This window comes from Streptomyces sp. NPDC058371, assembly GCF_042723265.1.
GTDB lineage: Bacteria > Actinomycetota > Actinomycetes > Streptomycetales > Streptomycetaceae > Streptomyces.
The window spans coordinates 122356-175312 of the sequence record NZ_JBHXJC010000006.1 but is presented as its reverse complement, the minus strand read 5'-3'; the positions used below and the strand labels follow the sequence as shown (position 1 = coordinate 175312).

Here is a 52957-nt window from a genome sequence, read left to right as displayed (position 1 = left end):
GAGTCTCGCGGGCATCGCGCGGACCTCTGAGGGTCTCGGTACAGACGCGGAAGGGGGGGAACCCCGTGGGGGGGTCGCCCCTCCCTCCCGCCTCCCGCCCCCTTCCCCCCCCCCCGAGGCGCCGACTGCTAGTAGCCGAAGTCCTGCGTCCACCAGGGGCCGCCGGAGGCGAAGTGCGCGCCGACTCCCAGCGTCTTGAAGTCGCAGTTCAGGATGTTCGCCCGGTGGCCGGGGCTGTTCATCCAGGCCTCCATGACCGCCTCGGCGGTGGCCTGGCCGCGGGCTATGTTCTCGCCGCCCAGGTCGGTGATGCCGGCCTTCGCCGCCCTGTCCCAGGGGGAGGCCCCGCTCGGGTCGGTGTGGTCGAAGAAGTCGCGCGTGGCCATGTCCTCGCTGAAGGCCGCGGCCAGCTGGGACAGCCCGCTGTTCGCCGCCACCGCGCTGCAGCCGATCTTGGCCCGCTCCTCGTTGACGAGCCGCAGCACCTCGGCCTCGGCCGCGGTCTCGGCGGACACCGTCGCCGGGGCGATGGTCTTCGGCGCCTTCGTGGCCGCGTGGCTGGGCTTCTTGGTCGCCTGCGGCTTCTCGGGCTTGGCGGACGGCTTCTTGGAGGGCGTCGCCGACGGCTTCTGAGGGGTCTTCGTCGGCGCGGCGGAGGGCGAGACCGAGCGCTCGGAGCCGCGGCTCGTGGAGCTGTCGTCCTCGCGGTCGTCCGCGGCACCCGACGTGCCACCCTGCTCGGTCTCCAGGTTCGACGGGGTGTTGGCGGCCTGGACCTTGTCCGAGCCGTTGCCGCCGCCGAGGGAGTAGCCGTCACTGCCGGGCAGTACGCCGGCGGCCATCGCGGCGGTGCCCAGAGCGACCGCGGCGGAGACGCCGAGAAGACCGGTGCGCACGGGCGTCGCGGCCTTCTTCTTGCGGTGCGAGCGGGCAGCGGCGCCGTGCGGGAGGTCGGCCACCGCGGCGTAGCCGTACAGGTTCTCCGGCCCGTAGCTTTCCGTGCGTGACCGATGTGTATCGGTGACCCCGGTGGCGCGGCTTGTGGCGGCGCGGCCGGCGTCGGAGCGTCGGTGGCGTCCCATCTCTTGGCCTTCCTCATTCTTGCGGTCAGCTTCACTCACTCGAACGAGTGAGTTTCATATGAGACTCATTGGGTCGGGACGGTACCCCATGGCGCGAGGGGAGGAAGTGTCCAGAGAGACTTTGTCCCGTTAGCGTGCACCCATGAACGAGGATGTACGGCTCGTCGCCTGGGTGCGCGGACGGGTCCAGGGTGTGGGTTTCCGCTGGTTCACGCGGGCCAAGGCGCTGGAGATCGGCGGGCTGAGTGGTTTTGCTCTCAATTTGGACGACGGACGGGTCCAAGTGGTCGCCGAGGGCCCCCGAATCGACTGCGAGGGGCTGCTGGACTGGCTGCACGGGGACGACACACCCGGGCGGGTGGACGGAGTCACTGAGATATGGGACACGCCTCGCGGGATCTACGACGGCTTCGCCATCCGCTGACGGCGACGGCGGAAACCCCCGGAGCCGGACCGTCAGGACATGCCGGAGGCACCTGCCGGGAGCAGAAAGGTGCTGGTGGTTGCCAAGAACGGCTTGTCGTGGCAGGCTCCGCGGTTAACGATGATCTCCACGCCCTCGGGGCCCCGCAGGAGTAGCAGCGCCGCCCGCTTCGGGCCGCGTGCCCCCGGGTTGCCCGCCAATACGGGGCGTGATCGTGTTGACCGTCAAACTTTTTGGTGAGACGCTGAAAGCCCCGCGCACCTTAGCTGTTTGGCATGTAGGAACGGCAGCAAGAACTCAAAAGTGTCAAGCATCGCGGGTGCGATTCCCTCACGACCCACACCGCTTCGGTCGGTCACTCAGTGTGGAGGACCATCCATCATGGCAAAGGCGCTTCTCGGTTACGTCGGCGGCTCCGACCCGCGGCTCATCGCCGAGATGCGACGGCTCCAGCAGCGCGTCCAGGACCTCGAATCCGAGCTTGTACGGATCCAGGCCGAAAACGACTCGCTCGCGGCTGCCGCTTCTCACGACCCCTTTGAGAGCATCGACGTACCCCAGGCGGAGCCTGCGCTCACCTGATCGCTGCACCGCTTTCACGACAGCAGTGGTTGGGGCAGCCCCATCAACATCAACCGCTAAGTTGTCAGATTTGCAAGGGACGCCTCCTCGGCGTCCCTTCTTCTTGCCCCCCCGCGCTCTTCACTCTCTTTAACGGATGGTGTGCCCTGCACGTTCATGGGTGAAACCGCGCGTTCATGGAGTGAGACAGGGCGCGAAAGGTAGAGTCCGGCGGCGTGCACCTCAAGGCCCTCACCCTGCGCGGGTTCAAATCGTTCGCCTCGGCGACCACGCTGCGGTTCGAGCCGGGCATCACGTGTGTCGTGGGCCCGAACGGCTCGGGCAAGTCCAATGTCGTGGACGCGCTGAGCTGGGTCATGGGCGAGCAGGGGGCCAAGTCGCTGCGCGGCGGCAAGATGGAGGACGTCATCTTCGCCGGCACGACCGGGCGCCCGCCGCTCGGCCGGGCCGAGGTGTCGCTCACCATCGACAACTCCGACGGCGCGCTGCCCATCGAGTACGCCGAGGTCACCATCACGCGGATCATGTTCCGCAACGGCGGCAGCGAGTACCAGATCAACGGCGACACCTGCCGGCTCCTCGACATCCAGGAACTGCTCTCCGACTCCGGCATCGGCCGCGAGATGCACGTCATCGTCGGCCAGGGCCAGCTCGACTCCGTCCTGCACGCCGATCCGATGGGCCGCCGCGCCTTCATCGAGGAGGCAGCGGGCGTCCTCAAGCACCGCAAGCGCAAGGAGAAGGCGCTGCGGAAGCTGGACGCGATGCAGGCGAACCTGGCCCGCGTCCAGGACCTGACGGACGAGCTGCGGCGGCAGTTGAAGCCCCTCGGGCGGCAGGCTGCGGTGGCCCGCAGAGCGGCGGTGATCCAGGCCGACCTGCGCGACGCCCGGCTCCGGCTGCTCGCCGACGATCTCGTACGGCTGCGGCAGGCGCTGCGGGCCGAGGTCGCCGACGAGGCCGCGCTCAAGGAACGCAAGGACTCCGCCGAGGCCGAGCTGCGGAAGGCGCTGCAGCGCGAGGCGCTGCTGGAGGACGAGGTCCGGCAGCTCACGCCCCGTCTCCAGCGCGCCCAGCAGACCTGGTACGAACTCTCGCAGCTCGCCGAGCGGGTGCGCGGCACGATCTCGCTGGCCGACGCGCGCGTGAAGAGCGCCACGTCCGCGCCCGACGAGGAGCGGCGCGGACGCGACCCCGAGGACCTGGAGCGGGAGGCCGCCCGGGTCCGTGAGCAGGAGGCCGAGCTCGAAGCGGCTCTGGAGGCGGCCGAGCACGCGCTGGAGGACACGGTCGCGCACCGCGCCGAGCTGGAGCGTGACCTCACCGTCGAGGAGCGCCGGCTCAAGGACGTGGCCCGGGCCATCGCCGATCGGCGCGAGGGCTTGGCCCGGCTCAACGGCCAGGTCAACGCGGCCCGTTCCCGGGCCGCCTCCGCCCAGGCCGAGATCGACCGGCTCGCCGCCGCCCGGGACGAGGCCCAGGAGCGCGCGGTCGCGGCACAGGAGGAGTACGAGCAGCTGCAGGCCGAGGTCGACGGGCTCGACGCGGACGACGCGGAGCTGACGGAGCGGCACGAGGCCGCGAAACGAGCGCTCGCCGAGGCGGAGACCGGTCTCACGGCCGCCCGCGAGGCGGCCACGGCCGCCGAACGCAGTCGCGCCGCCACCCAGGCACGGCACGAGGCCCTTGCCCTCGGGCTGCGCCGCAAGGACGGCACGGGCGCCCTGCTGGGAGCCCGGGACCGGCTCACCGGTCTGCTCGGCCCGGCGGCCGAACTGCTCTCGGTCGCCCCCGGTTTCGAGGTCCCGCTCGCCGCGGCCCTCGGTGCGGCGGCGGACGCGATCGCGGTGACGACCCCGGCCTCGGCGGCCGAGGCCATCCGTCTGCTGCGCAAGCAGGACGCGGGCCGGGCGGCGCTGCTGCTGTCCGGAGCACCGGAAGCGCCGGCCGCGCACACGGGTGCGGGCACCGGCCCGGACGGAGCGCGCCCCGCGGCGGCGACGACCGCCTCCGGGCCGACCGGCGACGTACGTCCGCAGCCCCAGAGCAGTGGTCCTCCGCTCGCCGCCGACCTCGTCCGCGGTCCCGCCGAACTGATGCCCGCCGTACGGTGGTTGCTGCGCGGGATCGTCGTGGTCGGAACCCTTGAGGATGCCGAGGACCTCGTCTACGCGCGGCCGGAGCTGACCGCGGTCACCGCCGAGGGCGACCTGCTGGGGGCGCACTTCGCGCACGGCGGGTCCGCCGGAGCGCCGAGTCTGCTGGAGGTGCAGGCGTCCGTCGACGAGGCGGCGGCGGAGCTCGAGGAGCTGGCCGTGCGGTGCGAGGAGCTCGGGGAGGCGCAGCACCGGGCCGCCGAGCAGCGCGGGGAACGGGCCGCCCTCGTCGAGGAGGCGGGGGAGCGGCGGCGGGCCGCCGAGCGGGCGAAGTCCTCCGTCGCACAGCAGCTGGGCCGGCTGGCGGGGCAGGCGCGCGGCGCGGCGGGAGAGGCCGAGCGGAGTGCCGCCGCGGCCGCCCGGGCGCAGGACGCGCTCGACCGCGCCGTCGAGGAGGCCGAGGAACTCGCCGAACGGCTCGCCGTCGCCGAGGAGATGCCGGTGGAGGAGGAGCCGGACACGTCCGTACGCGACCGGCTCGCCGCCGACGGCGCCAACGCACGGCAGACCGAGATGGAGGCCCGGCTCCAGGTGCGTACGCACGAGGAGCGGGTCAAGGGGCTCGCCGGGCGGGCCGACGGGCTGGACCGGGCGGCACGGGCCGAGCGCGAGGCACGCGCGCGTGCCGAGCAGCGCCGGGCCCGGCTGCGGCACGAGGCGGCGGTCGCCGAGGCCGTCGCCTCCGGAGCGCGGCAGCTGCTCGCGCACGTCGAGGTGTCACTCGCCCGGTCCGACGAGGAGCGGACCGCCGCGGACGCCGCCAAGGCCCGGCGCGAGCAGGAGCTGACCCAGGCCCGCACCGAAGGACGCGACCTCAAGGCCGAGCTCGACAAGCTGACGGACTCGGTCCACCGGGGCGAGGTGCTCGGGGCCGAGAAGCGGATGCGGATCGAGCAGCTGGAGTCGAAGGCGCTGGAGGAACTCGGCGTCGAACCGGCGGGTCTGGTCGAGGAGTACGGCCCGCAGCAGCCGGTGCCGCCGTCGCTCCCCGCCGAGGGCGAGGAACTCCCGGAGGACCCCGAGCACCCGCGCAACCAGCCCCGGCCGTTCCACCGTGCCGAGCAGGAGAAGCGGCTCAAGTCCGCCGAACGGGCGTACCAGCAGCTCGGAAAGGTCAACCCGCTCGCCCTGGAGGAGTTCGCCGCGCTGGAGGAACGCCACAAGTTCCTCAGTGAGCAGCTGGAGGACCTGAAGAAGACGCGGACCGACCTGCTTCAGGTGGTGAAGGAGGTCGACGAGCGCGTCGAGCAGGTCTTCACCGAGGCCTTCCGGGACACGGCCCGCCAGTTCGAGGGCGTCTTCAGCCGGCTGTTCCCCGGCGGTGAGGGACGGCTGATTCTGACCGATCCCGACAACATGCTCACCACGGGTGTGGACGTCGAGGCCCGGCCCCCGGGGAAGAAGGTCAAGCGGCTCAGCCTGCTCTCGGGCGGCGAGCGGTCGCTGACGGCCGTGGCGATGCTGGTGGCGATCTTCAAGGCACGGCCCAGCCCGTTCTATGTGATGGACGAGGTCGAGGCGGCGCTCGACGACACCAACCTGCAGCGCCTGATCCGGATCATGCAGGAGCTCCAGGAGGCCTCCCAGCTGATCGTGATCACCCACCAGAAGCGCACGATGGAGGTCGCCGACGCGTTGTACGGCGTCTCCATGCAGGGCGACGGTGTGTCGAAGGTGATCAGCCAGCGGCTGCGCTGACGCGTCCTCCGCAGTGCCCGCGATCCGAGCGTCGAGCTCCCCTTCGGCAGCCCCGCCGGTCCCTTCGGGAGGCCCGTCGGCTTGTCCTCCGTTCCTCGGGGTAGACGGACCATGTCCCTGGGTTGAGTTCAAGACTTGAACACAAGTGCAGGATGCCGGGGGTGGAAATTCACAGTAAGCGACTATTGACTTCGAAACTTGAAGGCATAGTCTCTGCAACGTTGTCTTTACCTTCAGGTGGTGGGTGTCGCGAAGTTATGCGCCACTGGTAGGACCACTGAAGGGCTTCGCCCCCACCCCCGGCAGTGAGGCCGGTGGCCCGAGGAGTACACGTGACCAGCACAGCGCAGGAGTCAGGAGCCAGGGCGGCTCACCCCGATCATCTCGGGCACGTCATCTTCATCGCGGCGGCGGCCGCGATGGGCGGTTTCCTCTTCGGCTACGACAGTGCCGTGATCAACGGCGCCGTCGAAGCCATCCGGAGCCGCTACGACATCGGCTCCGGAACCCTGGCCCAGGTCATCGCCATCGCGCTGATCGGCTGTGCCATCGGCGCCGCGACCGCCGGTCGCATGGCGGACCGCATCGGCCGTATCCGTTGTATGCAGATCGCCGCCGTGCTGTTCACGATCAGCGCCGTCGGTTCGGCGCTGCCCTTCGCGCTGTGGGACCTCGCCTTCTGGCGCATCATCGGCGGATTCGCCATCGGTATGGCCTCCGTGATCGGCCCCGCCTACATCGCCGAGGTCGCGCCGCCCGCGTACCGAGGACGCCTCGGCTCCTTCCAGCAGGCCGCGATCGTCGTCGGCATCGCCATCTCGCAGCTGGTCAACTGGGGCATCCTGAACGCCGCGGACGGCGACCAGCGCGGCAAGGTGATGGGCCTCGAGGCATGGCAGGTCATGCTCGGCGTGATGGTCGTCCCGGCCGTGCTCTACGGTCTGCTCTCCTTCGCGATCCCCGAGTCGCCGCGCTACCTGATCTCCGCGGGCAAGGACGTGCGCGCTCGTGAGGTGCTCATCGAGGTCGAGGGCGACCACATCGACCTGAACGCCCGGGTCGTCGAGATCGAGCTCGCCATGCGGCGCGAGCACAAGTCCACCTTCAAGGACCTGCTCGGCGGCACCTTCTTCTTCAAGCCGATCGTCTGGGTCGGTATCGGGCTCTCGGTCTTCCAGCAGTTCGTCGGCATCAACGTCGCGTTCTACTACTCCTCGACGCTGTGGCAGTCGGTCGGTGTCGACCCGTCGGAGTCGTTCTTCTACTCGTTCACGACGTCGATCATCAACATCATCGGCACCGTGATCGCCATGATCTTCGTGGACCGGGTCGGCCGCCGGCCCCTCGCGCTCATCGGTTCCGTCGGCATGGTCGTCGGTCTGGCCCTCGAGGCCTGGGCCTTCTCCTACCACCTCGTCGACGGCAAGCTGCCGGCCACGCAGGGCTGGGTCGCCCTGATCGCCGCCCACGTCTTCGTCCTGTTCTTCGCCCTCTCGTGGGGTGTGGTCGTCTGGGTCTTCCTCGGCGAGATGTTCCCGAACAAGATCCGCGCCGCCGCGCTCGGTGTCGCCGCCTCCGCGCAGTGGATCGCCAACTGGGCCATCACCGCGAGCTTCCCGTCGCTGTCCGACTGGAACCTCTCCGCGACCTACGTGATCTACACGGTCATGGCCGCCCTCTCGATCCCCTTCGTGCTCAAGTTCGTGAAGGAGACCAAGGGCAAGTCCCTGGAGGAGATGGGCTGACCCATCGGCTTCGCGCGACTCCCCAGGAGTCCCGCGAAGGCTCCCCGAAGCTCGGGGAGAAGGGCCAAGTCCCCGCTGCCCCTCTCCTCGTACTCGTAAGAGACGTACCGCCCCGGCTCAGCCTTCGAGGTCCTTGAGCCGGGGCAGCACGTTTTCGCAGAACAGGTGCAGGCTGCGCCAGCCCTCGTCGACGGGCATCCCGCCGGACAGCGGGTGCAGGACATGGTTGTCCAGGCCCAGCTCCAGGCACTGGTCGGGCGTGAGGATCCGGTAGACGCCCTCGGCGCGCAGCTCGTCGACGGTGGTGGCTGCCGACTTCACCGCCGAGCGGATGTCACCGGACTGCCAGGAGGCGTACGTCCGCGCCTCGTGCAGGAAGTGCTCGCCGTACTCGGCCCACACCTGGTCGGGATCCTCGGCGATGTGCAGCAGCGGTGTGACGGCCGAGGGCATCATGGTCCAGCCCTCGGTGCCGTACTCGATCAGCTGTTCCTTGTAGTACGCCTCGAGTTCGGGCAGATGCGCGCTCGGGAAGAACGGCAGGCCGAGGCGGCCCGCCCGCCGTGCCGCCGCCTTCGAGGAGCCGCCCACCAGCAGCAGCGGGTGCGGATCGGAGAACGGGCGCGGGGTGATCCGCACCCGGCGGCCGCGGTACTCGAACTCCTCGCCCGTCCAGGCCTTCAGCACCGTCTCCAGCAGCTCGTCCTGGAGCTTGCCGCGCCGCTTCCACTCCACGTCGAAGAGGGCGTACTCCTCGGGCCGGTAGCCGATGCCCGCGACCGTGATGAGCCGGCCGCCGCTGAGCAGATCCAGGACGGCGATCTCCTCGGCGAGGCGCAGCGGGTCGTGCAGCGGGCCGATGACCGCCGAGACGGTGACCGCGATGTGCCGGGTCGCGCCGAAGACCGCGCCCGCGAAGGCGAAGGGCGAGGGCAGCCAGTTGTTGGCGACGCCGTGGTGCTCCTCGGTCTGCACGGTGGTGATCCCGCGATCGTCGGCGTACGCGGCCATCTCGACCGCCGCCCGGTAGCGGGCGCTCAGCGACGCGGGCGTGGCGTCGGGCTCGACGAGGTTGAAACGTACGACCGTTACGGGCATGGAGAAGTCCCCCTTCACCGAGCGGTGGGGTGCCGGTGAAGGGGGACGGTAGCTGACGGGGCGTCAGACGGCCAGGGGTGCGGCGGTCTAGACGGCCGCGGGCGCCGGCTCCTGCGTCGCGTCGGCCTGCGCGGTGGCGGGGACGACCGCCGGCTTCGGCAGGACGGCGTACAGCAGGAAGGAGATCACGACGGTGGCCACCCAGCCGAGGCCGTACTCGCCGACGGGGTTGTTCGCGGCCAGCGGTCCGGTGAACCAGTCGGACGTGGTGAACAGCAGGCCCGAACCGAGGCCCACCGCCCAGGCCGCGACCGCCGCCGGGCTGAAGCCGCCGCGGTACCAGTAGGCGCTGGTGCGCGTGGTGTCGAGCAGCGCCTCGGCGTCGTACTCCGTGCGGCGCAGCATGTCCGCGCCGAAGACACCGACCCAGGCCGAGAACGCGACCGCGAGCAGCGAGAGGAAGGCGATGAAGGACCCCATGAAGGAGGTCGCGACCAGCATCAGGACGCCGCCGAAGACCAGCGAGATCACGGCGTTGACCGAGACCGCCCAGTGGCGCGGCACCTTGAAGCCGAGGGTCTGCGCGGTGAAGCCCGCCGAGTACATCGACATCGAGTTGATCAGCAGCATCCCGACCAGGGCGATGAGCAGATACGGCACCGCGATCCACAGCGGCAGGATCTCGCCGAGAAACGAGACCGGGTCGGCCGCCGAGGCCAGGTCCGGCGTGGAGACCGCCATCACCGCGCCCATCAGGACCATGGGGAGGACCACGATGCCGGCGCCGCCGATGGAGTTGCGCACGATCGCCGCGGACGACGCCGTACGCGGCAGATAGCGCGTGAAGTCCGGCGACGACGGCACCCAGCTGATGCCGCCCGCGGCTATCAGACCGACACCCGTGATCATCAGAGCCGTCGGACCCGCCGGCCGGTCGAAGACCTGGCCCCAGTCCGTGTCCACGACCAGATAGCCGAGGACCAGCACGGAGAAGCCGCCGAAGAGGTACGTCGCCCACTTGTTGCACTTCTGGACGGCGCTGATGCCCAGGCCCGAGATCGCGAACGTGGTGACCACGAAGAGCAGCAGGGTCACGATGATCAGGAACGTGCTGCTCCGGATGCCGAAAACGATGTCCAGGACGGTGAGCAGGGCGTAGGCGCCGGTCACCGCGTTGATCGTCTCCCAGCCCCAGCGGGCGATCCAGATCAGCGAGCCGGGGAGCAGATTCCCGCGCTGCCCGAAGACCGCGCGGGACAGGGCCATGCCGGGGGCGCCACCGCGCTTGCCGGCGATGCCGATCAGCCCGACCAGGCCGTACGACACGATCGGCGCCGCGACGCCGACGGCGAGGGCCTGCCAGAAGTTGAGTCCGTACGTGACGGCCAGGCTCGCGCCCATCGTCAGCAGCAGGACGCTGATGTTGGCGGCCACCCAGGTGGGGAACAGTTCCCGGGTCCTGGCGGTGCGCTCGGCAGGGGGGACGGGCTCTATGCCACGGGTTTCGAGGGCGCCATCGGATGCTGCGGTGGTGCTCATGTAGCGGGGTCCGTACCTCTCGCTCGGCTCGGCGGGGAGCCGGTGGGGGAGTGGGGGGCGAAGGCCGCCAATCATCGTACTTTAGGCCGAGTGGTTCCTCGAATCGGCTTATGTGCCCTGGAGGAAAACACGGGCTGGGTCACCGGAAGAGCCATGGCCGATACTGGGTGGGTTATGGAAACCGTCATCCTTGCTGTAGTCATCGCCGTGGTCGTGATCGGCGCACTCGGCGGCCTCGTGGTCGGCACTCGCCGTAAGAAGCAGCTGCCCCCGCCGCCCCCCGCCGCGCCCGACCTCACCGCCCCGCCGGCCGAGCCGCACGTCGGCGACGAGGCCGAGACGCCGCGCGACGAACCGCGCCGCACGATAGAGGAGGTGGATCTTCCCCTCGTCGAGCCGGAGCCGTCGGCCCCCGTCGTCGAGGAATCCGCGCCGCCGGCCGAGGCTCCCGCCCTCGAGGTCCCGGAGCCGACCGCCGGGCGTCTGGTGCGGTTGCGCACCCGGCTCTCCCGCTCCCAGAACGCACTCGGCAAGGGGCTGCTCACGCTCCTGTCGCGCGAGCACCTCGACGAGGACACCTGGGAGGAGATCGAGGACACGCTGCTCACCGCCGACGTCGGCGTGCTGCCCACCCAGGAACTGGTCGAGCGGCTGCGCGAGCGCGTCCGGGTGCTCGGCACGCGGACCCCCGAGGAACTGCGCGCCCTGCTGCGCGAGGAACTCCTCACGCTCCTCGTCCCCGAGTTCGACCGCGAGGTCAAGACCGACTCGAACCTGGACACCCCGGGCATCGTGATGGTCGTCGGGGTCAACGGCACCGGCAAGACCACCACCACCGGCAAGCTCGCCCGCGTGCTCGTCGCCGACGGCAAGAACGTGATCCTCGGCGCCGCGGACACCTTCCGTGCCGCCGCCGCCGACCAGCTGCAGACCTGGGGCGAGCGCGTCGGCGCCCGCACCGTGCGCGGCCCCGAGGGCGGTGACCCCGCCTCGGTCGCCTTCGACGCGGTCAAGGAGGGCATCGAGGAGGGCGCCGACGTCGTCCTCATCGACACCGCGGGCCGGCTGCACACCAAGACCGGCCTCATGGACGAGCTCGGCAAGGTCAAGCGCGTCGTCGAGAAGCACGCGCCGCTCGACGAGGTGCTGCTCGTCCTCGACGCCACGACCGGGCAGAACGGCCTTGTGCAGGCCCGGGTGTTCGCCGAGGTCGTCGACATCACCGGCATCGTGCTGACCAAGCTCGACGGCACCGCCAAGGGCGGCATCGTCATCGCCGTACAGCGCGAACTGGGCGTGCCGGTCAAGCTGGTGGGCCTGGGCGAGGGCGCGGACGACCTGGCGCCGTTCGAGCCGGAGGCGTTCGTTGACGCCCTTGTCGGAGAGTGATCGCCTACCGGTAGGCGAGCGAAGAGGCGCCCGTCCCCACGGTGCAAGGGGGCGGGCGCTTCGCTGTGCGGTGACGGCCGGCGCTACACGCGCGAGCGGTGCGCCACGTAGGCCAACGTCCCCAGGAGCAGCCGCGCCTGGGGCGGTCGCGTCGCCGAATCCAGTTCGGGCGGGCGCAGCCAGCGGACCGGACCGAGGCCACCGCGGTCGGAGGGCGGAGCCGTGACGAACGCGCCGGGGCCCAGGGCGTGCAGGTCGAGCGCGGCGTCGTCCCAGCCCATGCGGTAGAGCAGCAGGGGCAGTTCGGCCGCCGCGCCGGGGGCGACGAAGAAGTGGGCGCGGCCGCCCGGTGTCGCCGCGACCGGTCCGAGCGGGAGCCCCATGCGTTCGAGGCGGACGAGCGCGCGGCGCCCGGCGGGCTCGGCGACCTCGATCACGTCGAAGGCGCGGCCCACGGGCAGCATCAGCGCCGCGCCGGGGAACTCGCCCCAGGCCTCGGACACCTGGTCGAGCGTGGCGCCGGCCGGGACGGGCGAGGCGAAGTCCAGCGGATGTGCGCCGGGCGCGGGGCAGTCGGCCTTTCCGCACGAGCACGAGCCGCCCGCGGCCCGGGCACCGGGGACCACGTCCCAGCCCCACAGCCCGGTGAACTCGGCCACGGCGGTGCACTCCGACGAGCGGCCGCGGCGACGTGTGCCGGACCGGATGTCGCGAATTCCCCGAGTGCCGCCGATCGTGAAGCCCATGCCCCCTCCAACGGGTCCAGCGCGCCGGTGGTTACGTGACGGATGCGGTACGTGACTCTGTGTTCCCGGCTTCCCGGTCCTGCACGGTCCAGGCGGCGCACGGAGGTGTCCCGGGTGGTGCGCTCGGCCGCGCGCGCCCCTGCGCACACCGCTCCGCCCACCTTCGGCCGTCATGTGTCAAGTGAATCGCGTGGAGGGGAGCGGGAGTTCATTCGAAGGGGTGGCGAATGGTGGCGTTTCCCCGATCGCCATGGCTGGACCCGTGATCGTAGGATTACTTTGAGTGCACGAGTCCTGGGGACGCATGTACTCGTGGGTATGCCGGAGGCAACTCGGCATCCCGTTCGAAGGGTGAGAAGTAGCGGACGGGCGGCTGTATTTACCGGCATTCTGATAGGGCTTGGCGCACTCAGCGTACAAGTGGTCTCAGGGATGGGGGCGTTCCAGTGGGCGGCAACGGCGGAGGCGGGACGAACGCTGACAAGCGCCCCAATGAGCTGTTGGGCTCGTGGTTCGTGCGCAGCGGCTGGTCGAAGGGTGAGCTCGCGCGTCAAGTGAACCGCAGAGCACGCCAGTTGGGCGCCAATCACATTTCCACGGACACCTCGCGCGTCCGTCGCTGGCTGGACGGCGAGAACCCCCGGGAGCCGATTCCGCGGATCCTCTCCGAGCTGTTCTCGGAGCGCTTCGGCTGTGTCGTCGCGGTCGAGGACCTGGGCCTGCGCGCCGCCCACCAGTCACCGTCCGTGTCCGGTGTCGACCTGCCCTGGACCGGCCCGCAGACAGTGGCGCTGATCAGCGAGTTCTCGCGCAGCGACCTGATGCTGGCGCGGCGCGGTTTCCTCGGGAGCTCACTGGCCCTCGCCGCGGGCCCGAGCCTCATCGAGCCGCTGCAGCGCTGGCTCGTGCCCACCCCGTCGGCTCCACGCAGCGAGCCCGAACCGCCCGCCTCCGCCCGCCGCGGCGGCCGGCTCTCCCGGCCCGAGCTGGACCTGCTGGAGTCGACCACGGTGATGTTCCGCCAGTGGGACGCCCAGTGCGGTGGCGGCCTGCGCCGCAAAGCGGTCGTCGGCCAGCTGCACGAGGTGACGGACCTGCTCCAGGAGCCCCAGCCCGACGCCACCAACAAGCGCCTCTTCAAGGTCGCGGCCGAACTGGCCGAGCTGGCCGGCTGGATGAGCTACGACGTGGGGCTCCAGCCCACCGCGCAGAAGTACTTCGTGCTCGCCCTGCACGCCGCCAAGGAAGCGGGCGACAAGCCGCTGGGGTCGTACATCCTGTCCAGCATGAGCCGCCAGATGATCCATCTCGGGCGGCCCGACGACGCGCTGGAACTCATCCACCTCGCCCAGTACGGCAGCCGTGACTGCGCGAGTCCGCGCACCCAGGCCATGCTGTATGCGATGGAGGCGCGCGCCTACGCCAACATGGGGCAGCCCGGAAAGTGCAAGCGGGCCGTCCGGATGGCCGAGGACACCTTCGCCGACGTCCACGAATGGGACGACCCGGACCCCGACTGGGTCCGCTTCTTCTCCGAGGCCGAGCTGCACGGCGAGAACTCCCACTCCTACCGGGACCTCGCCTATGTCGCGGGCCGCAGCCCCACCTACGCGTCCATGGCGGAGCCCGTGATGCAGCGCGCCGTCGACCTCTTCGCCAAGGACACCGAGCACCAGCGTTCGTACGCACTCAACCTCATCGGCATGGCCACGGTGTACTTGCTCCAGCGCGAGCCCGAGCGGAGCGCGATCCTGGCCAAGGAGGCCATGGTGATCGCCAAGAAGGTGCGCTCCGAGCGCGTGAACACTCGTATCCGAAAGACCGTCGACACGGCCGTACGCGATTTCGGCGAACTGGCCGAGGTCGTGGACCTCACCGACCAGCTCGCCGTCGACCTGCCCGAGACCGCCGAGGCGGTCTGACTCCGGGCCGCGCGAGCGGCCCGCCCCAGTACGCCGGCCGCGGCCGGCCGTCCCGAATTGCCCGACTCGGCTCCCCCATGCCAGGTCATCGGACGGCCTGCCGCGGCCGGTTCCTTCTGTCTCAGCAGAAGGTTGCGCCACGATAACGATCGCTCGGCCCGACATCAGGCAGTTCATGGACGCGTAACACGCAAGGTGCCTTCGTCACTGCGGCGAAACATCGAGGGGCGTCGACGGAAACCGTGCTGCGCCAATCTCAGGGCGCATAACCGGCCCACCCCTCATGACCGCTCTGGCTTCGCCCGCACGGGGCCGTACCAACGACGAGGAGACGCCGATGGCACCAGCCATCACGCTCGCCGCAGACAAGTTGTCTGCCGCCAATACGGGCTTCATGCTCATCTGTTCCGCCCTGGTGCTGATCATGACCCCCGGACTGGCCTTCTTCTACGGGGGCATGGTCCGGGTGAAGAGCACCCTGAACATGCTGATGATGAGCTTCATCAGCATGGGGATCGTCACCATCCTGTGGGTGGTGTACGGCTTCTCCCTCGCCTTCGGCACGGACAAGGGGTCGTTCATCGGCTGGACCTCGGACTGGGTCGGCCTCAGCAACATCGGCCTGACGGAGCTGTGGCCCGGCTACACCATCCCGGTCTTCGTCTTCATGGTCTTCCAGTTGATGTTCGCCATCATCACGCCCGCGCTGATCAGCGGTGCTCTGGCGGACCGCGTGAAGTTCACGGCGTGGTCGCTGTTCATCGCGCTGTGGGCCACGGTCGTCTACTTCCCGGTCGCCCACTGGGTCTGGGGCGCCGGCGGCTGGGCCTTCGAACTGGGTGTGATCGACTTCGCCGGTGGTACGGCGGTCCACATCAACGCGGGTGCCGCGGCGCTCGGCGTGATCCTCGTCATCGGCAAGCGCGTCGGATTCAAGAAGGACCCGATGCGTCCGCACAGCCTCCCGCTCGTCATGCTCGGCTCCGGTCTGCTGTGGTTCGGCTGGTTCGGATTCAATGCCGGATCGTGGCTCGGCAACGACGACGGCGTCGGCGCGCTGATGTTCGTCAACACGCAGATCGCCACCGCCGCCGCCATGCTCGCCTGGCTGGCGTACGAGAAGATCCGCCACGGCGCGTTCACCACGCTCGGTGCCGCCTCCGGCGCGGTCGCCGGTCTGGTCGCGATCACCCCGTCCGGCGGTGCGGTCTCCCCGCTCGGCGCGATCGCGGTCGGCGTCATCGCCGGTGTGCTCTGCGCCATGGCCGTGGGCCTGAAGTACAAGCTCGGCTACGACGACTCGCTCGACGTCGTCGGCGTCCACCTCGTCGGTGGTGTCGCCGGCTCCCTGCTCATCGGCTTCTTCGCCAGCGGTAAGGGCCAGTCCACCGTCGAGGGTCTCTTCTACGGCGGCGGTCTCACCCAGTTCTGGAAGCAGTGCGCCGGTGTCTTCGCCGTCCTCGGCTACTCCCTCGTCGTCTCCGCGATCCTCGCCTTCCTCATCGACAAGACCATCGGCATGCGGGTCAGCGAGGACGAGGAGATCGCCGGTATCGACCAGGCCGAGCACGCCGAGACCGCATACGACTTCAGTGGTGCCGGCGGTGGCATCGTCGGCGCGACCGCTTCCGCCCTCGCGGGTACGGAGAGCAAGAAGGTGGACGCATGAAGCTCATCACCGCCGTCGTGAAGCCCCACCGGCTCGACGAGATCAAGGAGGCCCTGCAGGCCTTCGGCGTGCACGGTCTCACGGTCACCGAGGCCAGCGGCTACGGTCGGCAGCGGGGACACACCGAGGTCTACCGTGGAGCCGAGTACACGGTCGACCTCGTCCCCAAGATCCGCATTGAGGTGCTGGCCGAGGACGACGACGCCGAGCAGCTCATCGACGTCGTCGTGAAGGCGGCCCGCACCGGCAAGATCGGTGACGGCAAGGTCTGGTCCATCCCGGTCGAGACGGCCGTCCGGGTCCGGACCGGCGAGCGCGGCCCGGACGCGCTGTAGACAGAAGTAAAGAACAGGAGTTGCTGGGTGACGAGTACGGGCATGCGTTCGGAAGCAGAGGACTCGGGACCCAGCGGCTATGCGGCGGCCCGGCTGCGCCTCCTCCAGGAGGGGGCGCGGTCCGGGCCGCCGCGCCGTGCGGCCCTCGCCGAACTGACGGACGACTGGCTCACCGGCCTCTTCGACGCCGGAGCCGAAGGCCTGCGCGGTGTCTCCCTGGTCGCCGTCGGCGGTTACGGCCGCGGTGAGCTCTCCCCGCGCAGCGACCTCGACCTGCTCCTGCTGCACGACGGCAGCGACTCCGGAGCGGTCGCCGCGCTCGCCGACCGCATCTGGTACCCCGTCTGGGACCTCGGCCTCGCCCTCGACCACTCCGTACGGACGCCCACCGAGGCCCGCAAGACCGCGGGCGACGACCTCAAGGTCCAGCTCGGTCTGCTCGACGCGCGCCACCTCGCCGGCGACCTCGGCCTCACCGCCGGCCTGCGCACCGCCATCCTCGCCGACTGGCGCAACCAGGCGCCGAAACGTCTCCCCGAACTCCAGGAGCTGTGCGCCGAACGGGCCGAGCGCCAGGGCGAGTTGCAGTACCTCCTGGAACCGGACCTGAAGGAGGCCCGGGGCGGCCTCAGGGACGCCACCGCCCTGCGCGCGGTCGCCGCGTCCTGGCTGGCCGACGCGCCCCGCGAGGGACTCACCGACGCCCGGCGCCGGCTGCTGGACGTACGCGACGCCCTGCACCTGGCCACCGGCCGCGCCACCGACCGGCTGGCACTCCAGGAGCAGGACCAGGTCGCCGCCGAGCTGGGTCTGCTCGACGCCGACACCCTGCTGCGCCAGGTGTACGAAGCCGCGCGGGTCATCTCGTACGCCAGTGACGTCACCTGGCGCGAGGTCGGCCGGGTGCTCAAGTCGCGGGCCGTGCGGCCGCGGCTGCGCGCCATGCTCGGCGGCGGCGCCAAGCCCGTCGCGGAGCGCTCCCCGCTCGCCGAAGGTGTGGTCGAGCAGGACGGCGAGGTCGTCCTCGCCCGCGCCGCGCGCCCCGACCGCGACCCGGTGCTGCCGCTGCGCGCCGCCGCCGCGGCCGCCCAGTCCGGCCTCCCGCTCTCGCTGCACGCCGTCCGCCGGATGGCCGCCGGAGCCCGTCCGCTCCCCACGCCCTGGCCCGCGGAAGCCCGCGAACAGCTCGTCACCCTGCTCGGATCAGGCCGCCCGACCATCGAGGTCTGGGAGGCGCTGGAGGCCGAGGGCCTGATCACCCGGCTGCTGCCCGACTGGGAGCGGGTGCGCTGCCGGCCCCAGCGCAACGCCGTGCACATCTGGACCGTCGACCGCCATCTCATCGAGACGGCGGTCCGCGCCTCCGAGCTGGCCCGGCGCGTGGGCCGGCCCGACCTGCTCCTCGTCGCCGCCCTGCTGCACGACATCGGCAAGGGCTGGCCCGGCGACCACTCCGTCGCGGGCGAGATCATCGCCAAGGACGTCGCCGCGCGCATCGGCTTCGACCGCGCGGAGGTCGCCGTCCTCGCCACCCTCGTACGGCACCATCTGCTGCTCATCGAGACGGCCACCCGGCGCGATCTGGAGGACCCGGCCACCGTGCGCTCGGTCGCCGAGGCGGTCGGCTCGCAGGGCACCCTCGAACTGCTGCACGCCCTGACCGAGGCCGACGCCCTGGCCACCGGGCCCGCCGCCTGGTCGACCTGGCGCGGTTCCCTGGTCGCCGATCTGGTGAAGCGGGTTGCGGCCGTGCTCGCCGGGGACGTTCCGGAGGAGCCGGAGGCCGTCGCGCCCACGGCCGAGCAGGAGCGGCTCGCCATCGAGGCGTTCCGCACCAAGGGGCCCGTCCTCGCGCTGCGCGCACAGACCGAGACCCCCGCCGAGGAGCCCGCCGGCGACCCGGAACCGCTGGGAGTGGAACTGCTCATCGCCGTGCCCGACCAGCCCGGCGTGCTCCCCGCCGTGGCCGGCGTGCTCGCCATGCACCGGCTGACCGTGCGCACCGCGGAGCTGCGCGCCCTGGACCTGCCCGACTCCGTCCAGGGCTCCGTGCTGCTGCTCAACTGGCGGGTCGCCGCCGAGTACGGCTCGCTGCCGCAGGCCGCCCGGCTCCGCGCCGACCTCGTCCGCGCCCTCGACGGCTCCCTGGACATCACGGCCCGGCTCGCGGAACGGGACGCCGCCTACCCCCGGCGCCGCGGGTCCGTCGCGCCGCCGCCCCGGGTCACGGTCGCCCCCGCGGCCTCCCGCCACGCCACGGTGATCGAGGTCCGTGCCCATGACGCCCCCGGCCTGCTGCACCGCATCGGCCGGGCCCTGGAGGACGCGCACGTGCGGGTGCGGAGCATGCATGTGTCCACCCTCGGCGCCAACGCCGTGGACGCCTTCTACGTGACCGCGCCGGAGGGTGCGCCGCTGCCGGGCGAGGAGGCGGCCTCGATGGCCCGCTCGCTGGAGGAGACGCTGCGCGGCTGACGCGTACGAGGGCCGCCTCCGGCGGCGCCCGGGTGGCCTACGTACGACGTCCCGGGGGCCGTGGGCGGGGGCGGCCCCAGCCTCGTACGAACGCGGTGGAGACCCCACCGCACGCGGGCAGATACCCTGGAGGGCGATTCCCATCGCCCCCGACCCCTGAGGACAGACGAGCGCCGTGTTCGATACTCTCTCCGATCGCCTCTCAGCGACGTTCAAGAACCTGCGGGGCAAGGGCCGGCTGTCCGAAGCTGACATCGACGCCACCGCGCGCGAGATCCGTATCGCGCTCCTCGAAGCCGATGTGGCCCTGCCGGTCGTGCGGACCTTCATCAAGAACGTCAAGGAGCGCGCCCTCGGCTCCGAGGTCTCGAAGGCGCTGAACCCCGCCCAGCAGGTCCTCAAGATCGTGAACGACGAGCTCGTCACGATCCTCGGCGGCGAGACGCGACGCCTCCGCTTCGCCAAGAACCCGCCCACCGTGCTCATGCTCGCGGGCCTGCAGGGTGCCGGTAAGACGACGCTCGCCGGAAAGCTCGGCAAGTGGCTCAAGGACCAGGGCCACTCCCCGCTGCTCGTCGCCGCCGACCTCCAGCGCCCGAACGCGGTCAACCAGCTCAGCGTCGTCGCCGAGCGCGCGGGCGTCGCCGTCTACGCGCCCGAGCCGGGCAACGGCGTGGGCGACCCGGTCAAGGTCGCCAGGGACTCCATCGAGTTCGCGAAGACGAAGGTCCACGACATCGTGATCGTGGACACCGCGGGCCGCCTGGGTATCGACCAGGAGCTGATGCAGCAGGCCGCGGACATCCGTGACGCGGTCTCGCCGGACGAGATCCTCTTCGTCGTCGACGCGATGATCGGCCAGGACGCGGTCAACACCGCCGAGGCCTTCCGTGACGGCGTCGGCTTCGACGGCGTCGTCCTCTCCAAGCTCGACGGTGACGCCCGCGGTGGTGCGGCCCTGTCGATCGCCTCGGTGACCGGCAAGCCGATCATGTTCGCCTCGAACGGCGAGAAGCTCGGCGACTTCGACGCGTTCCACCCTGACCGGATGGCCTCCCGCATCCTCGACATGGGTGACCTGCTCACCCTGATCGAGCAGGCGGAGAAGACGTTCAGCCAGGAAGAGGCCGCGCAGATGGCCTCCAAGCTGGCGTCCAAGAAGGGCCAGGACTTCACCCTGGACGACTTCCTGGCCCAGATGGAGCAGGTCCGGAAGATGGGCAGCATCAGCAAGCTGCTCGGCATGCTCCCGGGCATGGGCCAGATCAAGGACCAGATCGCCAACCTCGACGAGCGCGACGTCGACCGCACGGCCGCGATCATCAAGTCGATGACCCCGGGCGAGCGCCAGGACGCGACGATCATCAACGGCTCGCGCCGCGCCCGTATCGCCAAGGGCTCGGGTGTCGATGTCAGCGCGGTCAAGGGCCTGGTCGAGCGGTTCTTCGAGGCCCGCAAGATGATGTCCCGCATGGCCCAGGGCGGCGGTATGCCGGGCATGCCCGGCGTCCCGGGCATGGGCGGCGGCCCCGGCCGCGCCAAGAAGAAGCAGAAGCAGGCCAAGGGCAAGCAGCGCTCCGGCAACCCGATGAAGCGCAAGCAGGAGGAAGCCGAGGCCGCGGCCCGCCGCGAGGCCGGCGGCGCTCTCGGTCTGCCCCAGCAGGGCGCCCAGGACTTCGAGCTGCCGGACGAGTTCAAGAAGTTCATGGGCTGACGGCCCACTCCGTAGGAGCGTCCGCGCTCGTACGCCACTGGGGGCGCCCCTTGCCGAAGGGGCGCCCCCAGTGGCATGCGCGCAGCGTGCCGGTGCCCGTTCTCTGTCGTAACGTCCGGATATGAGCAACCCTGTGCCGCCGCGGAAGACGCCTGACCAGCCGTGGCGTACCGAGGGCACGCCGCCGGAGTCGCCGAAGCCACCGCCCAACAAGCGGAACATGCGGGGCGGCTGGTGGAGCCTGATCCTCACCGCCCTGATCGTCTATCTCATCGCCAACCTCGTGCTGTCCTTCTTCAACGAGGGCGACGAGCCGACGATCTCGTACACGGAGTTCAGCAAGCAGGTCGACTCCGGGAACGTCACGAAGATCTACTCCAAGGGCGACGCGATCCAGGGGCAGCTCAAGAACGCCCAGGACAACCCGGAGGGCGACGGGAAGTACACCAAGTTCAAGACCCAGCGCCCGGCCTTCGCGGACGACCAGCTCTGGGAGAACCTGACCAAGCACAACGTCACGGTGACGGCGGAGCCGGTCGTCCAGCACCGCAGCTTCCTGTCCAACCTGCTGATCTCGCTGGCGCCGATGCTGCTGCTCGTCGTCCTGTGGGTCTTCATCGCCCGGCGGATGAGGGCGGGCGGCCTGGGCGGCGCCGGGGGCATGCTCGGCCGGAAGGAACCGCCGAGGCCCGTCGAACTGGAGCCCGGCGCCAAGCGCACGACGTTCGCCGACGTGGCCGGCATCGACGAGGTCGAGGGCGAACTGAACGACGTCGTGGACTTCCTCAAGAACCCCGACGCGTACCGGCGGATGGGCGCGAAGATGCCGCGCGGTGTGCTGCTGGCCGGCCCGCCCGGCACCGGCAAGACGCTGCTCGCGCGGGCGGTGGCGGGGGAGGCGGGCGTCCCGTTCTTCTCGGCCTCGGCCTCCGAGTTCATCGAGATGATCGTGGGCGTGGGCGCCTCCCGGGTCCGGGAGCTGTTCGCGGAGGCCCGCAAAGTGGCCCCCTCGATCATCTTCATCGACGAGATCGACACCATCGGGCGGGCCCGCGCCGGCGGCTCGGGCATGGGCGGCCACGACGAGCGCGAGCAGACGCTGAACCAGATCCTCACCGAGATGGACGGTTTCTCGGGGGCGGAGGGCGTGATCGTCATCGCGGCGACGAACCGCGCCGACATCCTCGACCCGGCCCTCACCCGCCCCGGCCGCTTCGACCGGATCGTCAACGTCTCCCCGCCCGACCGCGGCGGCCGCGAGGCCATCCTGGAGACCACACCAGGGAGATCCCGCTGGCTCCCGACGTGAACCTGGCCCAGGTGGCCCGTACGACACCGGGCATGACGGGTGCCGATCTGGCCAATCTCGCGAACGAGGCCGCCCTCCTCGCGGTCAAGCGCAAGCAGGACCAGGTCACGCAGGGGGACCTCTCCGAGGCCCTGGAGAAGGTGCAACTGGGCGCCGAACGCCCGCTGGTCATGCCCGACGAGGAGCGCCGGCGCACGGCGTACCACGAGAGCGGCCACGCCCTCCTCGGCATGCTGCAGCCCGGCGCCGACCCGGTCCGCAAGATCACCATCGTCCCGCGCGGCCGGGCCCTGGGCGTCACGCTGTCCACCCCGGACGCGGACAAGTACGCGTACACCGAGGAGTATCTGCGCGGCCGCATCATCGGCGCCCTGGGCGGCATGGCGGCCGAACACGTCGTCTACGGGGTCGTCACCACGGGTTCGGAGAACGACCTGGAGCAGGTCACGAGCCTCGCCCGCGGCATGGTGGCCCGCTGGGGCATGAGCGAACGCGTCGGCCGCCTCTCCGCCCTCCCGAGCGACACCCAGCAGGCCTACGGCCTCGCCGCCGCCCCGGCGACCCTCGACTCGATCGACCACGAGATGCGCCGCATCGTCGACGAGTGCTACGAGGAGGCCTGCGACAAACTCCGCAGTCACCGCGGCCAGTTGGACGCCCTGGCCGAGGCCCTCCTGGCCAACGAGACGCTGGAGGAGACGGAGGCCTACCGAATCGCCGGCATCCCACGCTCAAGCCCGTCCGGCGTTTGAGCGCGAGAAGTCAGGTCCGGGGGCGCAGCCCCAGACACGGGACAGGCAGGCGCGGAGGGGGCGAAACTCCCTCGACCTCAGACCGCACGAGCGATCAGGTACCGGAAGACATTGGTCATCCACACGGTCCCGTCCTTGCGGAGGTGCGGATGCAGCGCCTCCTTGAGCTCCTTGTCGACCTGCCCCTGATCCGTCGCGGCGATCGCCGCGTCGAACAACCCGGTCGACAGCAACCCCCGCACCGCGTTCCCGACATCCGCGTACCCGAAGGGACAGGCAACGCGCCCCGACCCGTCGGGCTTCAGCCCGGCCCGTCGCGCGACCTCCTCCAGGTCGTCCCGCTGGGCGGGCCGCCAGCCCACCGCAGCGCGCGCCGGATCCGCCGGCTTGGCGGCGACCCGCAGCACGGAGGACGTGCTGCAACGCTCCGGCGGCCCCCACCCGGCCAGTACGACGGACGCACCGGGCCCGGCGAGCGGCGCCGCCGCCTCCAGCAGGTCCCCGAGCCCCTCCGAGTCCCCGGCCGTGCAGCCGATCGGCTCGAAGGCGGTCACCACGTCGTACGCAGGGGAGCCGGGGCCGGTCAGATCCCCGGGCTCCCCGTGGACGATCCGGGACGCACACGCGCGTGTGCCGCCCGCCTCGGGCAGCATCCGTTCGCGCGCGAGAGCCAGCCGCTCGGGCGCCGACGCGTCGACACCGGTGACGGAGGCACCCCGTGACGCCGCCATGAGAAGGGCGAGCCCCGAGCCGCAGCCGAGCCCCAGCAGGCGTGTCCCACGGCCCACTTCGAGTCGCTCGTAGACGGCTTCGTAGAGCGGGACCAGCATCCGCTCCTGGATCTCGGCCCAGTCACGCGCGCGTGCACACTGGTCCACGCGAGGCGTTCGGCCCGCGTGAGGTAGGTGCTGCCGCACGAGCGTAGGTGTCATCGAAAGCGCCCCAATCCGCCGAGAGTTGCCGCTGCGCCCCGTTGTTTCCATGGCCCCGTGCAGTGCGCTCGCACGCCCCCCGTATGCCAGGAAACTCCGCGCTCGTCGTGGCGTCCAGGGGTTACGGCGCCCGGTTTGTGCGCCGGCTGTGTGCGCCGCGAGAATTCACCTCCCGGCAACATGGCCCCGTACCATCGCGCCATGGCAAAGGCACCCGTTCTCACGCCCCAGGCGGACGACTTCCCCCGCTGGTACCAGGACCTGATCAACAAGGCCGAGCTGGCCGACAACGGCCCGGTGCGCGGCACCATGGTCATCCGGCCGTACGGGTACGGGCTGTGGGAGCGGATGCAGCAGGAGATGGACGCCCGGATCAAGGAAGCCGGCGCCCAGAACGCGTACTTCCCGCTCTTCATCCCGCAGTCGTACCTGACGAGGGAGGCCGAGCACGTCGAGGGCTTCGCGCCCGAGCTGGCGGTCGTCACGCACGGCGGCGGCAAGGAGCTGGAGGAGCCGGTCGTCGTCCGCCCCACCTCGGAGACGATCATCAACGACTACTTCTCCAAGTGGGTGCAGAGCTACCGCGATCTGCCGCTGCTGATCAACCAGTGGGCGAACGTGGTCCGTTGGGAGATGCGCCCCCGCGTGTTCCTCCGTACGACGGAATTCCTCTGGCAGGAGGGCCACACCGCCCACGCCACCTACGAGGACGCCCGGGACTACGCCGCGTACATCCACAAGGACGTGTACGCCGACTTCATGGTCGACATCCTCGGGATCGACGTCGTCCTCGGCCGCAAGACGGCGAGCGAGCGGTTCGCCGGTGCCATCAACACCCTCACGCTCGAAGCCATGATGGGCGACGGCAAGGCCCTCCAGATGGGCACCAGCCACGAGCTCGGCCAGAACTTCGCCAAGGCCTTCCACACCCAGTACCTGTCCAAGGAGGGCAAGCAGGAGTTCGTCTGGCAGACCTCCTGGGGGTCCTCGACCCGCATGGTGGGTGGCCTGATCATGTCGCACGGTGATGACAACGGGTTGCGGGTCCCGCCCCGGCTCGCCGCCGTACAGGCCGTCGTCCTCGCGATCAAGGGCGACGATGCGGTTCTGGCCAAGGTCCGCGAAATCGGCGACCGGCTGAAGGCGGCGGGCGTACGCGTCCACGTGGACGACCGTACGGACACCCCTTTCGGGCGCCGGGCCGTCGACTGGGAGCTCAAGGGCGTCCCCGTACGCATCGAGGTCGGCCCCCGTGACCTGGAGAACGGCACCGCGATGCTGGCCCGCCGCATCCCCGGCGGCAAGGTGCCGGTCGCGATCGACTCGCTCGTGTCCCTGCTCCCCGGTGTCCTCGAGGAGGACCAGGCGCTGCTGCTGCGGCAGTCGCGCGAGCGCCGCGAGTCCCGCACGTCCGACGTCGCCACGATCGACGAGGCCGTCGAGGCGGCCGCAGCCGGCGGCTGGGCCCGCATCCCGTGGGCCGACCTGGGCGAAGAGGGCGAGGCCAGGCTGGCCGAGCACTCCGTGACCGTACGGTGTCTGGTCGCCGAGGACGGGTCGGTCCCCGAGGCCGACGACTCACCCGGTAACGTCGCCGTCGTGGCGCGCGCCTACTAGGTCCTCCCGAGGGCGGCCGAAACGCCCCTTGCGCATCTGATGACGCCAGGTGCCCCGGCGTGCGGACGTCGTCTACGCGCCGGTACGTACGTGTGACTACGTACCGCCTTGGTATGAGCTGTGAGGCTTCTCCGCAGATCAGCGCACCCGCCCTCGTCAGGACGCATCAGCGGCAACTGACGGGTACGTGCAAATTATTTGGGATGCCCCGTAATAGGAACACTGAGGCACCCCGGCTCGTTGTCACGACGTGAGCACGACACCACCTGTTCTCGCCGCAGAGCTGGCAGGGGCGTGGGCCGACATTCAGCGGCACCACCCCGAACTGCCGGATCTTGCCGCGCCCGAATCCCTGATCGGGGAATCGTCGTCCGCCTGCGGACACGAGCTCTCCTTCGAGCGACTGCTTCACGAGGCAGTCCATGGCATCGCCGCCGCGCGCGGAGTCCGCGACACCTCGCGCGCCGGCAGGTACCACAACCGCAGATTCCTCGCGATCGCCGAGGAGCTGGGCCTGGACCACCCGGAGGAGCCGCATCCCAGCAGCGGCTTCTCCCTGGTCACGCTCAACCCCGAGGCGAAGCGCCGTTATCGCCCGACGATCGAGCGGCTGCAGCGCGCCCTCAAGGCGCACACGGTCGCGACGACCGCGGACACCGCCCGCAGCTTCCGGGGCCCGGCCGCCCGGCACGGCTCCTCCGGAGGGGGAGTCCGCGTCAAGGCGGTCTGCGACTGCGGACGCAACGTGCGGGTCGTCCCGTCGGTGCTGGCGCAGGCGCCGATCGTGTGCGGGGGGTGCGGCAAGCCCTTCCGGATCCCCGAGGTGGTCGGCGCGGCGGCCGGCTGACGAGGCGGCTGCTCGTGGCAGCCGCACTCGGCCCCCTCCGTCGCGGTGACAGATCTGCGGCAGCCCCGGGCTGCTCGGCCGGTACTCGGGCGTCACCCGGCGCCGGGTGACGCCGTGCTCGGGTACGGGTGTGGCGTGCGTGCTTCAGGTGCGTGCACGCCCGGGGTCGGGCCACCCGGTCGGGTATGGCAGAATGGACAGCTGTACTCGACAGCCGCACAGGACCCCTCTCTCCTCCGGCTGACGCGTCCATCGGGCACTCGGGTACCGCAACCCCACGCGGCAATCTCGCCGTGCCCAACCACGTCAAGACCAGGAGACACCACTTCCGTGGCAGTCAAGATCAAGCTGAAGCGTCTGGGCAAGATCCGTTCGCCTCACTACCGCATCGTCGTCGCCGACTCCCGTACCCGCCGTGACGGCCGGGCCATCGAGGAGATCGGCCTGTACCACCCGGTGCAGAACCCGTCGCGCATCGAGGTCGACTCGGAGCGTGCGCAGTACTGGCTGGGTGTCGGCGCGCAGCCGACCGAGCCCGTTCTCGCCATTCTGAAGCTCACCGGCGACTGGCAGAAGTACAAGGGCGAGCCCGCCCCGGCTCCGCTGCTCGTGGCCGAGCCGAAGGCGACGCGCCCCTCGTTCGAAGCCCTTGGTGGCGACGACGAGGGCAAGGGTGAGGCCATCACCCAGAAGAAGAAGGCTGAGAAGAAGGACGAGGCCCCGGCCGAGTCCTCTTCGTCTGAGTCGACCGAGGCCTGAGCATGCTCGAGGAGGCTCTCGAGCACCTCGTGAAGGGCATCGTCGACAACCCCGACGACGTGCAGGTCGCTTCGCGTGACCTGCGCCGTGGGCGCGTTCTCGAGGTCCGGGTCCACCCGGACGACCTCGGCAAGGTGATCGGTCGCAACGGCCGAACAGCACGCGCTCTGCGCACTGTCGTGGGCGCCATCGGCGGCCGCGGTGTCCGCGTCGACCTTGTCGACGTGGACCACGTTCGCTGACGTAGCAGACAGCACCGGCTCGGGCCGGGGAGCAGTATCGGGCACGCGGCCGGCGCCGCGTGGCCGAGCTGTCCCCGGCCCGCAGTCGTCTGCGCGTCCGCCGAGGTCCCGCGCCCGCGGTCGTCGGCGCCCGCAGTCCACGATGTAATGCCGGTAGGCATCCGAGGCAATGCCGGTAGGCACACGACAGGAGATCAAGCACAGTGCAGCTGGTAGTCGCTCGCGTCGGCCGCGCCCACGGCATCAAGGGCGAGGTCACGGTCGAGGTCCGTACCGACGAGCCGGAACTCAGGCTCGGGCCGGGCGCCGTCCTGGCCACCGACCCGGCGTCCGCCGGACCGCTGACCATCGAGACGGGCCGTGTGCACAGCGGCCGTCTCCTGCTGCGCTTCGCGGGCGTACGCGACCGGAACGCCGCCGAGGCCCTGCGCAACACCCTGCTCATCGCCGACGTCGACCCGGAGCAGACGCCCGAGGACCCGGACGAGTACTACGACCACCAGCTGATGGACCTGGACGTCGTCACCGCGGACGGCACCGAGGTCGGGCGGATCACGGAGATCTCGCATCTGCCCTCGCAGGACCTGTTCATCGTGGAGCGCTCCGACGGCACCGAGGTGCTGATCCCCTTCGTCGAGGAGATCGTCACCGGGATCGATCTGACGGAGCAGCGGGTGGTCATCGACCCGCCGCCCGGGCTCATCGACGACCGCGCGGAAGTGGCGTCCTCCCGCGACGCCGAGGACACCCCGGGGACCGACGCCTGATGCGGCTCGACGTCGTCACGATCTTCCCCGAGTACCTGGAACCCCTGAACGTCTCGCTCGTCGGCAAGGCACGCGCGCGTGGACAGCTGAATGTGCACGTGCATGATCTTCGGGAGTGGACGTACGACCGCCACAACACGGTCGACGACACCCCGTACGGCGGCGGCCCCGGCATGGTCATGAAGACCGAGCCCTGGGGGGACGCCCTGGACTCCGTCCTCGCCGACGGCTACGAGACGGGCTCGCACGGGCCCGTGCTCGTCGTGCCCACCCCGAGCGGGCGCCCCTTCACCCAGGAACTCGCCGTCGAGCTGTCCGAGCGCCCCTGGCTGGTCTTCACGCCCGCCCGCTACGAGGGCATCGACCGCCGTGTCATCGACGAGTACGCGGCCCGTCTGCCCGTCTACGAGGTGTCCATCGGGGACTACGTCCTGGCCGGCGGCGAGGCGGCCGTCCTCGTCGTCACGGAGGCCGTGGCCCGGCTGCTGCCGGGTGTCCTCGGCAACGCCGAGTCCCACCGGGACGACTCCTTCGCGCCGGGGGCCATGGCCAACCTCCTGGAGGGACCGGTCTTCACCAAGCCGCCCCAGTGGCGTGGCCGCGGGATCCCCGACGTGCTGCTCAGCGGTCACCACGGCAAGATCGCGCGCTGGCGCCGGGACGAGGCACTGCGCCGTACGGCCGCGAACCGGCCGGACCTCATCGAGCGCTGCGACCCTTCCTCGTTCGACAAGAAGGACCGCGAAACGCTCTCCATCCTGGGCTGGGCGCCGGACCCCGAGGGAGCGCAGCACGGCCGATTTTGGCGCAGGCCCGAGGCCGTGGAACAATAGGCTGCTGTTGTACGTCGTCCGGCGTGCGCCCCTGCCACAGGGGGACACGACGCAAGGCCCGACGCGACAGCGCCCCTTCTTGGAAATCTATCTCCCGTTGATGACCTGTGGCATCAGCGAAGAAAGCAGACGAAATGCCCAACCTGCTCGACTCCGTCGACGGTGCGTCCCTGCGTACCGACATCCCGGCCTTCCGCCCGGGTGACACGGTCAACGTCCACGTCCGCGTCATCGAGGGCAACCGCTCCCGTGTGCAGCAGTTCAAGGGCGTAGTCATCCGCCGCCAGGGCGCCGGTGTCCGCGAGACCTTCTCGGTCCGCAAGGTCTCCTTCTCCGTCGGCGTGGAGCGCACCTTCCCGGTGCACACCCCGATCGTCGAGAAGATCGAGCTCGTCACCCGCGGTGACGTGCGTCGCGCGAAGCTTTACTACCTGCGCGACCTGCGCGGCAAGGCCGCGAAGATCAAGGAGAAGCGCGACAACTGAGCGCGCTTCCGGGGTCACAGCGCGGCCGGATAGCATCTGGCCGCGATGGACACCGAAGCACAGCACGTGGAGCGCGACCGCTCTTCCCACCCCGACCGGTCCGAGGAGATCTCGGACACAGGGGGACGGGAGGGACGGTCGCGTTTTGCGTTGGTGGACCGGATCGCCGACTGGCTTCCCGGTGGCCGGATCACCCTCACCCTGCTGATCTGCCTGCTGTTTCTGCTGCTGTTCAGCACCTACGTGATGCAGCCGTTCCAAATTCCCAGCAGTTCCATGGAGCAGGGATTGAGGATCGGGGACCGCGTTCTCGTAAATAAGTTGGCGTACCGTTTTGGTGCTGAGCCGCAGCGGGGCGATGTCGTCGTGTTCGACGGCACCGGGTACTTCGGCGACGCCGACTACATCAAACGCGTCGTCGGTGTGGGCGGGGACCACGTGGTCTGCTGCGACGAGGAGGGGAGGGTGGCGGTGAACGGCCGGTCGGTCGACGAGTCGGCGTTTGTGTATCCGGGGGACAGCCCCTCCGACGCGCCCTTCGACGTCGTCGTGCCCGACGGCAGCCTCTTCCTTCTCGGCGACCACCGCGGGAAGTCCAGCGACTCCCGTGACCATCTGGGCTCACCGGGCGGCGGCATGATCCCGGTCGGCGACGTGATCGGCAGGGCCGACTGGATCGCCTGGCCCGCCGGCCACTGGACCCGGCTGGAGCGCCCCGGTGCCTACGCGCGCGTGCCCGCGGCGGACGGTGCCCATGGGTAACCGCGGCAGACCGCGTGGGGTCCCCAGCACGCCCGCCGACAACCTGCTGCCCACCGGGTCCCGGCGGGCCGGCGGCGCCGCCCGTCCCGGCCGGGCGGAACGGCGCAGACTCGCCCGCAAGGTCAAGCGCCGCAGGCGTCGCTCCGCGATCAAGGAGTTCCCTCTCCTCATAGGCGTCGCGGTCCTCATAGCCCTGGTCCTGAAGACCTTCCTGGTGCAGGCCTTCGTGATCCCGTCGGGCTCCATGGAGAACACGATCCAGATCGGCGACCGCGTCCTCGTCGACAAGTTCACGCCCTGGTTCGGCTCCAAGCCCCAGCGGGGAGACGTCGTCGTCTTCAAGGACCCCGGCGGCTGGCTGACGGCGGAGGAGACCACCAAGAAGAACGACCCCGTCGTCGTCAAGCAGGTCAAGGAAGGGCTCACCTTCATCGGCCTGTTGCCCTCCGCCGACGACAAGGATCTGATCAAACGGGTCGTCGCGATCGGCGGCGACACGGTCAAGTGCTGCGACGCGCAAGGCCGGATGACCGTCAACGGCATGCCCCTGAACGAGCCGTACATCCACCCGGGCAACAAACCCTCGGCGTTCGACTTCGAGGTGACCGTGCCCCAGGGCCGTCTCTGGGTCATGGGCGACCACCGGGCCAACTCCGCCGACTCCCGCTACCACCGCACCGAGAAATACGGCGGCACCGTCTCCGAGAAGTCCGTCGTCGGCCGCGCCGAGGTCATCGCCTGGCCCGTCGGTCACTGGACCCACCTCAAGGAGCCGGACACGTTTGCGTCCGTCCCGACTGCGTCGACCACCGCTCTCGGTGTGTCGCATAGGGTGGCCTCCGCGGATCGATACGGATTGATCCCGCTCCCGAGCCCTGCGGAACTCCCGCTCGTTATGGGAGTGGTGGGCCTGCGCCGAATGCGGCGCGGGCGGCGGCACGGAGTGAGGAGTGGATGTGGGGGACTTGGCGGTCGGCGCACGATCCGGACACGAAGGACCGGAAGAGCGACCGGAGCGGCCCGACGACGCGGCTTCCCCGGCAGACGGCGTCGCAGGCTCCGGGAGTGAGTCCGGAGGCGACAGCGGTACGCGCGAGCGCACCGAGCAGGACGGCAGGCCGGGCGGTCCCACGTCCGCACCCAGGAAGCAGCGCTCCTTCTGGAAGGAACTGCCCCTCCTGATCGGCATCGCGCTGGTGCTGGCGCTGCTGATCAAGACCTTCCTGGTGCAGGCGTTCTCGATTCCCTCGGACTCGATGCAGAACACCCTTCAGCAGGGCGACCGGGTCCTGGTCGACAAGCTCACCCCGTGGTTCGGCTCCGAGCCCGAGCGCGGTGAGGTCGTGGTCTTCCATGACCCCGACCAGTGGCTGGCGGGCGAGCCCACCCCGAACCCGAACGCCGTGCAGAAGGCCCTGAGCTGGATCGGCCTGATGCCTTCGGCCGAGGAGAAGGACCTGATCAAGCGGGTCATCGGGGTCGGTGGCGACACGATCGAGTGCAACGGCACGGGCCCGCTGACGGTCAACGGCAAGGCACTGAACGAGCAGGCGTACGTCTACGCCGGGAACACCCCGTGCAGCAACGACGACCAGGGCGGCCAGTTCAAGGTCACGGTACCCAAGGGCAAAATCTGGGTCATGGGCGACCACCGGCAGAACTCGCTGGACTCCCGTTACCACCAGCAGGACAAGTACCAGGGCTTCGTTCCGGTCGGCAATGTCGTGGGCCGCGCCATCGTGATCGCCTGGCCGCCCACCCGCTGGGACACGCTGCCGGTTCCCGACACCTTCGACCAGAACCTCAGCGCGGCCGCTCCGGGCGCCCTCGGACTCGCGGGCGCCGTGCCGCTGGTGCTCTGGCGCCGGCGTCGCGTCACCGTCGAGAACGCCAGGGTTTCTGGGCGGGGTACCGCCGGGTAGGGTGCCGTCCCAGATCGCCGATCTTCCGCGGCCCGCACCTCGGGCCGCGCGATCGATTCTCCGAGCTGGGGAGCACTGGGATGAGCAGGACGACAGACCGTACGGGCGAGGGCCACGGACGGCTCGGCAGCACGCTGTCTGGGCTGGCCGTGGCCCTCGGCTGTGTGCTCTTCCTGGGCGGCTTCGTCTGGGGTGCGATCGTCTACCAGCCCTACACCGTGCCGACCGAGTCCATGACGCCGACCATCGGCGCCGGTGACCGGGTCCTGGCGCAGCGCGTGGACGGCGGTGACGTCGAGCGCGGTGACGTCGTCGTCTTCAAGGAGCAGGCCTGGGGCGACATGCCCATGGTCAAGCGGGTCGTGGCCGTCGGCGGCGACACCGTCGCCTGCTGCACCGACGACAAGCTGACCGTCAACGGCAAGAAGATCGACGAACCGTATCTCCCCAAGGGCCAGGCCGCCGAGTCGAAGAAGATACCGACGATCAAGGTCCCTGACGGCCGGCTGTTCGTGCTCGGTGACGAGCGCAGCGGCTCCCTGGACTCCACGGCCCACCTCACCGAGGCCGGCAGCGGCACGGTGCCGCGCAGCGCGGTGAAGGGGCGCGTGGACGCCGTGGTCTGGCCGATGGACGGCATACTGGCCCGCCCCACGGGCTTCGAGGCACTCGGCGGGATCTCGTCCCCCGGCCCGCTGCGGCTGGTCGTCGCGGCGGTGGTGGCCGGCGCGGTCCTCGTCCTCGGTGGTGCCGCCTACGGCCCGATCGCCAAGCGCGCGGGACGGCGTGGCCGCCCCAGGACGGAACTGGCCGGTGCCCGCTGAGACGTCGCCCGACGGACCGCATGACAGTTACCCGGGCGGACTGCGCAAGGTGGCCCGGGTGGTGCTGCTCGACCCGCAGGAGCGCATCCTGCTGCTGCACGGGCATGAGCCGGACGATCCCGCGGACGACTGGTGGTTCACGCCCGGCGGCGGTCTGGAGGGCGACGAGACGCGCGAGGAGGCCGCTCTGCGGGAACTCGCCGAGGAGACCGGCATCACCGAGGTCCGGCTGGGCCCGGTGCTGTGGCAGCGGACGTGTTCGTTCCCGTTCGCGGGACGCCGCTGGGACCAGGACGAGTGGTACTTCCTGGCTCGTACGACCCAGACGGCCACGGCGGCCCTTGGGCTGACGGAGCTGGAACGGCGCAGCGTCGCCGGAGCGCGCTGGTGGACGTGCCAGGAACTGACCGAGGCACATGAGACGGTGTATCCGACCAGACTCGCCGAGCTGCTGCGCAGGCTGCTCGACGAGGGTCCCCCGGCCAGGCCCGAGATCCTCGACACCGAAATCGTCTAGGGGCTCGCGGGGCTGGCGCACAATAGGGGGACGCACGGCTGAAGGGGAACATGCCATGAGCGCCGAGGACCTCGAAAAGTACGAGACCGAGATGGAGCTGAAGCTCTACCGGGAGTACCGCGATGTCGTCGGTCTGTTCAAATATGTGATCGAGACCGAACGGCGCTTCTACCTCACCAATGACTACGAGATGCAGGTGCACTCGGTCCAGGGCGAGGTGTTCTTTGAGGTATCCATGGCGGATGCCTGGGTGTGGGACATGTACCGGCCTGCTCGCTTTGTGAAGCAGGTACGGGTTCTCACATTCAAGGATGTGAATATCGAGGAGCTGAACAAGAGCGACCTCGAGCTGCCGGGCGGCTGAAGCGTGGCCTGATCCGGGGCTGCTTTTCGGGGTTGATCCGGGCGTGATCCGGGGTTGATCGGGGTGCGGCCGCTCGTGTGGGTGACGGAGTTGTCCACAATCGAGCGGCCGTCCACCAAGATCCAATAGCCGGTGGCAGTGGCCTCAGTGTTGGCGCCGGAGGTGGTGCCGACATGAACGCACGAGGTGCACTCGGCAAGTACGGCGAGGACTTGGCCGCGCGGCGGCTGGACCAGGCCGGTATGACGATCCTGGCGCGCAACTGGCGCGCGGGCAGGACCGGCGAGATCGACATCGTGGCCCGGGACGGCGACGCGCTGGTCGTCTGCGAGGTCAAGACCCGCAGGGCCGGAGATTTCGAACACCCGATGGCTGCCGTGACCCCGGTGAAGGCCGAGCGGCTGCGCGGCCTGGCCGAGCGCTGGCTTCAGGAACACGGCGGCGCACCACCCGGCGGCGTGCGGATCGACCTGGTGGGCGTCCTGCTCCCCGACCGCGGCGCACCCGTCGTGGAGCACGCGCGGGGGGTGGCCTGATGGGATTCGCACGTACGTGTTCGGTGGCCCTGGTCGGCGTCGAAGGTGTCGTCGTCGAGGTCCAGGCCGACCTCGAACCGGGCGTCGCGGCCTTCACCCTGGTCGGCCTCCCGGACAAGAGCCTGACGGAGAGCCGGGACCGGGTGCGGGCGGCGGTGGTCAACTCGGGCGCCGAGTGGCCCCAGAAGAAGCTGACGGTCGGCCTGAGCCCGGCGTCCGTCCCGAAGGGCGGTTCGGGGTTCGACCTCGCCGTCGCCTGTGCCGTTCTGGGTGCCGCGGAGCGGATCGATCCCCGGGTGCTGGCGGACATCGTGATGATCGGCGAGCTGGGCCTCGACGGCCGGGTGCGGCCGGTGCGGGGCGTCCTGCCGGCGGTCCTCGCCGCCGCGGACGCGGGATACGTGCAGGTGGTGGTGCCGGAGTGCGCGGCCGCCGAGGCGTCGCTGGTCCCCGGGGTGTCCGTGCTCGGCGTCCGCAGTCTGCGCCAGCTCATCGCCGTACTCACCGACGAGCCGGTGCCCGAGGAGGAGCCTGACGAGCAGGGCCGGCCGGATCCGCTGCTGGCGGGACTGCGCGTACCGGGGACGGGGGAGGCCACCGGCCTGTGCGGCATCGCCGTGCCGGAGCACGACCAGGGGCACGACCTCGCCGACGTGGTCGGCCAGATCTCGGCGCGCACGGCGATGGAGGTCGCCGCCACCGGCGGCCACCACGTCTTTCTGCAGGGCCCGCCCGGCGCCGGCAAGACGATGCTCGCCGAGCGGATGCCATCGATCCTGCCGCTGCTCGGCAGGCAGGAGTCCCTTGAGGTCACGGCGATCCACTCGGTCGCGGGCCTGCTGCCACCGGGCAGGCCCATGGTGGACGTCCCGCCCTACTGCGCGCCCCACCACTCCGCCACGATGCAGTCGCTCGTCGGCGGCGGCAAAGGGCTGGCCAGGCCGGGCGCGGTCTCCCTGTCGCACAGAGGCGTGCTCTTTCTGGACGAGGCGCCGGAGTTCAGCGGCTTCGCGCTCGACGCCCTGCGACAGCCCCTGGAGGCGGGGCATGTGGTGATCGCCCGCAGCTCGGGCGTGGTGCGCTTTCCGGCGAAGTTCCTGATGGTGCTCGCGGCCAACCCCTGCCCCTGCGGACGCCTCAGCATGGGGGGCGACTTCTGCGAGTGCCCGCCGTCCGCCATCCGCCGCTATCAGTCCCGGCTCTCAGGGCCGCTGCTCGACCGGGTCGATCTGCGCGTCGAGGTCGAACCGGTCACGCGCGCCGAGCTGACGGCGCGCGACGCCCGGGGCGAGTCCACGCGGACCGTCGCCGACCGGGTGCGGACCGCCCGGGAGCGCTCGGCCGCACGCCTGGCCGGGACCCCCTGGCACACCAACAGCGAGGTGCCGGGGCGTGAGCTGCGCAAACGGTGGCAGGCCGTGCCGGGCGCGATGGACGAGGCCGAGCGGGGGCTGGAGCGCGGTGTGCTGACCGCGCGCGGCCTGGACCGGGTGCTGCGCGTGGCGTGGACCGTCGCCGATCTGTCGGGGCACGACCGGCCCGACGCCGGGGACGTGGCCCTGGCGCTCCAGCTGCGCACCGGTGTTCCGCGGGGCGTGCCCATGAGCATCGGTTCGCGGTCATGACGGACGACGAGCGGCTCGCCCGGGTCGCGCTCGCCCGCGTCGTCGAACCGGGTGACGAGGTGGGCGGCAGGTGGGTGCGCGAGTTCGGTGCGGTTGAGGTGGCCCGGCGGCTGATGACGGGCGGGGAGCAGCTGCCGGGGGTGTCGTCCACGCGATGGGAAGGGCTGCTGGGGCGCGCCGCCCGGGCACGGCCCGAGCAGGATCTGGCGCAGGCACGGGACGCCGGGGTGAGGTACGTGTGCCCGGGCGACGGCGAGTGGCCCGCGCAGCTGGACGATCTCGGCGACGGCCGGCCCCTGGGGTTGTGGGTGCGCGGCCGGCCCAGTCTGCGGATGTGGGCCTTGCGGTCCGTCGCGGTCGTGGGCGCCCGGGCCTGCACCGCGTACGGGGCCCATATGGCGGCCACGCTCGGCGCGGGCCTGGCCGAGCGGGGGTGGGTGGTGGTGTCCGGCGGGGCCTACGGGGTGGACGGGGCCGCACACCGGGGAGTGCTCGGGGCGGGCGGTGCCACCGTCGCCGTACTCGCCTGCGGCGTGGACCGTCCCTACCCGCGCGGACACACCCAGTTGATCACCAGAATCGCGGAACAGGGGCTGGTGGTGGGGGAGTTGCCGCCGGGCGATCACCCGACACCGAGCAGGTTCATCCTCCGGAACAGGGTCATCGCGGCCCTCACCCGGGGGACGGTCGTCATCGAGGCGGCGTATCGGAGCGGTGCGCTGGTCACGGCCCGTGCGGCGCAGCGGCTCGGCCGCTTCACCATGGGTGTGCCGGGCCCCGCCACCAGCGGACTCTCGGCGGGGGTGCACGAACTCCTGCGTGCGGACGCGGTCCTGGTCTCCGATGCCGCGGAAGTCGTCGAGCTGATCGGCGACATGGGCGAGCTGGCCCCCGACCGCCGCGGACCGGTGCTGCCGCGCGACCTGCTGGAGCCGGGAGCCGCTCGGGTGCTGGCCGCGCTGCCGGGCCGAGGGACGGCGTCCGCGGACCGGATCGCTCGGGGCGCGGGGACGACGGAGGACGACGCGGTCGGGAGACTGTACGAACTCCGAGCACTTGGCTTCGTCGAACGACACGGCGACGGCTGGAAGTTGACACGCCAGGCGATGATCTCCGTTCACGGAGGTCACGGTCAGTGTTGACCGAGCGTGTTCGGCCGTCCGGGCTAACCCCGACACCCTTGGCAATTCCCGCAGTTGGCGCCTGGCGGTGGTCACACAGGGCGACCGCCGGGCGTCCGGGAGGCGTCCCGCGGACGGCATTCGCGTGAGGGTGATCCGCCGCCCTTCGCTCACTGCGACAGCTTAGTCACGCTACGCTCACGTGGATTCCGACGCAGACAGGCATCTCGGTATCAGACCGACAGCTCACCCAGGCATCCCCAGTTCACGGCAGAACGGCACTAGGCGACGAATGCCCCAGCACACCTCCGGGTCTGACCGGGCGGCAGCTCCCCCTGCTGCCCGCGGCAGCGTGCGGCCGCCCGCTCCCTCGACGCTCGACGAGCTGTGGCGGTCGTACAAGGCGACGGGGGACGAGCGGCTGCGCGAGCAGCTGATCCTGCACTACTCACCGTTGGTGAAGTACGTCGCGGGGCGCGTCAGCGTGGGGCTGCCGGCCAACGTGGAGCAGGCGGACTTCGTCTCGTCGGGGGTGTTCGGGCTGATCGACGCGATCGAGAAGTTCGACATCGGGCGTGAGATCAAGTTCGAGACCTATGCGATCACGCGGATCCGGGGCGCGATGATCGACGAGCTGCGGGCGCTGGACTGGATCCCGCGCTCGGTGCGGCAGAAGGCACGCAACGTCGAGCGGGCGTACGCCACGCTGGAGGCCCGGCTCAGACGTACGCCGTCGGAGGGCGAGGTGGCCGCGGAGATGGGCATCGCGGTCGAGGAACTCCACGCGGTGTTCAGCCAGTTGTCGCTGGCGAACGTGGTCGCCCTGGAGGAGCTGCTGCACGTCGGGGGTGAGGGCGGCGACCGGCTGAGCCTCATGGACACCCTTGAGGACACCGCGGCCGACAACCCCGTGGAGGTCGCCGAGGACCGGGAGCTGCGGCGGTTCCTGGCGCGGGCGATCAACACGCTGCCCGACCGGGAGAAGACCGTGGTCACGCTCTACTACTACGAGGGACTCACGCTCGCCGAGATCGGAAACGTGCTCGGGGTGACCGAGAGCCGGGTGAGCCAGATCCATACGAAGTCCGTGCTCCAGCTGCGCGCGAAGCTGGCGAGCTTCGGCCGCTGACCCGTTACGCGGTCGGGCCCGCTGAATCGTCCCTGCCCGGGAGCGGCGGGCACCGGTTGTGCTGGGGGTCCCAGGCTCGGTTGGGGGGACGCGGGCTCGAGCCGGTGGGCCGAGACGCTCCCGTCGGCGGCGGTCCGTCCGTAAAGTGGTTGACGTGCCAAGGATTCGAGCGGCCTCAGTGGCCGAGCACCGGTCGATGCAGCGAGCCGCCCTGTTGGACGCGGCACGGTCCCTGTTGTCCGAGGGCGGGACGGAAGCGCTGACCTTCCCGGCCCTCGCCGAGCGGACGGGCCTGGCGCGGTCGTCCGTCTATGAGTACTTCCGGTCCCGGGCCGCCGTCGTCGAAGAGCTCTGCGAGGCGGACTTCCCGGTCTGGGCGGCGGAGGTCTCCGCGGCGATGGAGCAGGCCGGCACGGCTGAGGGCAAGGTCGAGGCCTATGTCCGGCAGCAGTTGGCCCTGGTGGGGGACCGGCGGCACCGCGCCGTGGTCGCGATCTCCGCGAGCGAGCTCGACGCCGGGGCCCGCGAGAAGATCCGCGCGGCGCACGGCGGGCTCGTCGCGATGATCGTCGAGGCGCTCGGGGAGATGGGCCACGGCGAGCCGAGGCTGGCCGCGATGCTGCTCCAGGGTGTTGTCGACGCCGCGGTGCGCCGTATCGAGCTGGGTGCGGCGGAGGATCCGACCGCGATCACGGATGCCGCCGTCGCCATGGCGCTGCGGGGCGTCCGGGGCTGAGCCCCGCCCCCGTCTATACGCGGACGCCGAACACGGGCAGGGGCTGAGCCGCGCCCCCGTCTATACGCGGACGCCGAACACGGGCAGGGGTTGAGCCGCGCCCCCGTCTATACGCGGACGCCGAACACGGGCAGGGGCTGAGCCGCGCCCCCGTCTATACGCGGACGCCGAACACGGGCAGCAGTCGGGACGGCCCCCTGTGCAGCAGCCAAGGGGGCAGCAGCAACAGCGGGTCCAGGTAGAGGTCGGCTCTCAGCAGGCCCCAGTGCAGGCAGGCCTCCGGACAGTGCGTGCCCGTCGCTTCGACGACGCCCAGGGCATCGCCCGCCGCCACCTCGTCGCCCTTCTTCACCGAGGGGAGGACCGGCTCGTAGGTCGTCCGCAGGGGTGGGTCGCCGGTGCCCGAGAGTTCCACCGAGACGACCCCTCGTCCCGCGACCCGGCCCGCGAAGGAGACCCGGCCCGGGGCGACCGCCCGTACCGGGGTGCCGGGGGCGGCCGCCAGGTCGACGCCCCGGTGACCACGGCCGTACGCCGTCGCCGGGGGTTCCCAGCCGCGCAGGACCAAGGGACGTACGCCCACGGGCCAGGTGCGGCCGATGGCCGGAACCGATGCGTCGGCCGATGGCGGTGCCGGTGCTCCCGGAGGCCCCGGCGGACTCGGTCCTTCCGGCGGACCCGGTGTTCCTGGAGGCCTCGGCGGACTCACTGATCCCGGCGATCCCGGCGATCCCGGCGATCCCGGCGTTCCAGGGGTTCCTGGAGGTCGTGGCGGGCCTGGCGGTCCAGGCGGTCCGGGCGGGGCCGGACCCGCTTCGGGCGGTGGTGGGCCGGCCGCTCCGGGCGCGGATCCTCCGTCCGCTCGGGCGAGGCCGGCCGGGGGCAGTGCCCCGAGTGCCGTCGCCGTCAGACACAGCAGCACCACCGGCCACGTACACACGGATCGTTTCGCTCGCATACGAGAACCGTCCCGCAGTGGAGCGGATCATGGCCGGGATCTGTGGAGTACTCGTCGGTTGTGGACAGCGGCGTCACCCGGTGCCTCGCGGGTCCCGTACACTTCTTGTGGCGATCCGGGTCACCGGGTCGACTTCGCACGCCCCGGCAGCAGGCCCTCGTCTCCGACGAAAGCCGTTGTCAGCGCCCCTCGGTCCTTCGTGGCAAGGCGCATCGCGGGCGTCAGGCGCGAGTGCCGTCCGGCACGCGCGGCACAACCGAGAAACTCAAGGAGAACGGCCATGGCCGTCGTCACGATGCGGGAGCTGCTGGAAAGCGGCGTCCACTTCGGTCACCAGACCCGTCGTTGGAACCCGAAGATGAAGCGCTTCATCTTCACGGAGCGCAACGGCATCTACATCATCGACCTGCTCCAGTCGCTGTCGTACATCGACCGCGCCTACGAGTTCGTCAAGGAGACCGTCGCCCACGGCGGCACGGTCATGTTCGTCGGCACGAAGAAGCAGGCGCAGGAGGCCATCGCGGAGCAGGCCACCCGCGTCGGCATGCCTTACGTCAACCAGCGCTGGCTGGGCGGCATGCTCACCAACTTCTCGACCGTCTACAAGCGTCTGCAGCGCCTCAAGGAGCTCGAGCAGATCGACTTCGAGGACGTCGCCGCGTCGGGTCTCACCAAGAAGGAGCTTCTCGTGCTGTCGCGCGAGAAGGCCAAGCTGGAGAAGACCCTCGGTGGTATCCGCGAGATGTCCAAGGTGCCCAGCGCCGTCTGGATCGTGGACACCAAGAAGGAGCACATCGCGGTCGGTGAGGCCCGGAAGCTCCACATTCCGGTCGTCGCCATCCTCGACACCAACTGTGACCCCGACGAGGTCGACTACAAGATCCCGGGCAACGACGACGCGATCCGCTCCGTCACCCTGCTCACCCGCGTGATCGCCGACGCCGTCGCCGAGGGCCTCATCTCCCGTTCCGGCGCCGGCAAGGCCGCCGAGGGTGACAAGGCCGCGGGCGAGCCGCTGGCCGCGTGGGAGCGCGACCTGCTCGAGGGTGAGAAGAAGGCCGACGAGCCCGAGGTCCAGACCTCCGCCGAGACGGAGAAGGTCGCCGACGCCGAGCAGGCCGACGAGGCCGCTGTCGCTGAGGCCCCGGCCGAGGTCGCTGCCGAGGCCCCCGCTGCCGAGGCCCCTGCTGCTGAGGCCCCCGCCGCCGAGGCCCCGGCCGCGGACGCCGAGCAGGCCTGAACCGTCACCCTTTCGGGTTGAGAACGGCGGGGGCTCACAAGGCCCCCGCCGTTCGTCCCGTAGATCTTCAGACTTCGAGAGAGATTCCAGGAATCATGGCGAACTACACCGCCGCCGACGTCAAGAAGCTCCGTGAGCTCACCGGCGCCGGCATGATGGACTGCAAGAAGGCACTGGACGAGGCCGACGGCGATGTCGACAAGGCTGTCGAGGCGCTGCGCATCAAGGGCCAGAAGGGCGTCGCCAAGCGCGAGGGCCGCTCCGCCGAGAACGGCGCCGTGGTCTCGATCATCGCCGACGACAACACCTCCGGTGTCCTGGTCGAGCTGAAGTGCGAGACGGACTTCGTCGCCAAGAGCGAGAAGTTCCAGGTCGTCGCCAACCAGATCGCCGAGCACGCCGCCAAGTCCTCCCCCGCCGACATCCAGGCGCTGCTCGCGTCCGAGATCGAGGCCGGCAAGACGGTCCAGGCGTTCGTCGACGAGGCCAACGCGAACCTGGGCGAGAAGATCGTCCTGGACCGCTTCGCCCAGTTCTCCGGCGCCTACGTCACCGCGTACATGCACCGCACCATGCCCGACCTGCCCCCGCAGATCGGTGTTCTGGTCGAGCTGGACAAGGCCGACGCCGGCCTTGCGAAGGGCATCGCGCAGCACATCGCCGCCTTCGCGCCGAAGTACCTCTCCCGTGAGGACGTCCCGGCCGAGGTCGTCGAGTCCGAGCGTCGCGTCGCCGAGGAGACCACCCGCGCCGAGGGCAAGCCCGAGGCCGCGCTCCCGAAGATCGTCGAGGGTCGCGTCAACGGCTTCTTCAAGGAGGCCACTCTCCTCGGTCAGCCGTACGCGCTCGACAACAAGAAGTCCGTCCAGAAGGTCCTGGACGAGGCCGGTGTCACCCTGAAGCGCTTCACGCGCATCAAGGTCGGCATCTGAGTCCGTACCGCGATCGACGCGCGACCCCGCTAGGGTCGACAGCAGTCGTCTGTGTCGGTCGCACAGACCGGCACGCGCGCGTGTGTGACGGACGACAGCAGATCTGACGAGGAGGCCATTGCCGCGTATGGGAGCCAACACCCACCGGCAATGGCCTTCTTCGTATGTGCGACACGTAAAAGAGGCGAGAGCTCGATGACCACCACCCAGGCCGACAACGGCGAGAAGAGCGAAGACGGCAAAGGCGCGGGACGCTTTCTGCTGAAGCTTTCCGGCGAGGCGTTCGCCGGCGGCGGCGGACTGGGCGTCGACCCCGATGTGGTGCACAAGATCGCCCGCGAGATCGCGTCCGTCGTACGGGGCGGCGCGCAGATCGCCGTCGTCATCGGCGGCGGCAACTTCTTCCGCGGTGCCGAACTGCAGCAGCGCGGCATGGACCGGGCCCGTTCCGACTACATGGGCATGCTCGGCACGGTCATGAACTGCCTGGCCCTCCAGGACTTCCTGGAGAAGGAGGGCATCGACAGCCGCGTGCAGACCGCGATCACCATGGGACAGGTCGCCGAGCCCTACATCCCGCTGCGCGCCGTGCGTCACCTGGAGAAGGGCCGCGTGGTCATCTTCGGCGCCGGTATGGGCATGCCGTACTTCTCCACCGACACCACCGCCGCCCAGCGCGCCCTGGAGATCGACGCCGCGGCGCTGCTCATGGGCAAGAACGGGGTGGACGGTGTCTATGACTCCGACCCGAAGACCAACCCCGGGGCCGTCAAGTTCGACTCGCTCAGCTATGGAGAGGTCATCACTCGCGACCTCAAGGTCGCCGACATGACCGCCATCACGCTGTGCCGGGACAACAAGCTCCCCATCCTGGTCTTCGAGCTCCTGGCGGAGGGCAATATCGCTCGGGCCGTCAAGGGTGAGAAGATCGGCACACTCGTGGGTGACCAGGACAGCCGGGCCTGACCGGGGACGCACCCTGACGGGGACTCACCCCGCCGGGGACGGACCCTGACCGGGGGATGGACAATGTCCTGCCGGTCCGCAACCGTGCAGGAACAAGACGCGACGCAGCCGGCCGCCGACCCCGACGAGGAACAGCTGCCGGGCCTACTCAGAGACGCAGGAGCAAGTGGTGATCGAAGAGACCCTCCTCGAAGCCGAGGAGAAGATGGAGAAGGCCGTCGTGGTCGCCAAGGAGGACTTCGCCGCGATCCGCACCGGTCGTGCGCACCCGGCGATGTTCAACAAGATCGTGGCCGACTACTACGGCGCACTGACGCCGATCAACCAGCTGGCCTCGTTCTCGGTGCCGGAGCCGCGCATGGCGGTGGTGACCCCGTTCGACAAGAGCGCGCTGCGCAACATCGAGCAGGCGATTCGCGACTCGGACCTGGGTGTCAACCCCAGCAACGACGGCAACATCATCCGTGTGACGTTCCCGGAGCTGACCCAGGACCGCCGCAAGGAGTACATCAAGGTCGCCAAGACCAAGGCCGAGGACTCCAAGATCTCGATCCGTTCCATCCGCCGCAAGGCCAAGGAGACGATCGACAAGCTCGTCAAGGACGGCGAGGTCGGCGAGGACGAGGGCCGTCGTGCGGAGAAGGAGCTCGACGACACCACGGCGAAGTACGTCGCCCAGGTGGACGAGCTCCTCAAGCACAAGGAAGCGGAGCTTCTCGAGGTCTGATGAACGACTCTTCCTGGGGGGCGCCGCCACAAGCCGGGTACTGGGGGCCTTCCGACCAGGGGCCTGTCCAGGGGGCTGCCCCGGCGGGTCCCGCGTACGATGCGCATGACGCCCAGCAGACTCGCCCCATGCCCATCGTGCCCGACGTACCCGCACACGGCGGAGACCAGGATGACGACCGGGGGGCCGCTCGGCTGAGTGGCCCCTTGTTCCGCGACGACACACCGCAGACGGCGCCCTACGGGACGCCGTCGCACAACCAGCCAAGTCCGCAGGAGCCCATGCCCAGCGCCCACCAGCCAGTACCCGCGCCGCAGAAGAAGAGTGCGGGCCGGGACCTGGGTGCGGCCATAGGGGTGGGCGTCGGGCTCGGTGCGGTGATCATCGCGTCGTTGTTCATCGTCAAAGCCGTGTTCGTCGGCGTGATCGTCGTCGCCGTGGTCGTGGGGCTGTGGGAGCTCACCTCACGGCTCGAGGAGCGCAAGGGCATCAAGGCGCCCCTCGTACCGCTGGCGATCGGCGGCGCGGCGATGGTCGTCGCCGGTTACGTCAGGGGCGCCGAGGGTGCGTGGGTGGCGATGGCGCTCACCGCGCTGGCCGTCCTGGTCTGGCGGATGACCGAACCGCCCGAGGGCTACCTCAAGGACGTCACCGCCGGGGTTTTCGCGGCCTTCTACGTGCCGTTCCTGGCGACGTTCGTGGCGATGATGCTCACGGCCGACGACGGTCCGCGGCGCGTCCTGACGTTCCTGCTCCTGACGGTCGTCAGCGACACCGGCGCGTACGCCGTCGGCTGGCGCTTCGGCAAGCACAAACTGGCGCCGCGCATCAGCCCCGGCAAGACCCGCGAGGGCCTGGTCGGAGCGGTCACCTTCGCGATGGCCGCGGGTGCGCTGTGCATGCAGTTCCTGATCGACGACGGCAGCTGGTGGCAGGGTCTGCTCATCGGGTTCGCGGTGGCCGCCAGCGCCACGCTCGGTGACCTCGGCGAGTCCATGATCAAGCGGGACCTGGGCATCAAGGACATGGGCACGCTGCTGCCGGGGCACGGCGGCATCATGGACCGGCTGGACTCGCTCCTGCCGACGGCACCCGTGGTGTGGCTGCTCCTGGTGATCTTCGTGGGCTCCGGCTGACCACTGCGCCCTGACCTTGTTGTACGTCGCTGACCTGCAGTTCTTGAGTGAGAGGCTCGCTGTCCACAGGGCGGCGGGCCTCTCTTCATATGTCTGCGACACTGGTAGAGCTATGCCTAAGCCCGGAGAACTCACTTTCGTCGCCCCCCGCGGAGCCAAGAAGCCGCCGCGGCACCTTGCCGATCTCACGCCCGCCGAGCGTAAAGAGGCGGTTGCCGCGATCGGTGAGAAGCCGTTTCGCGCCAAGCAGCTCTCGCAGCACTACTTCGCGCGGTACGCGCACGACCCGGAGCAGTGGACGGACATCCCGGCCGCCTCGCGCGGGAAGCTGCAGGAAGCGCTGCTGCCCGAGCTGATGTCCGTCGTCCGGCACATCAGCTGTGACGACGACACCACCCGCAAGACCCTGTGGCGGCTCTTCGACGGCACGCTCGTCGAATCCGTGCTGATGCGGTACCCGGACCGGGTCACCATGTGCATCAGCTCGCAGGCCGGCTGTGGGATGAACTGCCCGTTCTGCGCCACCGGACAGGCCGGGCTGGACCGGAATCTGTCCACCGGCGAGATCGTGCACCAGATCGTGGACGGCATGCGCGCCCTGCGGGACGGCGAGATTCCCGGTGGCCCGGCGCGGCTGAGCAACATCGTCTTCATGGGCATGGGCGAGCCGCTCGCCAACTACAAGCGGGTCGTGGGCTCGATCCGGGCGCTCACCGACCCCGAGCCGGACGGTCTGGGGCTCTCGCAGCGCGGAATCACCGTGTCGACCGTGGGCCTGGTGCCCGCGATCCACCGGTTCTCCGACGAGGGCTTCAAGTGCCGCCTCGCCATCTCCCTGCACGCGCCGGACGACGAGCTGCGCGACACCCTCGTCCCCGTGAACACGCGGTGGAAGGTGCGCGAGGTGCTGGACGCCGGCTGGGAGTACGCGGCCAAGTCGGGGCGCCGGCTGTCCATCGAGTACGCCCTCATCCGTGACATCAACGACCAGGCGTGGCGTGGTGACCGGCTCGGACGGCTGCTCAAGGGCAAGCCCGTGCACGTGAACCTGATCCCGCTGAACCCGACGCCCGGCTCCAAGTGGACCGCCTCGCGGCCCGAGGACGAGAAGGCGTTCGTCGAGGCCATCGCGGCCCACGGCGTGCCGGTCACCGTCCGGGACACCCGCGGCCAGGAGATCGACGGGGCCTGCGGGCAGCTGGCGGCGGCGGAGCGCTAGGACCCGGCTGCCCGGTGTCACCGGGGAGCCACCAGCCGCGTTCCGGCGAGGGAGCGGTAGTCTGACTGGCGTACGTACATCTTCATATTCCGACAGGGGAGCGCCACAGCGCTGAGAGTGCGGCACAGGCCGCAGACCCTCTGAACCTTGCCCAGGTCATTCTGGGTAGGAAGTTCGGTCGTTACTCAAGCTGTTGCGCCCTGCCCGGGAACTATCAGAGGTTCCCGGGCAGGGCCGCGTCTCTTCCTGGTCATCCCAGGAGGAATTCAGTGAGCACCACCAAGAGGTTGACGGCAGCGGTCGTCGCCACCGGTCTCGGGCTCGTCACGCTCTCCGCGTGCGGCTCGTCCGACGACAACGCCGGCTCCGGGTCCAAGACCGTGACCCTCGTCAGCCATGACTCCTTCGCCGCCTCGAAGAGCGTGCTCAAGGCGTTCGAGAAGGAGTCCGGGTACAAGGTCAGGGTCCTCAAGGACGGCGACGCCGGGCAGGCCGTCAACAAGGCCATCCTCACCAAGGACAACCCGCAGGGCGACGTCTTCTTCGGCGTCGACAACACACTGCTGTCCCGCGCGCTCGACAACGGACTCTTCCAGCCGTACGCGGCCAAGGGCCTGTCCGCCGTCGCCGCGGACGTCCAGCTCGACAAGGCCGAGCACCGCGTCACACCCATCGACTCCGGTGACATCTGCGTCAACTACGACAAGCAGTACTTCGCCGACCACAAGCTGGCCCCGCCGCAGTCCTTCGACGACCTGGTGAAGCCCGCGTACAAGAACCTGCTCGTCACGGAGAACGCCTCGACGTCGTCGCCGGGCCTCGGCTTCCTGCTCGGCAGCGCGGCGCGGTACGGCGACACCGGCTGGCAGGACTACTGGAAGAAGCTCAAGGCCAACGGCGTGAAGGTCGTGGACGGCTGGGAGCAGGCCTACAACGACGAGTTCTCCGGTTCGGCCGGTGGCAAGAAGGCGAAGGCCGACCGCCCACTGGTCGTCTCGTACGCCTCGTCGCCGCCCGCCGAGGTCATCTACGCCGATCCGCGGCCCAAGACCGCGCCGACCGGCGTCGCCACCGGCACCTGTTTCCGGCAGATCGAGTTCGCGGGCCTGCTGAGCAACGCGAAGAACGCCAAGGGCGGCAAGGCGCTGCTGGACTTCCTGATCACCAAGAAGTTCCAGCAGGACATGCCGCTGAACATGTTCGTGTACCCGGTGGTCGAGGGCGCCCGGGTCCCGGCCGAGTTCACCGAGTTCGGGCCGGCCGCCAAGAACCCCGAGACGCTCGCCCCCGGCACCATCGCCGACCACCGTGACCAGTGGGTCAAGTCGTGGACCTCACTCGTACTGAAGTAGCGCCCCGGCCGCCCGGGAAGTCCCGGAAACAGGGGGAGCCCGGGGCGTCCCGGGCGCGCAGGGGGCTCTCCCGCGGCGGCGCGGCGCGGCTCGGACTGATGGCGCTGCCCGTCGCGTTCTTCGCGGCCTTCTTCGCGTACCCGGTGGCGGCGATCGTCGGCCGCGGGCTCAAGGCCGACGGGGTCTGGCGGTTCGGGCGGATCGGCGAGGTGCTCGCCCAGTCCGACATCCGGCACGTCCTGTGGTTCACCACCTGGCAGGCGTGCGCGTCGACCGCGCTCACGCTGCTGATCGCGCTCCCCGGCGCGTATGTCTTCGCGCGCTTCGAGTTCCGGGGCAAGCAGGTGCTGCGGGCGGTGGTCACCGTCCCCTTCGTGCTGCCGACCGTCGTCGTCGGCACCGCATTCCTGGCGCTGGTCGGCCGGGGCGGGCTGCTCGACGAGCTGTGGGGCGTACGGCTGGACACCACTGTCTGGGCGATCCTGCTCGCGCACGTCTTCTTCAACTACGCCGTCGTCGTCCGGACGGTCGGCGGTCTCTGGGCGCAGCTCGACCCGCGTCAGGAGGAGGCCGCGCGGATGCTCGGCGCCTCCCGGTTCGCCGCCTGGCGCAAGGTGACCCTGCCGGCTCTCGGGCCCGCCCTCGCCGCTGCCGCTCTCATGGTCTTCCTCTTCACCTTCACCTCGTTCGGTGTGGTGCAGATCCTCGGCGGCCCCACCTTCTCGACCCTCGAGGTCGAGATCTACCGGCAGACCTCGGAGATCTTCGATCTCTCCACCGCCGCCGTGCTGACCATCGTCCAGTTCGTGGCGGTCGGCGCGATCCTCGCGGTGCACGCCTGGACCGTACGGCGCCGGGAGACCGCCCTGCGTCTGGTGGACGCCTCGATGACCGCGCGCCGGCCGCGTGGGGCCGGGCAGTGGGCGCTGCTCGCCGGGGTCCTCGCGAGCATCGCCGTCCTGCTCGTGCTGCCTCTCGGGGTGCTGGTCCAGCGGTCCCTGGACACCCCCGGCGGTTACGGGTTGGCGTACTACAGAGCGCTCACCTCCGAGGACGGCGGCATCTTCCTGGTGGCGCCGATCGAGGCGATCGGCAACTCGCTCCAGTACGCGTTCGCCGCCACCGCCGTCGCCGTGCTGATCGGCGCTCTCGCGGCCACCGCCCTCACCCGGCGTGCGGGCCGGCTCGTCCGCGGGTTCGACGCGCTGCTGATGCTGCCGCTCGGCGTCTCCGCGGTCACGGTCGGCTTCGGGTTCCTGATCGCCCTGGACGAGCCGCCGCTGGATCTGCGGTCCTCCTGGATCCTGGTGCCGCTCGCGCAGGCACTCGTCGGTGTCCCGTTCGTGGTCCGCACGATGCTGCCCGTCCTGCGCGCGGTGGACGAGCGGTTGCGGGAGGCGGCGACCGTGCTCGGGGCGTCGCCGTGGCGGGTGTGGCGCGAGGTCGATCTGCCGATGGTGCGGCGGGCGCTGCTGATCGCGGCCGGGTTCGCCTTCGCCGTCTCGCTGGGCGAGTTCGGGGCGACCGTCTTCATCGCGCGGCCGGACAATCCGACGCTGCCGGTCGCTGTGGCCCGGCTCCTCGGTCGTGCCGGTGACCTGAACTACGGTCAGGCGATGGCCCTTTCGACGATCTTGATGGTGGTGTGCGCGGTGGCGCTGCTGGTTCTGGAGCGCTTGCGGACCGACCCGACGGGGGAGTTCTGATGACCAGGCTCACGGAGGTGCGGGGTGCCCTGCTCGGCATCGAGGCGGCGACCGTACGGTTCGGCGGGCGGCCCGTGCTCGACGCCGTCGGCCTCGACGTCGCCGAGCACGAGATCGTCTGCGTGCTCGGACCGAGCGGCAGCGGCAAGTCGACACTGCTGCGGGCGGTGGCGGGACTGCAGACGCTCGACGCGGGCCGGGTCCAGCTCGACGGCCGCGATCAGTCGGGGGTGCCCGCGCATCGGCGGGGCGTCGGGCTGATGTTCCAGGACCATCAGCTCTTCCCGCAGCGGGATGTCGGCGGCAACGTCGCCTTCGGGCTGCGGATGCACGGCGTCCCGAAGGGCGAACAGGGCGTACGGGTGAGGGAGTTGCTGGAGCTCGTGGGCCTGCCCGGCGCCGCGTCCAGGGCCGTCGCCTCCCTCTCCGGCGGTGAGCAGCAGCGAGTGGCGCTGGCCCGTGCCCTCGCCCCGCGTCCCCGGCTGCTGATGCTGGACGAGCCGCTGGGCCAGCTCGACCGCTCGCTGCGGGAGCGGCTGGTCGTCGAACTGGGGCAGCTCTTCCGTGAGTTGGGCACGACCGTGCTCGCCGTGACCCATGACCAGGGCGAGGCGTTCGCGCTGGCCGACCGGGTCGTCGTGATGCGCGACGGGCGGATCGCCCAGTCCGGGACGCCCCTTGAGGTCTGGCAGCATCCGGCGGACGAGTTCGTGGCGCGCTTCCTCGGCTTCGACAACGTGGTCGAGGCGACGGTGAGCGGTGAGGTCGCGGACACGCCGTGGGGCAAGGTCCCGGTGTCCGAAGAAGCGCCCCAGGGCCCGGGCACGCTCCTCATCAGGCCCGCCGGAGTACGGCTGGTGGCGCCCGCGGACGGGCTGCGCTGCACGGTGGCGGCCCGCACGTTCCGGGGCACCCATGTCGCCGTACAGCTTCAGCCGGAGGACGCGCCCCCGCTGGAGGCGGCGTGTGCGCTGCGGGACGCACCCGAGCCCGGTGACGAGGTCGGGGTGGAGTTCGACGCAGCCGAAATTGTCGTACTCGGAGCGCCTTCGGCCGCATAAAGTGCGGATCATGACGCTACTCGCACATGACCGCTACTGCGACGCGATCGAGCTGCAGGTACGGCAGTTGAGGGATGTGGTGACCTCCGGGGCGGAGCTGTCCGCCGCCGTGCCGACCTGCCCCGACTGGTCGTTCGAGCGGCTCGTACGGCACACGGGCGGGGCGCTGCGGTGGACCGAGGACCTGGTCCGTACGCGGGCGCAGGAGCAGGTGCCCGAGGCGGCCGTGGCCCTGGCCGGGGGCCCGGAGGCCGAGGGGGATCCCGCCGCCCTGGACGCCTGGCTCGCGGAGACCGGCGAGACGGTCGTCGCCGCGCTGCGGGAGGCGGGACCCGACACCACGGTGTGGGGGTGGGCCGGCACGCCCACCTCCGGCTTCTGGGCCCGGCGGATGACCCACGAGCTGGCGATCCACCGCGCCGACGCGACCCTGGCCGCCGGACTGCCGTACGAGGTCGCGCCCGACGTGGCGGCCGACGCGATCGACGAATGGCTGGACATCGTCGCGTATGTGCAGCGGACGCGGCCGCACGATGCCGCGAAGCAACTGCGCGGTGCCGGCCGCAGCATCCACCTCCATGCCACCGACGGCACGCCCGAGTTGAACGCCGAGTGGGTCGTCGAGCTCACCGAGGAGGGCGTGGACTGGCACCGCGGGCACGAGAAGGCGACGGTGGCGCTGCGCGGTCCGCTGACCGCCCTACTCCTCGCGTTCTACCGCCGGCTGCCGCTGGACGACGAGCGGGTCGAGGTCCTGGGGGAGCGGGAACTGCTGGAGTTCTGGCTGGAGCGGGCCACGTTCGGATAGCCGTGGCGGCGGCCCCGGACAGACGGGTGGCCCGCCCCCGGGGAAGGAGCGGGCCACCCGGTCGTACGGTGTGCGGGCGTCAGCCGGTCTTCGAGGCGCCGCGACGGCGCATTCCGAAGTACACGGCGCCGCCGCCGACGACGACGAACGCGCCGGCGACACCGGCGATCGTGCCGGTGTTGGAGTTCGCACCGGTCTCGGCGAGGTTCGAGTCACCGGCCGCGGGGGACGGCTCGTTGTCCCCGGGAGTGGCCGCGGGAGCGGTGCTGTCCGACTCCGACGGCGTCGCCGAGGGGGTCGCGGAGGAGGACGGGGTCTCCGAAGGCTTCGGCGTCTCCGAGGGCTTCGGGGTCTCCGACGTCTTGCACGCCTCGGACGGGGCGGTCAGGTTCGGCGAGACGTCCTCGTCGACGATGTTCGCGGCCTTGATGTGGATCCGGTACTGGCCCTTCGGGGCCCAGTCCTCGGAGAAGGTGACGGTGGCGCCCTCACGGGTGCCCTTGACCGTGTCGGTGCCGACGAGCTTCTCGTCCGCCCCGTTCGACTCCAGGTAGACCGAGACGGTGGCCAGGACGCCCGAGGCGTCCGTGTCGGTGACGGTGATGGTGCCCTTCCCCTTGTCGTCGCAGGCGGCGACGGCGGAGAAGTCACGGATGTTGCAGGCGAGGGCGTTGCCCGCGACGCCGAGCGCGAGCGCGGCCGTGGCGGAGGCAACACCGAGAATGCGCACGGAACGTGCGGTACGGCGAGATATGGACACGATTGCCCTTCACAGAATGCGCAACTGCGGGGGGTTACGGGGGTTTTGTCGTGGCAACAGGACCCCCAGGAGTCTCACAGGTCTATAAGTGTCACCTAAGGGCTGTCAATGCATATGCCCTGTCGTGTCGTTGACTTTACTTGGTTGTTAACCGCCGAGGCGTTTGAGAACCTCCGGAGCCTGTTCGATCCGGTCCACCAGAGCGATCCGGGACTCCATCGAGCGGTCGCGCGCCAGGGATTGCAGAAGCGGCCAGGTCGGGTGCTTCTCGGTCCAGTGCGCCTCGTCGACGAGAACCATCGGGGTGGGCTCGCCGCGTGATTCGTAGTAGTTGGGGGTGGCGTTGTCGAAAATCTCCTGAATGGTGCCGGCGGCGCCCGGGAGGAAGACGACGCCCGCCGTGCAGCGCGCCAGCAGGCCGTCCTCGCGGGTGGCGTTGGCGAAGTACTTGGCAATGCCCGACGCGAACGCGTTCGGCGGCTCGTGCCCGTAGAACCAGGTCGGGATGCCGATGGAGGTGCCGCCCGCGGGCCAGCGCTCGCGCACCGCGAAGGCGGCACGCGCCCAGTCGGTCACCGACGGCCGGAACGACGGTGCGCCGGCCAGGAGTTGGAGGGCCTCCGCGAGCATCCCGTCGTCGAACGGGGCCGCGTACGCACCGAGGTTCGCGGCCTCCATCGCGCCCGGGCCGCCGCCGGTGGCGACCGTGAAACCGGCACGCGCCAGATCGCGGCCGAGGCGGGCCGCGCCCTCGTACGCCGTAGTGCCGCGCCCCATGGCGTGGCCGCCCATGACGCCCACCACCCGCACACCGGCGAGGAGTTCGTCGAGGGCGTCGGAGACGGCGTCGTCGTGGATCGCGCGCAGCATCGACGCGAAGACGTCACCGTCGGACTTGGTCCGCTGGAACCAGCCGTACGCGCGCGCGTCGGGTGTCGCTTCGTAGCCCGCTTCGAGCGACGCGAAGAGCTCGTCGGGGGAGTACAGGAGCCCGCGGTACGGGTCGAAGGGCAGGCCCGGGACGGGCGGGAAGACCAGCGCGCCCGTGGACCGGACAGCGCCGGCCGCCTCCGGGTCCATGGGGCAGCCGAGGAAGACGGCGCCCGCGGAGTCGACCGAGAGCAGCGTCTTCGTACGGTCCGTCAGGTCGACGGCCTGGACGCGGTAGTGGGCGAGGGAGCCGTGCTCCGCGACGACCTCGTCGAACTCGGCGAGGGACTCGATCTCGCGGTCGTGGGACGCGACGGGGGTCCCTCCCCGGCCGGGCGAGGCGGCGGACTCGGGAGCGGGTATCGGCTGCACGCGCCCATGCTAGGCGTGCCGCGCGGGGGGGGGGGGGGGGGACCCCTGTGTCCGGTGCGCCCCGCCCGGGCCGGGCGCTGATGGCGCACGGAGAGGTCCGTGCAGGGCGTTCACCGGCCGAACTGACGGTGCTGCAC

At 70.4% G+C, this 52957-nt stretch carries 46 protein-coding genes, 1 pseudogene and 1 riboswitch; of the genes and pseudogenes, 39 read left to right on the top strand and 8 right to left on the bottom strand.

The features are described 5' to 3' along the window. Window positions 1-128 precede the first annotated feature (128 nt). Window positions 129-1082 (bottom strand): CAP domain-containing protein, encoded by a 954-nt coding sequence (locus ACFWM2_RS20395; protein ID WP_383281511.1) that lies wholly within the window; start codon window positions 1080-1082, stop codon window positions 129-131. Window positions 1083-1224: 142 nt separating this feature from the next. Between ACFWM2_RS20395 and ACFWM2_RS20390 the strand changes: the two genes are divergently transcribed. The 4 genes from ACFWM2_RS20390 (at window position 1225) to ACFWM2_RS20375 (ending at window position 7687) form a co-directional block, all read left to right on the top strand. Beyond that, a complete protein-coding gene (locus ACFWM2_RS20390; RefSeq protein ID WP_383281508.1) occupies window positions 1225-1506 on the top strand; it encodes an acylphosphatase in 282 nt (93 codons plus the stop codon). Between the two features lie 381 nt (window positions 1507-1887). Further along, window positions 1888-2088, top strand: coding sequence for a hypothetical protein (locus tag ACFWM2_RS20385; protein ID WP_383281505.1), 201 nt, complete (start codon window positions 1888-1890; stop codon window positions 2086-2088). Between the two features lie 215 nt (window positions 2089-2303). Then, a complete protein-coding gene (smc, locus tag ACFWM2_RS20380) occupies window positions 2304-5942 on the top strand; it encodes a chromosome segregation protein SMC (RefSeq protein ID WP_383281503.1) in 3639 nt (1212 codons plus the stop codon). Between the two features lie 332 nt (window positions 5943-6274). Further along, window positions 6275-7687: a sugar porter family MFS transporter gene (locus ACFWM2_RS20375; protein WP_383281500.1), complete on the top strand. Its 1413-nt coding sequence runs from the start codon at window positions 6275-6277 to the stop codon at window positions 7685-7687. Window positions 7688-7804: 117 nt separating this feature from the next. Here the strand turns inward: ACFWM2_RS20375 and ACFWM2_RS20370 are convergent, their stop codons facing one another. Next, entirely contained in the window at window positions 7805-8785 is a 981-nt protein-coding gene (locus ACFWM2_RS20370) for an LLM class flavin-dependent oxidoreductase (RefSeq protein ID WP_383281497.1), read from the bottom strand. An 87-nt stretch (window positions 8786-8872) separates the two neighbouring features. Beyond that, on the bottom strand, window positions 8873-10324 hold the full coding sequence (locus tag ACFWM2_RS20365; RefSeq protein ID WP_383281494.1) for a cytosine permease: 1452 nt from the start codon (window positions 10322-10324) through the stop codon (window positions 8873-8875). A 174-nt stretch (window positions 10325-10498) separates the two neighbouring features. Between ACFWM2_RS20365 and ftsY the strand changes: the two genes are divergently transcribed. Beyond that, entirely contained in the window at window positions 10499-11713 is a 1215-nt protein-coding gene (gene ftsY, locus ACFWM2_RS20360) for a signal recognition particle-docking protein FtsY (RefSeq protein ID WP_383281491.1), read from the top strand. Window positions 11714-11796: 83 nt separating this feature from the next. Here ftsY and ACFWM2_RS20355 read toward each other — a convergent pair whose 3' ends face one another. Next, window positions 11797-12459, bottom strand: coding sequence for a bifunctional DNA primase/polymerase (locus ACFWM2_RS20355; RefSeq protein WP_383281488.1), 663 nt, complete (start codon window positions 12457-12459; stop codon window positions 11797-11799). 446 nt (window positions 12460-12905) lie between these two features. Here ACFWM2_RS20355 and ACFWM2_RS20350 point away from each other — a divergent pair, with 446 nt between their 5' ends. The 6 genes and pseudogenes from ACFWM2_RS20350 (at window position 12906) to ftsH (ending at window position 22635) form a co-directional block, all read left to right on the top strand. Beyond that, entirely contained in the window at window positions 12906-14381 is a 1476-nt protein-coding gene (locus ACFWM2_RS20350; RefSeq protein ID WP_383281485.1) for a hypothetical protein, read from the top strand. Between the two features lie 337 nt (window positions 14382-14718). Continuing rightward, window positions 14719-16050 (top strand): ammonium transporter, encoded by a 1332-nt coding sequence (locus ACFWM2_RS20345; protein ID WP_383281482.1) that lies wholly within the window; start codon window positions 14719-14721, stop codon window positions 16048-16050. Further along, a complete protein-coding gene (locus tag ACFWM2_RS20340) occupies window positions 16047-16385 on the top strand; it encodes a P-II family nitrogen regulator (protein WP_054235369.1) in 339 nt (112 codons plus the stop codon). Before ACFWM2_RS20345 ends, ACFWM2_RS20340 begins: the two co-directional genes overlap by 4 nt. Before the next feature lie 27 nt (window positions 16386-16412). After that, complete coding sequence (locus ACFWM2_RS20335; RefSeq protein ID WP_383281479.1) at window positions 16413-18860, top strand: [protein-PII] uridylyltransferase; 2448 nt, start codon at window positions 16413-16415, stop codon at window positions 18858-18860. A gap of 175 nt (window positions 18861-19035) precedes the next feature. Next, window positions 19036-20574, top strand: a complete 1539-nt coding sequence (gene ffh, locus ACFWM2_RS20330; RefSeq protein ID WP_383281476.1) for a signal recognition particle protein — start codon at window positions 19036-19038, stop codon at window positions 20572-20574. Between the two features lie 121 nt (window positions 20575-20695). Next, window positions 20696-22635 (top strand): annotated as a pseudogene (gene ftsH / locus ACFWM2_RS20325) (ATP-dependent zinc metalloprotease FtsH). 77 nt (window positions 22636-22712) lie between these two features. Here the strand turns inward: ftsH and ACFWM2_RS20320 are convergent. Then, on the bottom strand, window positions 22713-23567 hold the full coding sequence (locus ACFWM2_RS20320) for an SAM-dependent methyltransferase (RefSeq protein WP_383281473.1): 855 nt from the start codon (window positions 23565-23567) through the stop codon (window positions 22713-22715). Between the two features lie 201 nt (window positions 23568-23768). On the opposite strand from ACFWM2_RS20320, the gene proS reads away from it, so the two are divergent. The 18 genes from proS to ACFWM2_RS20230 all read left to right on the top strand — a co-directional run bounded on the left by proS (window position 23769) and on the right by ACFWM2_RS20230 (window position 38653). Then, window positions 23769-25184: a proline--tRNA ligase gene (gene proS / locus ACFWM2_RS20315; RefSeq protein ID WP_383281470.1), complete on the top strand. Its 1416-nt coding sequence runs from the start codon at window positions 23769-23771 to the stop codon at window positions 25182-25184. 250 nt (window positions 25185-25434) lie between these two features. Further along, window positions 25435-26031 (top strand): hypothetical protein, encoded by a 597-nt coding sequence (locus ACFWM2_RS20310; protein WP_383281467.1) that lies wholly within the window; start codon window positions 25435-25437, stop codon window positions 26029-26031. A gap of 330 nt (window positions 26032-26361) precedes the next feature. Next, window positions 26362-26790, top strand: coding sequence for a 30S ribosomal protein S16 (rpsP, locus tag ACFWM2_RS20305; RefSeq protein WP_383281463.1), 429 nt, complete (start codon window positions 26362-26364; stop codon window positions 26788-26790). Between the two features lie 2 nt (window positions 26791-26792). Beyond that, on the top strand, window positions 26793-27032 hold the full coding sequence (locus ACFWM2_RS20300) for an RNA-binding protein (RefSeq protein WP_005479813.1): 240 nt from the start codon (window positions 26793-26795) through the stop codon (window positions 27030-27032). A 203-nt stretch (window positions 27033-27235) separates the two neighbouring features. After that, window positions 27236-27799, top strand: a complete 564-nt coding sequence (rimM, locus tag ACFWM2_RS20295; protein ID WP_383281460.1) for a ribosome maturation factor RimM — start codon at window positions 27236-27238, stop codon at window positions 27797-27799. Further along, window positions 27799-28632 carry a tRNA (guanosine(37)-N1)-methyltransferase TrmD gene (gene trmD / locus ACFWM2_RS20290; RefSeq protein WP_383281457.1) on the top strand — a complete coding sequence of 278 codons (834 nt, stop codon included), beginning with the start codon at window positions 27799-27801 and terminating at the stop codon, window positions 28630-28632. Before rimM ends, trmD begins: the two co-directional genes overlap by 1 nt. 134 nt (window positions 28633-28766) lie before the next feature. Further along, complete coding sequence (gene rplS / locus ACFWM2_RS20285; RefSeq protein ID WP_383281454.1) at window positions 28767-29117, top strand: 50S ribosomal protein L19; 351 nt, start codon at window positions 28767-28769, stop codon at window positions 29115-29117. A gap of 45 nt (window positions 29118-29162) precedes the next feature. Beyond that, the gene (gene lepB, locus ACFWM2_RS20280; RefSeq protein WP_383281451.1) at window positions 29163-29879 is read left to right on the top strand and encodes a signal peptidase I; all 717 of its coding nucleotides are present in this window, start codon (window positions 29163-29165) and stop codon (window positions 29877-29879) included. Further along, window positions 29872-30948 (top strand): signal peptidase I, encoded by a 1077-nt coding sequence (gene lepB / locus ACFWM2_RS20275; RefSeq protein WP_383281448.1) that lies wholly within the window; start codon window positions 29872-29874, stop codon window positions 30946-30948. The genes lepB (ACFWM2_RS20280) and lepB (ACFWM2_RS20275) overlap by 8 nt, the downstream gene beginning before the upstream one ends. Then, a complete protein-coding gene (lepB, locus tag ACFWM2_RS20270) occupies window positions 30836-31801 on the top strand; it encodes a signal peptidase I (protein ID WP_383281445.1) in 966 nt (321 codons plus the stop codon). The genes lepB (ACFWM2_RS20275) and lepB (ACFWM2_RS20270) overlap by 113 nt, the downstream gene beginning before the upstream one ends. Before the next feature lie 80 nt (window positions 31802-31881). Beyond that, window positions 31882-32625, top strand: coding sequence for a signal peptidase I (gene lepB, locus ACFWM2_RS20265; protein WP_383281442.1), 744 nt, complete (start codon window positions 31882-31884; stop codon window positions 32623-32625). Then, window positions 32615-33142 carry an NUDIX hydrolase gene (locus tag ACFWM2_RS20260; protein WP_383281439.1) on the top strand — a complete coding sequence of 176 codons (528 nt, stop codon included), beginning with the start codon at window positions 32615-32617 and terminating at the stop codon, window positions 33140-33142. Before lepB (ACFWM2_RS20265) ends, ACFWM2_RS20260 begins: the two co-directional genes overlap by 11 nt. Window positions 33143-33197: 55 nt before the next feature. Next, on the top strand, window positions 33198-33506 hold the full coding sequence (locus ACFWM2_RS20255) for a DUF2469 domain-containing protein (RefSeq protein ID WP_003965949.1): 309 nt from the start codon (window positions 33198-33200) through the stop codon (window positions 33504-33506). 173 nt (window positions 33507-33679) lie between these two features. Beyond that, on the top strand, window positions 33680-34042 hold the full coding sequence (locus ACFWM2_RS20250) for a YraN family protein (protein WP_383281436.1): 363 nt from the start codon (window positions 33680-33682) through the stop codon (window positions 34040-34042). After that, complete coding sequence (locus tag ACFWM2_RS20245; RefSeq protein WP_383281434.1) at window positions 34042-35667, top strand: YifB family Mg chelatase-like AAA ATPase; 1626 nt, start codon at window positions 34042-34044, stop codon at window positions 35665-35667. The genes ACFWM2_RS20250 and ACFWM2_RS20245 overlap by 1 nt, the downstream gene beginning before the upstream one ends. Continuing rightward, window positions 35664-36809, top strand: a complete 1146-nt coding sequence (dprA, locus tag ACFWM2_RS20240) for a DNA-processing protein DprA (RefSeq protein WP_383281431.1) — start codon at window positions 35664-35666, stop codon at window positions 36807-36809. The genes ACFWM2_RS20245 and dprA overlap by 4 nt, the downstream gene beginning before the upstream one ends. Window positions 36810-37080: 271 nt before the next feature. Then, a complete protein-coding gene (whiG, locus tag ACFWM2_RS20235; RefSeq protein ID WP_383281428.1) occupies window positions 37081-37917 on the top strand; it encodes an RNA polymerase sigma factor WhiG in 837 nt (278 codons plus the stop codon). 178 nt (window positions 37918-38095) lie between these two features. After that, entirely contained in the window at window positions 38096-38653 is a 558-nt protein-coding gene (locus ACFWM2_RS20230) for a TetR/AcrR family transcriptional regulator (protein WP_383281994.1), read from the top strand. Between the two features lie 154 nt (window positions 38654-38807). On the opposite strand, the gene ACFWM2_RS20225 is transcribed toward ACFWM2_RS20230, so the two are convergent. Beyond that, on the bottom strand, window positions 38808-39362 hold the full coding sequence (locus ACFWM2_RS20225) for a murein hydrolase activator EnvC family protein (RefSeq protein WP_383281425.1): 555 nt from the start codon (window positions 39360-39362) through the stop codon (window positions 38808-38810). 529 nt (window positions 39363-39891) lie between these two features. On the opposite strand from ACFWM2_RS20225, the gene rpsB reads away from it, so the two are divergent. The 10 genes from rpsB to ACFWM2_RS20175 all read left to right on the top strand — a co-directional run bounded on the left by rpsB (window position 39892) and on the right by ACFWM2_RS20175 (window position 50758). Further along, window positions 39892-40851, top strand: a complete 960-nt coding sequence (gene rpsB / locus ACFWM2_RS20220; protein WP_383281422.1) for a 30S ribosomal protein S2 — start codon at window positions 39892-39894, stop codon at window positions 40849-40851. A 95-nt stretch (window positions 40852-40946) separates the two neighbouring features. After that, window positions 40947-41783: a translation elongation factor Ts gene (gene tsf, locus ACFWM2_RS20215; RefSeq protein WP_383281419.1), complete on the top strand. Its 837-nt coding sequence runs from the start codon at window positions 40947-40949 to the stop codon at window positions 41781-41783. A gap of 195 nt (window positions 41784-41978) precedes the next feature. Then, the gene (gene pyrH / locus ACFWM2_RS20210; protein ID WP_383281416.1) at window positions 41979-42749 is read left to right on the top strand and encodes a UMP kinase; all 771 of its coding nucleotides are present in this window, start codon (window positions 41979-41981) and stop codon (window positions 42747-42749) included. A 169-nt stretch (window positions 42750-42918) separates the two neighbouring features. After that, the gene (gene frr, locus ACFWM2_RS20205) at window positions 42919-43476 is read left to right on the top strand and encodes a ribosome recycling factor (RefSeq protein WP_093780078.1); all 558 of its coding nucleotides are present in this window, start codon (window positions 42919-42921) and stop codon (window positions 43474-43476) included. Next, window positions 43476-44612, top strand: coding sequence for a phosphatidate cytidylyltransferase (locus ACFWM2_RS20200; RefSeq protein ID WP_383281413.1), 1137 nt, complete (start codon window positions 43476-43478; stop codon window positions 44610-44612). The genes frr and ACFWM2_RS20200 overlap by 1 nt, the downstream gene beginning before the upstream one ends. Before the next feature lie 112 nt (window positions 44613-44724). Then, the gene (gene rlmN, locus ACFWM2_RS20195) at window positions 44725-45831 is read left to right on the top strand and encodes a 23S rRNA (adenine(2503)-C(2))-methyltransferase RlmN (protein ID WP_383281411.1); all 1107 of its coding nucleotides are present in this window, start codon (window positions 44725-44727) and stop codon (window positions 45829-45831) included. Window positions 45832-45915: 84 nt separating this feature from the next. Further along, a riboswitch (TPP riboswitch) is annotated at window positions 45916-46021 on the top strand. A gap of 79 nt (window positions 46022-46100) precedes the next feature. Further along, on the top strand, window positions 46101-47183 hold the full coding sequence (locus ACFWM2_RS20190) for a thiamine ABC transporter substrate binding subunit (RefSeq protein WP_383281408.1): 1083 nt from the start codon (window positions 46101-46103) through the stop codon (window positions 47181-47183). Further along, complete coding sequence (locus ACFWM2_RS20185) at window positions 47159-48889, top strand: ABC transporter permease (RefSeq protein ID WP_383281405.1); 1731 nt, start codon at window positions 47159-47161, stop codon at window positions 48887-48889. The genes ACFWM2_RS20190 and ACFWM2_RS20185 overlap by 25 nt, the downstream gene beginning before the upstream one ends. Continuing rightward, a complete protein-coding gene (locus ACFWM2_RS20180; protein WP_383281402.1) occupies window positions 48889-49950 on the top strand; it encodes an ABC transporter ATP-binding protein in 1062 nt (353 codons plus the stop codon). The genes ACFWM2_RS20185 and ACFWM2_RS20180 overlap by 1 nt, the downstream gene beginning before the upstream one ends. 10 nt (window positions 49951-49960) lie before the next feature. Next, the gene (locus tag ACFWM2_RS20175; protein WP_383281400.1) at window positions 49961-50758 is read left to right on the top strand and encodes a maleylpyruvate isomerase family mycothiol-dependent enzyme; all 798 of its coding nucleotides are present in this window, start codon (window positions 49961-49963) and stop codon (window positions 50756-50758) included. Window positions 50759-50837: 79 nt separating this feature from the next. Here ACFWM2_RS20175 and ACFWM2_RS20170 read toward each other — a convergent pair whose 3' ends face one another. Further along, window positions 50838-51488, bottom strand: coding sequence for an LAETG motif-containing sortase-dependent surface protein (locus ACFWM2_RS20170; protein ID WP_383281398.1), 651 nt, complete (start codon window positions 51486-51488; stop codon window positions 50838-50840). A gap of 177 nt (window positions 51489-51665) precedes the next feature. Further along, window positions 51666-52811: an LOG family protein gene (locus tag ACFWM2_RS20165; protein WP_383281991.1), complete on the bottom strand. Its 1146-nt coding sequence runs from the start codon at window positions 52809-52811 to the stop codon at window positions 51666-51668. Between the last annotated feature and the right edge of the window lie 146 nt (window positions 52812-52957).

Bases quoted from the DNA above. Each gene is read 5' to 3' on its own strand.
- ACFWM2_RS20395 (WP_383281511.1), bottom strand. From the start codon at position 1,082: ATGGGACGCCACCGACGCTCCGACGCCGGCCGCGCCGCCACAAGCCGC.
- ACFWM2_RS20390 (WP_383281508.1), top strand. From the start codon at position 1,225: ATGAACGAGGATGTACGGCTCGTCGCCTGGGTGCGCGGACGGGTCCAG.
- ACFWM2_RS20385 (WP_383281505.1), top strand. From the start codon at position 1,888: ATGGCAAAGGCGCTTCTCGGTTACGTCGGCGGCTCCGACCCGCGGCTC.
- ACFWM2_RS20370 (WP_383281497.1), bottom strand. From the start codon at position 8,785: ATGCCCGTAACGGTCGTACGTTTCAACCTCGTCGAGCCCGACGCCACG.
- ACFWM2_RS20365 (WP_383281494.1), bottom strand. From the start codon at position 10,324: ATGAGCACCACCGCAGCATCCGATGGCGCCCTCGAAACCCGTGGCATA.
- ftsY (WP_383281491.1), top strand. From the start codon at position 10,499: ATGGAAACCGTCATCCTTGCTGTAGTCATCGCCGTGGTCGTGATCGGC.
- ACFWM2_RS20355 (WP_383281488.1), bottom strand. From the start codon at position 12,459: ATGGGCTTCACGATCGGCGGCACTCGGGGAATTCGCGACATCCGGTCC.
- ACFWM2_RS20345 (WP_383281482.1), top strand. From the start codon at position 14,719: ATGGCACCAGCCATCACGCTCGCCGCAGACAAGTTGTCTGCCGCCAAT.
- ACFWM2_RS20340 (WP_054235369.1), top strand. From the start codon at position 16,047: ATGAAGCTCATCACCGCCGTCGTGAAGCCCCACCGGCTCGACGAGATC.
- ACFWM2_RS20320 (WP_383281473.1), bottom strand. From the start codon at position 23,567: ATGACACCTACGCTCGTGCGGCAGCACCTACCTCACGCGGGCCGAACG.
- proS (WP_383281470.1), top strand. From the start codon at position 23,769: ATGGCAAAGGCACCCGTTCTCACGCCCCAGGCGGACGACTTCCCCCGC.
- ACFWM2_RS20300 (WP_005479813.1), top strand. From the start codon at position 26,793: ATGCTCGAGGAGGCTCTCGAGCACCTCGTGAAGGGCATCGTCGACAAC.
- trmD (WP_383281457.1), top strand. From the start codon at position 27,799: ATGCGGCTCGACGTCGTCACGATCTTCCCCGAGTACCTGGAACCCCTG.
- rplS (WP_383281454.1), top strand. From the start codon at position 28,767: ATGCCCAACCTGCTCGACTCCGTCGACGGTGCGTCCCTGCGTACCGAC.
- lepB (WP_383281451.1), top strand. From the start codon at position 29,163: ATGGACACCGAAGCACAGCACGTGGAGCGCGACCGCTCTTCCCACCCC.
- lepB (WP_383281448.1), top strand. From the start codon at position 29,872: ATGGGTAACCGCGGCAGACCGCGTGGGGTCCCCAGCACGCCCGCCGAC.
- lepB (WP_383281442.1), top strand. From the start codon at position 31,882: ATGAGCAGGACGACAGACCGTACGGGCGAGGGCCACGGACGGCTCGGC.
- ACFWM2_RS20255 (WP_003965949.1), top strand. From the start codon at position 33,198: ATGAGCGCCGAGGACCTCGAAAAGTACGAGACCGAGATGGAGCTGAAG.
- ACFWM2_RS20250 (WP_383281436.1), top strand. From the start codon at position 33,680: ATGAACGCACGAGGTGCACTCGGCAAGTACGGCGAGGACTTGGCCGCG.
- ACFWM2_RS20245 (WP_383281434.1), top strand. From the start codon at position 34,042: ATGGGATTCGCACGTACGTGTTCGGTGGCCCTGGTCGGCGTCGAAGGT.
- dprA (WP_383281431.1), top strand. From the start codon at position 35,664: ATGACGGACGACGAGCGGCTCGCCCGGGTCGCGCTCGCCCGCGTCGTC.
- whiG (WP_383281428.1), top strand. From the start codon at position 37,081: ATGCCCCAGCACACCTCCGGGTCTGACCGGGCGGCAGCTCCCCCTGCT.
- rpsB (WP_383281422.1), top strand. From the start codon at position 39,892: ATGGCCGTCGTCACGATGCGGGAGCTGCTGGAAAGCGGCGTCCACTTC.
- tsf (WP_383281419.1), top strand. From the start codon at position 40,947: ATGGCGAACTACACCGCCGCCGACGTCAAGAAGCTCCGTGAGCTCACC.
- pyrH (WP_383281416.1), top strand. From the start codon at position 41,979: ATGACCACCACCCAGGCCGACAACGGCGAGAAGAGCGAAGACGGCAAA.
- ACFWM2_RS20200 (WP_383281413.1), top strand. From the start codon at position 43,476: ATGAACGACTCTTCCTGGGGGGCGCCGCCACAAGCCGGGTACTGGGGG.
- rlmN (WP_383281411.1), top strand. From the start codon at position 44,725: ATGCCTAAGCCCGGAGAACTCACTTTCGTCGCCCCCCGCGGAGCCAAG.
- ACFWM2_RS20180 (WP_383281402.1), top strand. From the start codon at position 48,889: ATGACCAGGCTCACGGAGGTGCGGGGTGCCCTGCTCGGCATCGAGGCG.
- ACFWM2_RS20175 (WP_383281400.1), top strand. From the start codon at position 49,961: ATGACGCTACTCGCACATGACCGCTACTGCGACGCGATCGAGCTGCAG.